Below are 56,531 nucleotides of genomic sequence, written 5' to 3' on the forward strand. Positions count from 1 at the left end.
TCTTCGGCGACCTGGCGGAGCGTGGAGGTGATCGAGCTGTCGCCGTCGTTGTCGGCGCCGGCCTCGACGACGTTCACCACATTCGAGTAGTCCGATTCGTCGATCTCGGAGTCCTCGCCGTCGTCGGATTCCCCCTCGGCGTCGGTCTCGCTCCCGAACGTCGCGGGTTCGCCGTCGATCGTGACGTCGACCGGAGCGCTCGTCTCGAAGTCGGTGACCTCGCCCGTGAAGGCGTACGAGTCGGGTTCGCGCGTCGTGCGACCCGTCACGCGCGAGCCGTCGACCGAGTCGTAGTCGTTGATCGTCCCGTCGTAGGCGGTGGACTTCTCGACGTCGCCGGAGACGCTGAACTCGTAGTAGGCCGTCGTTCCCCGACCACAGACGGTGATCACCGTCTCGTCGTGGTCGGCGGCGGCCGCCGAACTGAACAGCGGGAGGGCGGCGGCCCCTGCGATCGCTCCGAGGTAGCTACGTCGGCTAGTACTAGTGACAAGTTTGCGGTCCGCACCGTGTTCTGCATTCGCCATGTGAGATTATCCTATCACATCAGCGTTTGATATAAATAGATCGCGATATATTATTTCACTAAATATAAGATACGAAAAAATATGTGATTGGGCGGGATGGACGCCTCATCACCGCGCCGGGGCCGGGATTGTTAGAGGCAATACGTGGCGGCCCGCCGTCAGTTGATGACGCCGTCGGGATCGTAGTCGACCTCAAGGGGGCCGTCCCGGAGGGTGACGGCGAGACCGTCGATCGACTCGAGGTCCACCTCGTGCCCACACGGGCCGAACCTGACCTCGACGTGGAAGTCACGGAGGACCGCTCGCCGGAGGGAGTCGCTCTCGTAGCGGGCGGCGTCGACCGGCGGCGGGGCGATGACCGCGTCGAACGTCGCGGACGACCCGCAGTGGGGGCACGTCTCCACGCCGGACAACCGCGTCTCGATGCGCGGACGCTCGCGTTCGGCGACCGCACCGGAGAGTTCGTGGCTCAGTCGGTTCAGGTTAATTATCATTTCACCAATACCTTTCGGAGAGCTTCGATGAGTAGTAACAAATATCTTTTACCTTAATAACTAGGTGTTTTATGGTTGCGTTCTCGACCCTCTCGCTGGACGGATCGAACGGCGGTCCTCGGGTGACGAGGCCGGTCCCGCGAGACGTCGGGGTCGGCGGGGCGAGGGCGGGCGGACGGGGCTAGGCCGTGGGATCGGGCGTGATTACCGCCCGCACATCCGTTCGAACCGGCGGCCGTAGATCCGTGGCCGGCCCTTCGTCCGGGAGTGACGGGCCCGTGTCGGAACGGTCGAGGCACGCGTCGACGCCGAATCGGGGAGCGGGCCGCGGGGCATCGTCCTCCCCCGTCGTGGGCGGTGCGCGCCCGAACCGCCGGGGTTCCGCCGGTTCGCGTCGTACAGCCGGCGGACCCGCAGGTGGGTCTCGAGCAGTCGGACCCGGAAGGCATCGAGGGCGGCGTCGAGGCGCTGTTGGAGCGCCCGTTGCCTGCTCTCGGCGGTGAACAGCGCGTTCGCGGTTTCGTCGACGACGGACGTCCCGCCCGCGTCCTCCTCGTCCCCGAGCGCGACCGCGATCTCGGCCTCCAACTCCTCGCTCTCCGTTCGGAGGGCCGGAACGTCGACCGCCTCCCAGAGCTTCCAGAGGTCGATCGCCTCGTGGAGTTCGGCGAGGTCGACCGCCTCCGTGGCGTCGCCGGTTTCGAGCGCGTCCGCGAGCTTCTCGACCTCGATGGCGTCGGGGAGTTCGTCGCCGTCGATCGCGTCCGGTAGTCCCTCGAAGTCGACCGTCTCGATCACGTCGATCGCCTCCTCGACGACCGTCCAGAGCGTCTCGGCGAGTTCGACGACCTCCTCGTCGTCGCTCTCGGCGACGATCGCCGACGTGAGCGCTTCGAGGCGTTCGGACAGCGTCTCGATCAGTGCCGGAAGCCGGGCGAGCGTGACGGGGTCCGACGATGGGTGAGTCATGATTTGTCGCCCCAGCCGCGGGGAGCGACGTCCCTACGCCGGGAGCGACGAAGAACGGTTCGCCTGCGTGGACCGGCCGCTGCGGGAGCGATAGACCGGTATCGAGATCGAAACGAAGGGATGCCGAGACGGAGCCGAACGGTCGCGATCGCTGCCGACAGCCGGCTACGACACCGACAGAACGCTGACCTCGTCCCCGGTGATGGCGACCTCGTAGCCGGCGTAGCGGAGCGTGAGGTGGTACCGTTCGTCCCGGTTCGCCGGCGAGAACAGCGCGTCGAGCGAGTCGGTATCGACGGTCTCCGCGATCGGCTCGAGATCCAGCACCGAACAGCCCTCGACGGTGGCGACGGCATTACAGACGGCTTCGCAGGCGGTCTCGTCGCTGCTCATCGAGTACCGGAAGGCGTCGGTCGGTTCGGTCCGCGGTTCGTGGGTCGGTGTCGGGCGTGGGTCTGTTGCCATTGTCGGGGGTACCGTGGGCTGTAGGGGGCGTCGGAACGGCTCAGTCGACGGGGCGGGTGGCGGGGGGCGAGCGCGACTCCACCCTCGGTGCCGGTTCGGCCGGGTCCGTCTCCGCACGCGCGGTGGAGACGATCTCGTGGCCGGTCTCGACGTGGTGGGAGATCGCCCGCTTGGTCGCCTCGTATCGGGAAGCGCCGAACCCTCCCCGGGAGGGCCACTCACAGTCGCGACAACGAAACGTGTTCTGCTCCATTCGTCCGCCCATCGGCACGCGAGGCTCATATCCCCACTGAGTAGATATCTAACCCCCGATCCCCGAAGGGGGTTAGATAACTAAATCCCCGGCTATTCCTCGTCGAACAGCAGTTCGAACAGGATACGTTCGCCCGCCCGGATGTGACGGCTCACCGTCGGCTGGGAGACGCCGAAGACGTCGGCGAGTTGCTGGGCGGTGATCCCCCGGGGCCACTCGAAGAAGCCGCTGACGGTGGCCGCCCGGAGGACCTCCTCCTGGCGCTCGGTCAACAGCGCGTTGAACGCGGCCTCGAACTCCCCCTGGGTCGTGATCGGGTCGTCGCGCTCGCGCTGGGCGAGCAGTTCGACCTCCGCGTAGCGCTCGTCGAGGAGGTCGATCACCGAGCGGACGGCGGCCGTTCCGGGGATCCGAACGACGACCCGCTCGCCGTCGGCCCCCGACGCGAGCGTGCGTGGGAACACGCCGTGATCGACCAGCGAAAACAAAAACGCCGAGTCGGTCAGCGTACACGCAAAGAGGCGGTCGTCGCCCTGTTCGCGGACGAGCGTCACCGTCCCGATCGAGTCGCTCTCCCCGGCGAGTCGTTCGACCCGGTCGGGATCGACGCCGGGGATCGTGACGAACACCCGCGGCGTGCCGTCGGCCCGGTAGACGGTGTTCTCGAACTCGATCGTGAGGCCGTGCTCCCGGACGAACGCGAGGACCGGGTCCCCGGGGTCGCGAACCCGGAACTCGAGGTCGATCGAGCGGTCGCTGACCAACGCCCGCTGGCGGTCGAGCGCGGCCAACGCGTAACCGATCGCCTCGCCGAGTTCCGTGAGGACGCTCCGCTCGGTCTCGTCGAAGGCGCCCGCCTCGTCGGCGTAGAGGTTCAACACGCCGTAGATCGAGTCCCGGTGGACGATCGGGATCGAGATGCTCGCCCGGTAGCCCCGTTCGAGGGCGGCCTGTCGCCACGGCTCGAACGGCGGGTCCGAGTAGAGATCGTTCTGGACGTGGGGTTCGTGGGTGCGAAACGCCCGGCCGGCCGGTCCCTGCCCGGTCCGGCGCTCGTCGGCCGTCACCGTGACCTCCTCGAGGTAGCCCTCCTCGACGCCGGCGAACGCCTCGGGCGTGATCTCGTCGGTGGCCGGGTCGTGGGTCCCGATCCACGCGAACCGGTACGGGTCGGCGTCGGCCAGCCGTTCACAGACCGACTGGACGACCGCCTCGTGCGTCGGGGCCCGCGTCAGCTCCCGGAGGATCCCCCGGATGACCTCGTTGAGCCGATGGACGCGCCTGAGGGCCGCGTTCTTCTCCTCCAGACGGTCGGTCTGCTCGCGCAGCGCCCGCTCGCGGTCGACCCGGTCCAGCGCGGAGGTCGTGTTCGCGGCGAGGATCTCCGCGATCGAGACGTCCGACGCGGCGATCGCGCCGGGTTCGTCGTCGCCGGCGATGAGGACGCCGTGGTCCCCGAGCGGGAGGATGATCGCGCTGCGAAGCGGCGTCTCCTCGCTCGCGAGGTCGTCGTGGATCGACGGCTCGCCGTCGACGAAGACGCGCCACGGGACGTTGTGCCGGGTGTCGAACAGCCGGTGACCGACGGCGGGCGAGTCCTCGCCGCCGATGGGTTCGAGATAGCCCGTCTCCGGGTCGTAGAGCTTGATCGACGCGATCGGGAGCGAGAGCGTCTCGTCGGCCGCCTCGATCGAGATGCGGCTGACCTCCTCGACCGTCTCGGCCGTCGTCAGCTCCCGCGAGAGCGTGTTGAGCGTCTCGAGTTGGCGCTCGCGCCGCCTGCGGCCGGTGACGTCACGGAAGTAGACCGAGAGCCCCGTCTCCGAGGGGTACGCGTGGACCTCGAACCACGCCGACAGCGGCGGGAAGTACTCCTCGAAGTCGACCGGCGTCTGGGTCTCCATCGCGCGGCGGTACTCCTCCTCGAAGGCGGTCCCGACGGCCCCGGGGAACCGCTCCCAGATGTCCTCGCCGATCAGGTCCCGTCCCTCGGGGTTGATGAGTTCGTCCGCCCGCTCGTTCAGGTAGGTGAATCGCCACTCCGAGTCGAGGCCGAAGAAGGCGTCGGTGACCCGGCCGATCAACTCGCCCAGTTCTGACTGGAGGCGTTCGCGCTCGGAGACGTCGCGGACGATCCCGGTGAAAAAGCGTTGGCCGGCGTGTTCGAACCGCCCGAACGAGACCTCGATCGGGATCGTCGACCCGTCCTTTCGACGCCCCTCTAGCTCGGCGTGTCCGGACTCGTCGCCCTCCTCGGCGTCGATGTACCGCCTGAGGCCGGCGACGTGCCCGTGGGCGTCGGCCCCGGCCGCGAGGGTTTCGATCGGCTCGCCGACCAGTTCCCCCGGTCGGTAGCCGAAGACGTCCTCGACGGCCTCGTTGACGAACCGGATCGTGCCGGCGGCGTCGGCCGTGACGATCACGTCCGAGGCGGCGTGCGTCAGCGCCCGGAGGTGGGCGCTCGACTCCTCGACCGCGTCGAAGCCGGCGACGGCCCGCTCGATCCGGCGGGCCAACACCGTCGGCTGGATCGTTCCCGGCCGGTGGACGTACTCGTCGATCCCCCGCGAGAACGCCTCGCGCGCGATGGAATCGTCGTCGCGGTCCGTGACGAGGACCGTCGGCAGGCCGTACTCGGCTTCGATCGCCGCGAGGAGGTCGATCCCGTCTCCCTCGGGGAGGTCGTACTCGCAGACGACGCAGTCGACCCCGGCGTCGAGTCGCGCGCGTGCGTCAGCGGCGGATTCGGCGGTCAGGACCGAGAGATCGGGGTTCTCGCGCTCGAGCGCGCCGACGCCGTGCGTGGTCCGGTCGGGGTCCACGTAGAGGACCGAGACGGGGTCGGCCATCGATCACTCGACGCCGATGCGACCCGACGAATCGAGACGGGGGAATGGATCTCCGAGGGGCGGTCGTGGCTCCCGGTGGCTACGCTGCATGCGGGGGCGTACGACGCCGCACAGTAAATGACTTGTTCAGGACTGGGAACCATTACTCGGGCGCAACGAGGGGGAGCGCGGGCGTCACGGAACGCCGACGAACTGGTGTCGCCGGTAGAGGTAGTAGACCGCGACGACGAGGCCGACGAAGGGGGCCGCGAGGAAGTTGAGCAGGCCGACCAGCCCGTAGAGGATCGGGTCGGGCGACCACTCGGCGGCCGACTCGGCCAGTTCGGCCGCGTCGAGGTACAGCGCGACCGGGAGCATGACCGTGAGGACGAGGCCGACCAGCGCGTAGACCGTGGCCGCCCCGACCGCGAGCGCGACGACGGCGACCGCCACGGGGCCGACGAACCCCGGGTCCTGCCCCGCCGTCACGAACCCGAGGGGCGCGAACACCACCAGCGCGAGGAGCGCGAGCGGGACGGCCAGCAGGCTGAAGACCGGGTAGGCCGCGATCCAGTACCACCACCGCGAGTCGTCGCCGGACTCGGTCGGCGGCTCGCGGCGGGGGCGGTCCGTTCGTGACGAGGTCGGCTCGGCGCGGTCCATACCCTCCCTAGGCGTCGAACGGACATAACCTCGACAGGTGCGTGATCGAATACGACGGGAGGGTCCAGGACCGTCAGCGGGGGTGGACGAATGGCCCGACGCGCCGGTCGGGGCGTGTGTCGGCTACTCGCCGTTCGTGAACGTCGTGGTCGACCCGTCTGACCACTCGAGGGTGGTCGTCCCCTCGTCGGTCGACACCGACTGGATCAGCGTTCCGAAGTTCGCGGGTTCGTCGATCGCCGGGGTGGTGACCATCAACTCGGCCCCCGCAAAGCCGTCCAGTTGCTCCCCGTCGAGCGGCGGGATCACCGGTTCGGCGAGGGGATCGTCGACGTCGACCTCGTCGGGGTCCTCGTCCGCGTCGACGCCCTCCTCGACGGCCTCGACGGGTTCGCTGATCCCGGCGCTGACGACCTCGATCGTCGTGTCGCTCAGCAGCTCGACCACCCCTTCGGGCGCCATGTCGCTGGGCTGGTGGACCGTCGCGTTGAGCCGGCCGTTCTCCTCGTCGGCGTGGAGGACGACCTGCACGTCGGGGTTTGCGAGGTCGGGGATCGACGCGTCTTCGAGCGGGTCGGCAAAGCAGTGTAGCGCCATCGATCCGGCCGGCCCCATGTCGCTGTCCGGGACGATGATCACGGTGTCCTCGCCCGCGGAGTCGGTCATGTCCGTCCGGCCGACGATCCAGCCGGGGCGCTCCTCGATGGGCACCTGATCGGAGCGGTCGGGCAGCGGGTGACACCGGTCGGCGAACTCGCGCGGTTCCTTTCGGACCCGGAAGATCCCCCACAGGCCGGCTTCGAGCAGGCGGCGCTGGAGCGTCTCCTGGTAGATGAAGTCGCCGGTGCTCCCCGCGAGGCCGCCCGCCCCGCCGAGCATGTCGAGCCGGAGGCCGAGTCCGACGCCGAAGCGGTCGTCGACGCCGATGGTCGGCGACCCCTCGACGGGGGGGTTCGACAGCAGTTCGCCCGGCGGGTTCCGCTCCGGGCCGACGAACCGCGGCCACTGGTGATCCGAGAGGTGGAACCGGAGGCCGCGGGACTTCCCGGTGGAGGTCTGGACCTGGAACGCGACCGGATCCCCTTTGAACGCGTTCAACACGGGCGTCGCGGGGTCGCCGTGGACCTCGGAGTTATAGACGAGGTGCTGTTCGTCGCTGTTGCGCTGGAAGCGCCGGACGAACGGCTCCGCGCGGTTGTTGATCGCGCCGAAGCCCTGGTCCTCCGCGTCGCCGATCTGGTTGCACGGCGCGTCGGGGTCCTGTTCGGGATCGTCCGGATTGACCGGGACGACGCAGCTATCGGGGTCCTCGCGGTTGATGATGTACCGCCCGGTGCTGAACGAGAGGGTGAACTCGCGGAAGTCCGACGTCGGCTGAATGTCGGTAACTCCAGCCTGAGCCCCTGTGGCCCCGCCGTCGGCGTTCCCGGGCATCTTGACCATCGCCTCGGGCAGAGACGCCGCCGGCGTGCCATCAGAGGCGTCCGAGAGCGGTTCGGCCGTGCGCGGCGAGAGCCACTCGGTCCCCGCGGGGCTGATAACGAGCGAGCCGAACGCGCCGTGGTGGCGGTTGCTCCGGACGTCCGCCATGTCCCACAGCACGCAGTTGTCGAGCAGTTCGTCGGCGAACCACCGGTAGGTGATCGAGTCGCCGGGTTCGATCGTCTGGTCGAAGTTGAACCCGACGGTCGCGCCGTCCGAGCCGTTGATGTCGTAGGTGATCTGCTGGGGGTGCAGCGAGATGCGCTTCGAGCGGTCCCAGTCCCGGATGATCCGCATCTGCGGGTGGTCGTGGTCCTCGTCGAACTCGTCGAGGTCGTTTGTGAGTTCGACCTCGATGCACTCGCCCTCGTTCGCCCGCAAGACAAGTGGTGTCGGCGGCCGTCGCCCGCACTTGATGTCCTCGACGTGCTCGTCGAGCGCGAACACGATCCCGTGGGGGTCGTGATCGCCGTACTCGTTGAACTCGATGTCCAGGTTGAACGCCGTGACCTTGTACGTGCGGACGGGTGCGTCCTTCGCACACGGCTGGCCCGGCTCGGGCGCCTTCGGGGGGATCTCGCCGACGTTCTCGTTCCGCCGGAACCGTTTGTCCGCCGGGAACTCTCGGTCGGCGTCCTCGGGGTAGACCAGCCGCCAGAGCTGGCCGAGATCCTTCCAGCGGTCGGTGAAGCCGGCCCAGTGGCCCATTTCGCGGAGTTCCTCTTTGGTGATCCGCTCGTCGGGCGCACCCTGATCGGGGAGCGGTTGCAGGTGGTCGACCTTCGCGTCGAAGACGCGGTGCATCCCCCACATCCCCGTCCAGAGGTCGTCGTCGACGGCCGACCCGAAGAGGTGGTCGTGGACCGGAAGCCCGTCCGGGTTGTGCAGCATCTCGAACTCCTCCTGCTCGGCCAGATCCATCTCGAAGGTGAACACCTCGGAGGTGCCAATGACCTGCGAGACGCTGAACTCCGGGTTCAGGTTCCGCGCGTCGAACCGGTGCATGTGGTGGAAGAAGTCGTGCTGTTCCTCGTAGGCGCCCTGGAACAGCCGGATCTTGATCGTGTCCTCGGGGTACGTCTCGAGGACGGGCGTCTCGGGGTCGCCGTGGACCGCGGAACTGTGGACGTACGCCGGGTCTGGGTCGTTGCGGTTGTAGTACGGGGAGTTGCGGTAGTTGATCGCCATCGTCCCCTGGTTCTCGTTGTGCTGGATCTGGTTGGTGATGAAGTCGCCGTCCCGGTCACGGAGTTGGGCGAAGTCGTGGTAGTGGAGACACTGCTCGCGGTAGTCCTCTCCATCCGGTTGTTCGATGATCGCCTGCGCGCCGGCCTCGATCTTCTCGCCGGTGTAGGGGTCGCGCCAGACCGAGCCCTTCGGTTCGACGATCAGTCCAGCGAACGAACCGTGCATCACGTCGTCGATGCCCGAGATGTGGTCGTGGAAGAAGATCGGTCCCTCCTCGTCGGCGTACCACCGGTAGGTGCGTTCCTCGTTGGCGGGGGTCTGCTGATCGTAGTTGTATCCGGTCGCCAGCGAGTCCGAGCCGAGCAGGTCGAACCCGACGAAGTGGGTGTGGATGGAGATCGACCGCTCGGTCTCGTTTTTGAGGGTCAACTCGATGCAGTCGCCGACGTTCGCGCGGATGAACAGCGGCTCGGGGTTCATCTTCCCCTTCCGGACGAGGTCGGCGTGCTTCTCGAGGACGTAGACAACCCCTTCAGGATCGTGTTCGCCGGCGTCGTTGTAGACGATGTCGGTGTTGAGGGCGACGATGGTGTACTCGCGCTTGGGCGCGTCTTTGTCGACACACGGGTCGGCGTACGGCGCGACCGGGAACACCCCGTCGAGGACCTCCTCCTCGGTGGGCGTCGGCTCGCGGTCGTCGGGACGCTCGGGCGGCCTGAAGCCCTGCTCGCCGGGGATGAACTCGGGGAACCCGACGCCGTCGGGCGGAACGAGGTCGCCGGTGTTCGGCAGGGGCTCGAGGTCCTTCTGTTCCTTGTCGTGGATGCGCATGATCCCCCACATCCCCTCGCCGTAGTGCGGGAAGAGGTGACAGTGAAAGAGCGTGTCTCCCGCGCTCCCGTGGACGTACCCGGCACCGACCTCGAACGCCTCCTCGAACGTCATCTCGGGACGGACCGTGGTCGCACCTTCGACGTCGCCGTGGCCGGCAATGAAGTACGCCTCGTAGGTGGCGCCCAACCCCACCGTCTGGGCGTCGATCGTGTCCGCGTCGGTCCGCGGCGGGATCTCCTTCCAGCGGTGCTGGTGGAGGTGGTGGACGTGATTTTCCTCGACGGAGGCCCCGACGATGGTGAACTTGATCGGGTCGCCCTTGTACGTCTCGTAGACGTTGTCGCCGCCGCCGGGGTCGCCGTTCGTCCACGAGTTGTAGAAGAACTCCTCGAGGTCGCAGTCGGGACAGCGATCCTCGATGCGGACACCGGTCTGGTCGGAGCGGTAGTTGATCGCGTGGGTCGTCTGCGGGGTGTCGCTGTCCGGGAAGTCGATCTCGGGTTCGATCCCTTCGGGGGTGTGATAGAAGGTCACGAACTCCCGGTAGCTCGTCTCGAGCACCTCGGGGTCGTGGATGTCCGCGCGCACGCCGCTGTTCAGTTCACCGCCCGTCTTCGGGTCGGTCCATGTGACGCCCTGCTCGTAGACGACGGCCGCGCCGAACAGCGACCGGCTCAGCAGGTTCGCCCGCTGGGGTGGCTCGTCGGCGCTGTCGTAGGCCTGGTTGGCGCCGTCGTAGAAGAAGTGCGAGCCCGCGTTGCTCGCGAACCAGCGATAGGTGATCGAGTCACCCGGCGCAACGGTCGTGTCCTCGTTGAACCCGACCGACATGCCGTCCGAGTCCTGGACGTCGTAGGGCAGGGCGGTCTGGTGGATCGACGCGCGCCGGTCGAGGTCGTTGTGGAACTCGATCTCGATTATGTCGCCCACGTTCGCGCGGATCGTGAGCGGCTGGATCACCGACGTGTCGACCTTGCTCGGCTTCTTCTTCTCGCGCTTCTCGTGGCAGTCGCAGTCCTCGTCGTGGTCGTGATCCCCGTCACACTCCCGATGGGCGGGGTGGTCGATGTCGTGAGTGTCCTCGATGTCGTCGAACGCGCGCCCCGGGATCTCGCCGGAGGCCTTCCGGACGGCTTCCTTGTTCTCCTTTAAGACGTACATCGTGCCGTTTGGCTGGTGGACGCCGAAGGCGTTGTAGACGATGTCGACCTCGATCGCGTGGACGTCGAAGTGCCGCACCTTGCCGCCCTTCGCCGGTTCGTCGCGCATCGCCTGGCGCAGGTGTTCTTGAGCGGCGTACCCGCCGCCCATCATGGTCGCGGCCGTCCCGGCACCGATCATGAAGTTCCGCCGCGAGGTGTGCGGTTGCTCGAACGGGTGTTCCTCGGAATCGACAGGTGGATTCCGTTTTTCTGGTGGGTTGTCGTTCATGCTATCGTTCAGGAAGCCCGTGTGCGAGGATCGATACTGTTATTCAGCGGTTATCCCGCGTAAGCGGGGGCTACGAGCCGTCGAAACCGGCGAAATCGCCGTGGACGAGCCGCGGGAACCGTCCTTCGGGTTCTCGACACCGTTCGGCTCGGTACACCTGCCAGTACGGTCGAATTACTTCCTAGTGGAGAATTAAATGACGATATACTGGCATTGGAGGCGAACGAAGACGGCGATGAGGTCGGAAACGGCGACCTCAGCCTCTGACAGACGCCTGCCCCACGGCGGGTGTCCTCCGATTCGGGACGAGAACCTGCTACAGTTATGCCCCCGCGAGTGCGCTAGCCACGAGCCATGACGACGATCGCCACGGACACGATCCGCGAGGAGGCGACGGTGCTCGCGTTCGACCTCTGGGACACGCTGCTGGACCGCGAGTCGACGCTCGTCCCCGCGCTCGGGGACCTGCTCGACTCCCACGGGAGCGACTACGACCCCGAGATCCTCCTGCGGCGGTACCTGGCGATGCACTTCCGGGACTCGATGATCGACTCGCTGATCCCCGGCCCCCACACCCCGTTCAAGGAGATCAGCCGGCGCGCGCTCGCCTACCGCCTCGAGCAGCTCGGATTGGACGTGCCCGACGACGACGTTCGAGACGTCATCCGGCGGTGGAAGGACCTCCGGCCGTACCCCGACGTCGACGACGCGCTGGCGCGCCTCGGCGAGGACTATTGCTTAGTAGGGCTCTCCAACGGGGACCCCGACATGCTCGAGGCGGTCCGCCCGAACTTCGAGAGCGAGTTGGACGGGGTGATCTCGGTCGCGGAGGCCGGCGCGTACAAACCCCACCGGGCGTCGTACGACCTGTGTTGCGAGCGCTTCGACGTCGCCCCCCACGAGGTGGTGTTCGTGACGGCCCACACGTTCGACCTGGTGGGCGCGAAGGCGGTCGGCATGCGCGGGGCCTTTCTCAACCGCCACGACAACCCCTTCGGCGGCTGGATCCACCAGCCCGATGTGATCGTCGAGGACGCGGGGACGCTGGCCGACGCGCTGTGCTGAGCGGTCGACGGCGATGCGAAGGGGCTACGTAGGTCCGGCCACTCCACCCGACATCGACGGAGAGGGTCGGGAAATGGACGAACGGGACACGGACGGAAGCGCCATCGGCCGGAGACGCGTCCTCGTGGGGACGGCGCTGGCTTGTGGACTGGCCGGCTGTACGGACCGCGGGGGCGACGGCGGTGACGGCGAGAGCGACGAGGGAGGCGAGAGCGACCCGCGGCCCCCGATGGCCGTGATCGAGGCGTCGGTCAGCGCGACGACGGTGACCACCGACGAGACCCTCGAGGTGTCGGCGACGATCGAGAACCGGGGCGACCGGGAGGGGACCTTCCACGCGGAACTCCGGATGGACGACGTGATCGTCGACACCGAGGCGGTGACGGTCGCTCCCGGAGCGGAGGAGCGGGTGACGTTCTCGGGGAAGTTCGCCGACGCCGGCGAGTACGCGGTGAGCGTCAACGGCGAACCCGCGGGGACCGTCGTCGTCGAACTCCCGCCCCCCGAGTTCGAGGTACGGGAGACCGCGGTCGACCGGACGACCGTCCCCATCGGCGAGGGGATCGAGGTGACGGCGACGGTCGCGAACGTCGGCGGGCGGGCGGGGACGTTCACCGCCGAACTCCGGGTCGACGGCCTGAGCGTCGCGACCCGCGAGGTTCGAATCGAGGCCGGAACCGAGGAGAGCGTGACGCTCGCCCACGAGTTCACCGGCCCCGGCGAGTACGAGGTGGGCCTCAACGAGGTGGCGGTCGGGACCGTCCGGGTCGCCCCGCCCGCGGCGTTCGAGGTCACGGCCACCGCGGTCGACCGGCGGCTGATCGCGGTCGGCGAGCGCGTCGAGGTGACGGCGACCGTGACGAACGTCGGCAACCTCGAAGGGAGGGACGCCATCGAACTCGAACGCGACGGGGAGGTGATCGAACGCCGCGAGGAGACGCTCGCGCCGACGGAGACGGTGACGGTACACTTCCCGGTCGGCTTCGCGGAACCGGGTGCCTACGAACTGAGCGTCAACGGGGTCGGCGTCGAGACGGTGTACGTCCGGGAGTGTTCGATCGCCGTCTCCGAGACGGTCACGGTCGAGAGCCGCTCGGCAAAGACCTACGAGTTCGACCTGAAGGAGAACGTCGACGTCGCGATCGCGGCGACCACGCGCGAGGGCGTCGATCCGACCCTCACGGTCGTCGGTCCGTCGGGCGACCCGCTGATCGAGGGGACGACCGACAGCGCCGTCCGGGGGACGGTCACGACCCGAGAGGCGGGCCGCCACGAGGTCCGACTCGACAACGACGCCTTCCTCCCGTGGCAGTCCGGGACGTGGGCCGTCGAGATCGAGATCTGCACGTGGTGAGCGACGGGTTTCCATGGCATGGTCCACGTTTTACCCGTTCGCGCCCTACGGATCGCGATGGAAGATCCGATACGAACGCTCGCCGACGTCGAGCCACGCGACCGCGTTCGGGTGACGCTCCTGAACGGCGAGCAACTCGAGGGGAGGGCCGGGCCGGTCGAGTTCGAACCCCAACGGCGGGTGCGGATCGAACTCCGGAGCGGGGACGTCGATCACGCGATCCGGTACGAGATCGGAGCCGAGTACCGAACCGACGACTGGGAGACGCCCGCCGCCCGGCGATACGACGTCGAACACGAGGAGGGGGAGTGGGTCGCGATGGGGGACGTACGGGAGGCGGCGATCCTCGAACGCTCCTCGGACCGGGAGGATCGATCGGGTGAACGGCTGTAGGAGGCGTGGGGGCGGTAGGCAGGAGCCGATGTGATCCCGTATTCGGTTACTCGATGTTCATCGCCTCGATCTGTTCTTGATACCGGTTCCGGATGGTGACTTCCGTCACCTGCGCGACGTCCGCGACCTCGCGCTGGGTCTTCTTCTCGTTGCACAGCAGCGACGCGGCGTAAATGGCCGCCGCCGCATAGCCCGTGGGTGATTTGCCCGAGAGCAGGCCCTCCTCGGCGGTCGTGTCGATGATCTCGTTGGTCTTGGCCTGCACCTCCTCGTTCAGCCCCAGTTCGGAGCAGAATCGAGGAACGTACTTCTTGGGGTCGACCGGGCGCATCTCGAGGCCGAGTTCCTGGGAGACGTACCGGTAGGTCCGGCCGATCTCCTTTCGCTCGACCCGCGAGACCTCGGCGACCTCCGAGAGGCTCCGCGGGATGCCCTCCTGGCGGCAGGCGGCGTAGAGACAGCCGGTCGCGACGCCCTCGATCGAGCGCCCGCGGATGAGGTCCTCCTTGAGCGCACGCCGGTAGATCACCGAGGCGACCTCTCGGACCGAGCGGGGAACACCGAGCGCCGAGGCCATGCGGTCGATCTCGCTGAGCGCGAACTGGAGGTTGCGCTCGCCGGCGTCCTTCGTCCGGATGCGCTCCTGCCACTTGCGCAGGCGGTGCATCTGGCTGCGCTTCTTCGAGGAGATGGATCGACCGTAGGCGTCCTTGTCCTTCCAGTCGATCTGGGTGGTGAGCCCCTTGTCGTGCATCGTCTGGGTGGTCGGCGCGCCCACCCGGGATTTGCTCTGGCGTTCCGAGTGGTTGAACGCCCGCCACTCGGGTCCCCGATCGATGTTCGACTTCTCGACGATCAGGCCACAGTCCTCGCAGACGAGTTCGCCCTGATCGGAACTCTTGACGAGGTCTTCCGATCCGCATTCCGCACACGCCCGCTCGTTCGATTGCCGCGTCGATCGTTCCGATTCGGTCTCGCGTTCGGACTGGCGGATCGTGTTTTTCACTATAGTTTGATATAAGCGTGCAGACGCTTAACCCCTCGCCTCCCGGACCAACCGGTCTTTCGGGACCGGTGATCGCCCTCGGGATGCGGTCGTCAGTAGAAGACGCCCCGGTCGTTTCGCTTGAGCCGCGGGGGTTTGAGGTGGGTGAGGGCGTCGGCGGCGATGGCGCGGCGGACGCGGTCGGCGAACGGCTCTCGGTCGTCGAGACACGCCAGATCCGACCCCGGATCGAACTCGATCGTCTCACAACGGGATAGCGCCGGGAGGTCCCGTCGCCGGAGTGCGCGTTCCGCGGCCTCGGGTCCGCTCCCGACGCGCGGGCCGACGTACTCGGCGATCTCCGCGACCGTCGCGGGGTAGGTACACGCCCGCAGGTAGCGCAGCGCGTACCACCGGCGATCGTTCTCGCGCGACCCGACCGGCGTTCCGCTCGAACCGACCTCTCGCACAGGCGTCGTCATGTGATCCATCGATGGACGCCCACCTATACGGAAACCGACCCCCATCTGTGCAGGGGTATTAAGTAGCGTCGGGAATCGACCGGCGGTGACTGCCACGGCCAACCCGCGGTTCGTACCGTCGGTCAGACCTCCGTGAATCGATCGCCGACGGGACGGGACCCACTCGCGCCGTGGCCCGTGACTGCAGGCACACGCCGGTGAACGGCCCATGACCGACGGTATCAGGACCCTCGACCCGCCCGGAGTCGCCGCGTCCGAACCCAGACGAGCGCCGCGAGCGCGCCCGCCACGAGCGCGGGCCACCGGTCTGTACTGAGATACAGCCCCGGCGTCGGCGGGTGATACGCCGTCAGCGGCCAGAGGAGCGCGTAGGAGCGACCCGACGGGTTGACCAACAGCGCGTCGAGCAGGAGGTGCGAGGCCGCACCGAGCGCCAGAAGCGAGGCGACGCGCGTTCGGTGTTTCCGTGGAACGAGCACCGCCCCGATCAGCACGGAGACGAGCGACCCGCCGAGGGTGTGCAGGGCGAACCAGTCGAACGGGATCCCGATGACGGATTCGACGCGGTGGCTGGGCAGCAGTAGTTCGATTTTCGTCATGTCGGGGATCATCGCGCCCATCATCGCCACCGTCACGTACGCGGGGGTGAGCCACTCGACGCGCCACGACGCGACCGTGACCACGACATACATCACGAGCGCGTGGGTGAGCAGGTCAGGCATCGGTGCCCTCCCGCGGCACGAACTGCAGCGTCGAGCGCTCGAAGCGCCACCCGCGTAGGAACCGGGCGAGCACCCAGACGCCCGCGACGAAGGAGACCGCCCACGCGTAGTAGGTCTCCCACGGCGAGACGAGGACCGTCTCGTTGGCCACCACGACCCCGCCGGGGCGAGCCGTCCCGAAGACCCGGAGCTCCTGACCGACCGCGACCGACCCGTCGACGGTTCTGACCGTGAGCACCGGCGGGCGGTCGGTCCCGTCGTCGACCTCGATGGCGACCGGATCGGTCCCGACGACGGTGCCGCTCACCTCGACCGACTCGCCGTGATACGCGGGGAAATCCGCGGCCACCTCGACCCCGTCGGGGTAGTGGCCGTTCGAGAGGTCGGGCGCCATCGTTCCCGCACCGACCACCAACCCGGCCAGCGCGCACGCCAGCACACAGAGCGCGAGAAAACGGGGTTCAGCGATCATCGGTCGCCCTCCGGTCGCGGGCGGTTAATACGTTCCTCATCGCGGTGGGTCCCCTCGGCGTCGGCAGGCTATCGGAGGGGTGGTGAAAACGGGGCTGGAGGGACGGGGCACGCCCGAGCGGTCGCCTCAGTCGGCCTGCGCGAGCGCTTCGGCGTCCTGCAGTCGCCGCTCGGCCTCGTCGCGGTCCTCGGGGTAGCCGACGTCGATCCGCCAGCCGTCCAGCCCGATCGCGTCGATCGTTCTCCCGGAGCGGATCAGGAGGTCGATCGCCTCGCTGATCTCGTACTCTCCCCGATTGGAGGGCTGGACGAGGTGACAGGCGTGGAAGATGGCGGGCGAGAACGTATAGAAGCCGGTCATCACGAGGTTCGTCGGCGGCTCCTCGGGCTTCTCGATGACCTCGGTGATCTCCCCGAAGTGGTTCGTATCGCAGACCCCGTACCTGCCCGCCTCCTCCCAGGGCACCTCCTCGACGAGGAACGCGGCGTCGGCGCGCTCCTCGCGCTGGCGTCGGACCACGTCCGCGAGGTTCGCGTTGAAGACGTTGTCCCCGAGCATCAGCATGAAGTCGTCGTCGATGTGTTCCTCGACGCACAGCAGCGCGTGGGCCAGCCCCAACTGTTCGCGCTGGTGGGCGTAGGTGATCGGGATCTCCCGATAGGAGTCGCCGAAGTGCTCGATGATGTGTTCTTTCATGTAGCCGACGACGACCACGAACTCATCGGCGCCGAGTTCGGCCAGCCGGTCGAAACAGTGGGCGACCAGCGGCTTCCCGTCGACCTCGACCATCGCCTTCGGCTTGTCCTCGGTGAGCGGTCGCAATCGCGTCCCCTTGCCAGCGGCGAGTACAACGGCTTTCATCGTATTGACAGACAACGTCCATCTTTTAAATAATTTTTGTTTTTGTGGATTCTACCAAACATCCAATCGATTTATTGACGTTCGAGCGCGGGGATCGCGGCGGTGTTACTCCCAGTTGTAGAGCGCGTCGCGGAAGATCGCCTCGACGTCCTCCTCGGTGACGGGTCGGGGGTTACACCGCAGCAGGCGCTCCTGTGTCTCGACGGTCTGGGAGGCGAGCCAGCCGACGTCGCCCTCGTCGATCCCCGCGAGTTCGGCCAAGCCACTCGGAAGGACGTTCAGGTCGCGCTGGAGCTGTACGTACTCCTCTTTGAGCGCGTCGGCGGCCTCGCGGGTGTTCAGTCCCGTGGTGTCGACGCCGAACATCTCCGCGAGGTCGGCGAAGCGCTCGGGATCGCTCGCGGCGTTGTACCCCAGCGTGCTCGCAGGGGTGAGGACGGCGATGGTCTCGCCGTGGTAGGTGTGATAGCGATTGCCGACGGGGTAGGCCATCGCGTGGCAGAGGCTCGCGCCGGCGGTCAGCCCGGAGATCGCACCCATCAAGGCTCCTTGAAGCATGACCGAGCGCGCCTCGAGGTCGTCGCCGTTGTGGACCGCCCGGCGGACGTTCGAGGAGAGCAGTTCGATGGCCTTCTCGCTGAACATCTCGGTGACGGGGGTGCGCCCGGCGTAGACGGGCCGGCTCGCGGGGTCCTCGGCGCGCAGCAGGCTGTCATAGGAGTGGGTGGTGTACCCCTCGATGGCGTGGCCCAGCGCGTCCATCGCCGTTTTGGCGGTCTGCTCGGGGGGAAGCGTCGTCGTCAGCGTCGGATCGAGCACGGCGGCGTCCGCCCGGATGTGATCGCTCGATATCCCCTCCTTGATCTCCTTCTCCTCGACCGAGAGGATCGCCACGGGCGAGATCTCCGCACCGGTGCCCGCCGTGGTCGGCATCAGGACCAAGGGAGGCCCGGATTCGGTGATGGCCTGGCCCTCGCCCGTGGGCTGGGCGACGTAATCGAGGGGCTGGCCGCCGTTGGCGATCACTGCCCGGGTGGTCTTTGCGGTGTCGATACAGCTGCCGCCGCCGAGGCCGATATAAAAATCGTAGCCCGACTCCCCCTGTTCGTCCCGAACGAACGAGATGCAGTCCTCGACCGCCTCGATCGAGGGTTCGCGCTCCGACCCGTCGTAGACGTCGACCTCGTAGGCGTCGAGTTGCTCGCGGACGCGTTCGGCGTGGCCCAACTCGAGGAGGTTCTCGTCGGTGACGAGCAGGCCGCGGGAGCCGGGGTCGACACCCAAATCCTCGAACTGGAAGTCGAGTTCCTCGACCGCGTTTCGGCCGAATCGGATCCGGGGCATCTCGAGTTCCCAGACCGTCTCGGGGGCCTGGACGTGCTCGGGCGCGGAGACCGAGCGCTCGTAGCCCATCAGGACCACCCCGAGAGCGCCGCGTACTGGTCGGGGTCGTGCCCGTAGACGACCGTCGCGTCGTACCGCCGTTCGAGGTCCTTGATCCGCTGGAGCGTCTCGAACCAGTGGCGCTTGCTCCAGAGCAGGCCCGCCCCCAGCGGCATCTCCTCCTCGTAGTTCTCGGACTGATAGATCTCGTCGCCGGTGAACACCAGGGTCTCGTCCTCGAGGTGGATCACCGTCCCCGTCAGGCCGGGCGTGTGGCCCGGGAACCGGACGAACTCGACGTCCTCGAAGCGCGTCTCTCGGTCGCGGTGCAGAACCTCCCAGTTGAGGTCGTGATCGAAGTCCTTTAGGATATAGGCCGCGCTTCCCTCGTCGGTCTTCGCGCTGTAGTATGCGAACTTGATCTCCTGTTCGTGGACGAACACGGGGACGTCCGTCCCGTCGAAGTGATGCAGGCCCCCGGCGTGATCCAGGTGGAGGTGCGTCTGGAAGACGTAGTCGATGTCGTCGAGGCCGTAGCCCGCGCTGTCGAGGTCGTCCTCGAGCGTGTGCTCATCGGCGTCGTGCGGGTAGAAGGCCTGTTTCAACCCCTCGGGCCAGTGGCCGTCGAGGGCGTCCTCGTGGTTGCCGGTGTCCCAGAGGATCGTTCCCTCGGGGTGATCGATCACGAGGTTGTACACCGGGATCTCGGCGTACTCCGTCTCGGGGTTCGGCTCGTCGTACGTTCCGAGCGTGTTCCCCTCGATCATGTAGTTCAGATCGCACAGGAGCCCGCCCCTGTCGATCACGTCGATGGTGGCATCGACCATGCCGGCCGATCACACGGGAGCGCCATCAACCTAGTCATGCGAAACGGGGCTGACAGGTCAGGGGACCGATTCAGGGCCCGACCCGGAGTCGAAATCCGGCGTCGTCGGGATCCTCGAGCGCCGCGTCCCAGCCGTGTGCGGCCGCGATAGCGGAGACGAGCGTCGCCCCGCAGTCGTCGGTGTCGGTATCGTCGAGCGCCGTCCGAAACGCGCGGTAGCGTGCGGTGGGAGTCTCGAACCCGGTCGCCGTGATCAGGAACCCCGGACCGTCGGCGCGGACGGTCACGTTCGTGCCCCCGTGGCCGGCGACGCGCCCGAAGACGACCTCGAAGAACAGTTCCAGGAGGTGTGGGTCGGCGCACAGGAACGCGTCCGTTTCGACCGCGAGCGTCGCCGACCCGGGATCGACCGCCGTCCACGCGTCGGTCGCGGTCTCCCGGATCGGCACCTCGACGAGGGTCGTGATGCCCCGTCCAGCGCGGGCGACGGCGACGAGTTCGTCGACCAGCGCCGCCGCCCGGTCGACCGCGCGCTCGGTCCGGTCGAGGTACTCGTCGTCGCCGGTCTCGCGCGCGAGGATCGCGTACTCGCGTGCCACCATGAGCGGGTTCCGGAGGTCGTGTGAGAGGCCCGCCCTGAGCGACTCGAGACAGCGGTTTTTCGTGCGGCGTCGCTCGTCGAGGGCCCGCGGGTCGGGAATGCTCGTGCCGTGATCGGACCCGGTCGGGCGTTCTGCGCCACGGCGACGGTTCGTCGCCCGGGAGAGCAGCGAAACGACGCGCCCCGGCGTCGTCCGGAGGATCGAGGTCTCGATCCAGCCGTCGACGAGGGGGGCGAACGACGCCGGAACGCTGGCCACGGTGTCGAGCGCCTCGACGACGGCGATCACGGGGACCGCCGGCCGCTCGGATCGGAGGCGCCGGATAGCCGCCTCGCTCCCCGAATCTCGCGTCGTCGCGTCGTAGAGCACCGCCTCGAACCGACCGGCCGGGTCCTGCGGTTCGGCGAGCGACTCGGCGACCGAGAGCGTCGCGCCGCTTCGGTCGAGAGCGGCGACGACCTCGCTGGCGAGCGGTTCGGTCGAGAGATAGCGGATACGCATCGTCGACGGATGGACGATACGGACGGACGAACTTATTAGTGTACTAATGGGATTCCGCGTACCCGGTCGGCCGCGCGGATCACTCGAATTTTTATCGTGGTGAATCGTAGCGCAGATATGAACGACGAGGACTCGGGGCGGATCCACGTCCTCTGTGTCGACGACGAGCGTGACAGCGCCGATCTGACGGCGCTCCGCCTCGAACGGATCGACGGGCGGTTCGCCGTCGGGACGGCGACCAGCGCCGAGGCCGGGTTCGAGTATCTGGAGGAAAACGACGTCGACTGCGTCGTGAGCGACTACAAAATGCCCGACGTGGACGGGATCACGTTCTTCGAACTGGTCCGTGACGAACGCCCACGGCTCCCCTTCATCCTGTTTACCGGCCGGGGTTCGTCGGGCGTCGCCGACGACGCCCGCTCGCGCGGCGTGACCGACTACCTCGAGAAGGACGCCGAGAACCGGTATCAGGTGCTCGCCGACCAGATCAAGAGCGCGGTCGAGAAGGCCCGCCGTCCGTAGGGCGACGTCGGCGGACCGGTCAGCGAAGCGACTGCTCCTGTGAGATCAGCGCCTGTTCGACGAGCGCCTCGACGCCGCGTCTGATCCGCTGGGAGAGCGCGCTGTCGCTGATCCCCAGTTCCTCCGCGAGGGCGGCCTGGCTGATCCGACGCGGGACCCGGAAGTAGCCCGAACGGTACGCCGTCGCGAGCGTATCGCGCTGGATCGACGAGAGCGACGTCGTCACCTCGCTGAACGGGGGGTGGTGGATCCGACGAAGCGTGACCGGGATTCCCGCCTCGGTCAGCGCGATATTGAACCGCGAGAGGTCCTCGTGGGTCGCGAAGCGGAGCCGGAAGTCCCAGCTCTCGGCGAGGCCGTACGCGTCGAGGACCGTCGCGTCGGCCTCGCCGAGCGCGTCGACGAGTTCGTTCCCGGCCGGCGACCAGCGTACTTCGAACAGCGTCTCCGAGTCGACCGTCATGACGACGTCTACCCGGTCGATCCGGGCGTGTGCGCCGAGCGCCGAGCGGATCGCCTCCGGATCGTCCGCCTCGATCCACAGAAGCGGCATGACGGTTTCGCGAACCGGCACGACGCCTTCGAGTTCGATCCGCGCGTCCGGGAACGATCGTAGCACGTCCCCGACCGGAAACGTCGAGGACGGGAGCGTGATGTCGGCGATTACGGTCATCGTTCTGGGAGATGGCGCGTTGACCCCCGCCACCGATGGGGACACCCTGATATAGAAGGGGTTCGACAAAAACGCTCCGGCTTCGCTTCGGTATCGAAGGTTCGAACCGGCGTGACGGCGGGAGTCCACCTTCGGTATCGAACGGCGTCCGCGCGAACGGCGGCGGCGAGGTCGAAGGCAACGACTCAACGTCCGTCTAGCGTGCCTGATAGCTGATACATCATGCAGACGGCAATAGGGGAGGACGTGCGGGGCGGTGCTCGAATCCGGGTGGACCCGTCCGCAACGAGTGCCCCGCAGATCGACGCCGAACTCGTCCGACCGGAGCGAGTCTCGTATCGCCCGGCGTCCGCCGACGCCCAGCGGCCGATGGTCGTCGTCGGGATTCCGGCGCACAACGAGGCAGGGTCGATCGCGAGCGTGATCGGGGCGACCAGGGAGCACGCCGACGCCGTGTTCGTCGTCGACGACGGGAGTCGGGACGGGACCGCGACGGAGGCCCGGAGGGCCGGCGCGACGGTCGTCGAACACGAGTACAACCGGGGGTACGGGACGGCGCTCGGAACGCTCTTTCGGGCGGCCGAGCGCGAGGGGGCGACACACCTCGTCGTTCTCGATGCGGACGGGCGACACGACTCGCGTGACATCCCGAGGCTCCTCTCGAAGCAGCGCGAGACCGACGCCGACATCGTCATCGGGAGTCGGTTCGTCGATGGCGCGACCACCGGGTTCCCGCCGTATCGGCGGGTCGGCCTGGCGGCGATCAACGCGCTCACCAACCTGAGCATGGGGCGTCTCCGACCGGGGGCGCGCATCGCGGACACCCAGAGCGGTTTCCGGGCGTACAACCGTCGTGCGATCGCGGGCCTGGCCGGCGACGAGACCATCGGGACGCGGATGGGTGCCAGCACGGACATCCTCTATCACGCACACGAGCGGGGCTACGCGATCGAGGAGGTCGGCATCTCGGTGCGATACGACGTCGAGAACGCGACCAGCATCGACCCGCTCGCCCACGGGTACGGTCTCGTGAGCGACATCGCCAGGACGGTCCAGCGTTCACACCCGCTGCTCAGCCTCGGCGCACCGGGCCTCCTCGGCGCCCTCCTGGGCGTTACGATGGCCTACTGGCTCGTTTCGGGCTTTCTCTCGACCGGCGCCGTCTCCTACGGCCTGTTCGTGGCCTCGGCGCTGTTGCTGACCGGTGGCGTGCTCGCCGCGACGGCCGCCGTCGTCCTCTACACGCTGGGTCTCTCGCGGGAGGTCTGATACTGTCGGTCGGACACACGAACATCGCCGGTGACAACGGCGAGCAGGGACCGCGCTCGTGGCCGTCACATCGACTCCGGAAGTCCCCTGACCGACAGCATGAGCGGGCGGCCGGACGACGCGGTATCCAAACCCTGATTACAATCAGTGAAGACACTCCACGTAATGAACATCGCAGTCGTCGGCAGCGGCTACGTCGGGACGACCATCGCCGCCTGTTTCGCCGACCTCGGCCACGAGGTGACGGCCATCGACATCGACGAGGGGATCGTCGAACGGCTCAACCGCGGCGAGGCGTCGATCCACGAACCCGGCCTCGACGAACTGCTCGAAGCGCACGCCGGCGGGCGTCTCCGGGCGACGACCGACTACGACGCGATCCGCGACTGCGAGGTGACGTTCCTCGCGCTGCCGACCCCCTCCCGCGAGGACGGCAGCATCGACGCCTCGATCATCGAGACCGGCGCACGCTCGGTCGGCGAGGCGCTCGCGGGCACCGACGAGGACCACCTCGTCGTCGTCAAGAGCACGGTGATCCCCGGCACCACGGAGGGGATGCTGATCCCGGCGATCGAGGCGGGTGCGGGCGAGGCCGTCGGCGAGCGGATCCGAGTGGGGATGAACCCGGAGTTCCTCCGGGAGGGGTCGGCGGTGACGGACTTCCTCGAACCCGACAAGGTGGTGCTGGGGGCCGACGACGACCGGAGCCGCGACCGCCTCGCGCGCGTGTTCGAGCCCCTGATCGAGCGGGCCGATCCCGCCGTCGTCGAGGCGACAGTGAGGGAGGCCGAGATGATCAAGTACGCGAACAACGCGTTTCTCGCGACGAAGATCAGCCTGATCAACGAGTTGGGCAACATCTGCAAGGAGCTCGGCGTCGACGCCTACCGGGTCGCCGACGCCATCGGCCTGGACGAGCGGATCGGCGAGCGGTTCCTTCGTTCGGGCGTGGGATGGGGCGGGTCGTGTTTCCCGAAGGACGTCGACGCGCTCCGGGCCGCGGCCCGCGAGGCCGGCTACGAACCGGAACTGCTCGACGCCACCGTGGGCGTCAACGACCGCCAGCCCGAACGGATGCTCGCGCTCCTCGAGGACCACGTCGACCTCGCGGGCGCGCGGATCGCCGTCCTCGGCCTCGCGTTCAAGCCCGGCACGGACGACGTGCGCAACTCGCGGTCGATCCCCGCCATCGAGGGGCTCGAAGCGCGCGGCGCGGAGGTCGTCGCCTACGACCCCGTCGCGACCGGGACGATGCGCGAACGGTTCCCCGACGTCGAGTACGCGGCGTCGGCCGCCGAGGCGCTGTCGGACGCGGACGGCGCGCTCGTGATGACCGACTGGGACGAGTTCGCCGCCCTCGACGACGAGTTCGAGGCGATGGCAACCCCGGTGGTGATCGACGGCCGGCGGATCGTCGAGCCCCGGGAGGGGATCACCTACGAGGGGTTGACCTGGTGAAGCGGCGTCCCGACCGAGGGATTCGGGGCGCTATGGGAGTGTACAAGTACGAGCGGAGTATGCAAGTAAAGACCTCATGGCGGCACGGGGCGATCTATCCGATAGGTGGTCATGCCTGCAATTTACCTGTACCGACTGTGAGTGGACCGCGAGCGGTGTCGACGACGACTCGCGATCCCCCTCGAAACGGGCGATCGAACACCACGTCGACTGCGGCCACCACATCGAACGGATCGACGACGCGTTCGTCCTCATGGCGGACCACTCGACGTTTCGGTCCCGCTGACGTCATCCACCGGGCGGCGGTCGTACCCGGTGTACGATGACGAGTCCTATATCCGTCTTCGGGCAGTATGGGATCCATGGCCACTATTGCGGAGATGCGTATCCCGGCGAACGAGTTCGCGCTGAGTCACACGCTCGATACGCTCCCGGACGTCAACTTCGAGATCGAGCGGATCGTCGCCCACGATCCCGACCACGTCATGCCGTACGTCTGGGCGACGGAGGCGGACACCGACGAGTTGGAGCGGGCGCTCGTCGACGATCCGAGCGTCGCCGAGGTCGAGTTGATCGCCGAACCGGGCGAGGAGACGCTCTATCAGATGGAGTGGATCGACTCGATCGAGGCGCTCGTCCACATCCTGACCGAGGAGGACGGGACGATCCTCGCCGCCGAGGGCCGACAGGACGGCTGGTTCATGCGGATCCTCTTTCCCGACCGGGACGCCCTCTCGCAGACCTACGAGTTCTGCGAGGAAAACGACCTCTCGATGGACGTCCAGCGCATCTACAACATCGACCAGGGAAAGCAGGGCCGGTTCGGGCTGACCGACGAACAGGAGGAGACGATCGCCGCGGCCTACGACCACGGCTACTACGACGTCCCGCGGGACGTCTCGCTGTCGGACTTCGCCGAGGAACTCGACATCTCCCACCAGGCGCTCTCCGAACGCCTCCGGCGTGGCCACAAGACGCTCGTCGAGAACACGGTGATCGTCGGGCGCGACGGCGGGACGTGAGTCATCGGGTCGTACGTAACCATTTTCGGCGCGTCTTCGGCGGTCTGGCGTCTCGGAAGTCTGAAACCCGAGGTCCGGGACGGCATGGCGAAGAAGAATTACGCACGTCCCCCTCAGGAGAGTTGGGCGGCGATGTCGGTCGAGGAGACCATCCCGATGAACTCGTCGTCGACGTCGACGACGGGGAAGTGGTTGATCCCGAGGCCCGTCATCATCGCGGCGACCTCCTCGAGGAAGAGGTCCGGCGGGACGGTCTCGACCTCGGTCGTCATCACGTCGGCGACCCGCAGTTCCGCGGGGTCGTGGCCCTCCGCGGCGGCGTCCAGTACGTCGGTGCTCGTGACGATCGACGGCGGACTGGTCGTCACGACCAGCGAGTTGATGTCGTTCTCGCGCATCGCCCTCGCGGCCTCCGCGACCGTCGCGTCCCGCGAGATCGTCTCTAGCGGCGTCGACATCACGTCCTCGACGCGGATCCCGTCGTTGAGGTCCATGTCCCTGCCAACGGATCTCACGGTATTGGGTGTTTCCCTCCCGGCGGAGCGAAACCGAAAGCGAGCACATAGCTATGTCGTTCCGCGTGCTGGTAGACGACGATGACCGACGAGGCTTCGGCGCTCGAGTGTTATCGGCGCGCCTGTGAGGACGCCGCCGAGTTCCGCGTGTACGAACGCTATCAGGAGGAGAACGACCTCGGAGCCGTCGAGGCGGAGGTGGCGCTCTGTCGGCGACACGCGGCCGAGGAACGCCCGAGCAACCTCGGTCGGTCCTACCCGGGGTACGTCTTCAGGGTCGACCCGATCGGCGACGGCCCGGTCGAGGGACGCGAGCAGGAGCTGTAGCCGTAGTAAGAGGATAGCGACGTCGAAAGCCAATCCCTTAGTTGCTCTGTCGACTCGATCCGCCAATGAGCGATTCCGATCCTCCCTCCGACGCCGACAGGGTACGCGAGGCGGTCGAACGGTCCCGGAGCGGGGCCCCCGCGGCCGGGGCGGTCGTCCGGGATCGGTTCTCGGCCGACGAGGTGTTCCAGCGGATCGTCGCGGCCGCCGACGAGGAGGTCACCTCGGGGAGCCGCGAACTGTTCTTCAGCGCGCTCGCCGCGGGCTTCGCCATCACGATCACCTTTCTGCTCTACGTGTCGGTGACGGCCACGACCGGCGGCGATCCGGTCCTGAGCGCGCTGTTGTACCCGCTCGGGTTCGTCTACATCATCATCGGCGGCTATCAACTGTACACCGAAAACACGCTGCCGCCGGTGGCGCTGGCGCTCGAACGGCTGACCAGCATTCCGACGCTGTTGCGCCACTGGCTGATCGTCCTCGCCGGCAACTTCCTCGGCGGCGCGATCGGTGCCGCCGTCCTCACGTGGGGCGGCGTCTTCTCCCCCGAGGCGACGGCCGTGGCGCTCGAACTCTCGCACAAGGGCGTCGCGACCTCGGGATGGAGCCTCTTTTTCAAGGGTGCGTTCGCCGGCCTGATCGTCGCGGGCGTCGTCTGGATCGTCTACGCCTCGCGCGATACGATCTCCCGGCTCGTGGTCGTCTATCTGGCCTTCCTCGCCATCCCGCTCGGGGACCTGTTTCACGTGGTCGTCTCCTTCACCGAGATGGCGTTTCTGGTCTTCGCCGGCGAACTCGCGTTCCTCGTCGGGATGGTCGATTTCGTCGTCCCCGTCCTCCTCGGGAACACGATCGGCGGGATCGTGCTGGTGACCGTCGTCAACTACTTCCAGACGAGCGAGCGCCGCCTCGAATCCGTGCGGTTGGAGGGAGCGGACCGGCAGCTATCGATTCGGGAGTGGGCGCTCGGCAGCCTCGCGGGGCGCTCGTACGTCCCGATGATCGACACCGCCGAGTCGATCGTCGCCGAGGACCCCGACGAGTACCGGGTGCTGGTGCCGATCGCGAACCCCCGAACCGAGACGCGACTCGTGGACCTCGCCTGCACGCTCGCCAGCCGGAAGGAGTCGGCGACCGTCCACGTCGTCCACATCGTCCAGACGCCCGATCAGATCTCCCGGGAGTACGGCGCCGGCCAGCGCCAGCGGATCGTCGACGAGTCCGACAGGCTGCTGAATGACGTCCGCGAGACGGTCAAGGGGTACGACGTCGGCTGTGAGACCTCGACGGTCGTCTCCCAGCGGTCGTTCGAGGAGATCTTCGGGATCGCCGACCGCGAGCGCTCCGACCTCGTGGTCATGGAGTGGGGCGCCAACCAGCTGTGGGGGGCGGCCCGGGCCGAGCGCCCGATCAGCGAACTGACCAGCCGACTGCCCTGTGACTTCCTCGTGCTCAAGAACCGCGGGCTCGACGCCTCGCGGATCCTCCTGCCGACCGCCGGGGGGCCGGACTCGGACCTGAGCGCCGAGGTCGCCCGGACGCTTCGCTCGACCGTCGGCTCGGAACTCACCCTGCTGCACGTCGTCGACGGCCCCGACGAGCGCGAAGTCGGCGAGCAGTTTCTCACCGACTGGGCCGCAGACCACGACCTGGACGACGCGGCGCTCGTGGTCGACGAGTCGGGCGACGTCGAGGGGGCGATCGCGCGGGAGGCCGCCGAGCACACGATGGTGCTGATCGGGGCGACCGAGCGCGGCCTGCTCTCGCGGCTCGTCAGCGGGTCGCTTCACTTCAGCGTCCTCCACGACGTCGACCAGACGGTGCTGCTCGCGGAACGCCCGTCCGGGCGACCCCTCCTGACGCGGCTGTTCGGGTGGCGCTGAGGGGGGAGACGCGCTTCGATCACGCTTTTGTCCCTCGGCCGGGACCCACGAACGAGTGAACGACTCAGAGATCGAACGGCGCTGGTGGAAGGAGGCCGTGGTCTACCAGGTCTACCCCCGCAGCTTCAACGACACCGACGGCGATGGAGTGGGCGACGTCCCGGGGATCCTCGAGAGAGTGGAGTACCTCGATTCGTTGGGGATCGACGCCGTCTGGCTCAATCCGGTCTACGCCTCGCCGATGGCCGACAACGGCTACGACGTCTCGGACTATCGGGCGATCCACCCCGCGTTCGGAACGATGGACGACTGGGAGACGCTGTTGGAGGAACTGCACGCCCGGGACATCCGGCTGATCATGGACCTGGTGGTGAACCACACCTCCGACGAACACGAGTGGTTCGTCCGCTCGCGGGCGGGCGATCCCGAGTACCGGGACTTCTACTGGTGGCGAGAGGGAACGGATGCCGAGGACGTCGACTGGGAGAGCACGGAGGGGCCCGCGGGCGAGACCCCACCCAACGGCTGGCGGTCGATCTTCGGCGGGCCGGCGTGGGCCTACGACGACGAGCGCGAGGCGTGGTACCTCCACCTCTTCGACCGCAAGCAACCGGACCTGAACTGGCGAAACGAGGCGGTGCGCGAGTCGGTGTACGAGATGATGGAGTGGTGGCTCGAGAAGGGCATCGACGGCTTCCGCCTCGACGCCATCGCCCACATCGGGAAGGCGGATGGGCTGCCGACCGACCTCGGAGAGCCGCTGAACGGAACGATGAAGTACGCCGGCAACGACCCCCGCGTCCACGAGTACCTCACCGAGATGAACGAGGCGCTGTTCGACCGGGAGCTTCTGACCGTCGGCGAGGTCGGGACGCCGACGATCCCCGACGAGGACGCCCGCGCGTACCTCGACCCCGACCGGGACGGCCTCTCGATGCTGACGCACTTCGAGCACGTGCGCCTCGATCAGGGGGGTGCGATCTACGAGCCCGGCGAGTGGACTCTCTCCGAATTGAAGGCGGTGATCGACCGCTGGGACGCGCTCACGGACGAGGAGGGGTGGGTCGCCCAGTACCTCTCGAACCACGACCAGCCCCGGCAGGTCTCGCGGTTCGGGAGCGAGGCCTTTCGTCGGGAGTCGGCGAAGCTGCTGGGGACGCTGTTGCACACCCTGCGGGGGACGCCGTTCGTCTACCAGGGCGAGGAACTCGGGATGACCAACTACCCGTGGGCCTCGCTCTCGGAGTTCGAGGACGTCGCCACCCGCAACCCCGTCGAGCGGGCGATCGAACGCGGCGAGATCGAGTCCTTTGAGGCGGTCCGTGAGGCCGTCGCCAAGGCGAGCCGCGACAACGCCCGGACGCCCGTCCAGTGGACGAGTGGGAGAAACGCCGGCTTTTCCGACGGCGAGCCCTGGATCGCGGTCAACCCCGACAAGGAGACGATCAACGCCGAACGGGCTCGGGAGGACCCCGACTCGGTCTGGCACTACTACCGCGAGTTGATCGCGCTGCGCTCCGAGGAGGCCGTTGGCGACGCCCTCGTCTACGGCGAGTACGACCAGCTCACCCCCGACCACGAGTCGCTGTGGGCGTACACCCGGACCTTCGAGGACGAGCGCCTGCTCGTGGCGCTCAACTTCGCCGACGAACCGACGCCGATCGAGTTCCCGGCGGCGGACGTCGAGGTCGACCAGGAGGCCTCCCTGGAGCCCCTGCTCGCGAACTACGACGTCGAGTCGGAGACGACGGTGGCGGACCTGCTCGACGACACGCTCCGCCCCTGGGAGGCCCGCGTCTACCGCGTGGCGTGACCGCGGCTCCGGAGGCCGGGTCGACGGGCGCGGACCGGGAACTCGATACCGGGGTCCCGATCCGACGACGGGGACCGAACGGCCGTGAACCGCGGGCGGATCTGTGGGCTTTTCCGGCTCCGTGAGCTACGCGGGGCCATGGGAATCGAACCCGGCGATCAGGCGACGATCGAGTACACCGGACGATTGACCGACGACGAGGGGACGGTCTTCGACACGTCCCGCGAGGCGGTCGCCGAGGAGGCGGGGCTGGCCGAGGCCCAGCCCGAACGGGAGTACGAACCGCTCACGGTCGAGCCCGGCGCGGGCCAGCTCATCGAGGGGTTCGACGAGGGGCTCGTCGGGCTGGAGGAGGGCGACACCGAGACGATCACCGTCCCCCCGGAGAAGGGCTACGGCGAGCGCAGCGACGACCGGGTCGTGGAACAGGACCGCGAGGAGTTCGAGGAGCACCTCGGCCAGCCCCCCGAGGAGGGGATGCGGATCCAGACCGAGCGCCAGCAGGTCGGGGAGATCGTCGAGGTCACCGAGGAGGCCGTCCGGCTCGACTTCAACCACGAACTGGCCGGCGAGACCCTCGAGTTCGACGTCGAGGTCGTCTCGATCGACTGAGATCGGCGAGCGGTCAGTAGAGACGAACGGATCAGAGGCAAAGCTCGACGGTCGCGGAACGGTCGTTTTTTACCCCGGTACGGGCAGAGTGGGAGTATGAACGACGCGCCCGAGTTCGACGAACTCCTCCCACCGGATCGAACGCTCATGGGGCCCGGCCCCAGCGACGTCCACCCCCGCGTGCTGCGCTCGATGGCGACGCCGCTGGTGGGGTATCTCGACGACTACTGCGTCGAGGTCATGGACGACATCCAGGACGGACTGCGATACCTGTTCCAGACCGACAACGAACACACGCTCGCGGTCAGCGGCACGGGCTCGGCCGCGATGGAGGCCGCCTTCGGGAACCTCGTCGAGCCCGGCGAGACCGTCCTCGTGCCCGACAACGGCTACTTCGGCGCGCGGATGGGCGAGATCGCGGAACGCGCCGGCGGCGACGTCGTCACGGTGAGCGCGCCGTGGGGCGAGCCGCTCGACCCCGCGGACGTCGAGGAGGCCTTCGCCGAACACTCGCCGACCGTGTTCGGGTTCGTCCACGGCGAGACCTCGACGGGCGTGCGCCAGACCGACGTCCCCGAACTCACGCGGATCGCCCACGAGAACGACGCCTACGCGATCGCCGACACCGTCGCCTCCCTCGGGGGCTGTGAGTTCCGTACCGACGAGTGGGACGTCGACGTGGTCTACTCGGGCTCCCAGAAGTGCCTCTCGGCCCCGCCGGGCGCGAGCCCGATCACGTTCAACCCTCGCGCGGTCGAGAAGGTCCGCGCCCGCGAGGAGCCCGTCCGGTCGTGGTATCTCGATCTGGAGGGGGTCTGGGAGTACTGGGGCGACGAGCGCAACTACCACCACACCGGCCCGATCTCGACGCTGTACGCGCTCCGCGAGGCGCTGCGACTCGTGAGCGAGGCGAGCCTCAAGGGGACGTGGGAGCGCCATCGCCGGGTCGCGGGCGCGCTCAAGGCGGGCGTCGAGGAGATGGGGGTCGGGCTGAACGTCGCCGACGAACACTGGCTGCCGACGCTCAACCCCGTTCGCGTGCCCGAGGGCGTCGACGACGGACGGGTCATCGACCGCCTCGTCGACGAACACGGCATCGAGATCGTCGGCGGGCTGGGCGCGCTCGACGGCGAGATCTTCCGCGTGGGCTGTATGGGCCACTCGGCGCGTCCGGCGAACGTCGCGCAGTTCGTCGCCGCGTTCGGGTCGGTGCTGGCAGACGCGGGCGCCGACGTCGACCTCGAGGCCGGGGCCGGCGCGACGGCGAGCGCGCTCGGGACGCGGTAGACCCGCGCCATCGCGAACCCAGCGTTTGAACGGTGATTACGCCTCGCCAGCAGCCGGTTCCCCGATGGCGTGCAGGGCCTGCTCCGAGCGCGCGTAGACCGTCCCGTCGACGACGACCGGGGCCGCGATCACCGCCAGGTCGAGCGTCGACAGGACCGCGCCCGTCGCCGCGTCGATCGCGTAGAGCCCGTCGGTCAGGATGCCGAACCTGCTCGAATCGCTCCCGACGTAGAGCACGCCGCCGGCGACCGTCGGCGCCGTCGAGACGTGGACGTCCCCGTCGTCGCCGTGGATCGTCCAGCCACCCGTCCCGTCGGCGTCGCGGACGGCGATGCCGGAGACGGAGGTGAAATCGACCGCCGTCGTGTAGATCCGGCCGCCGCCCGCGGCGATCGGGTGGAGGTCGAACCCGGCGTAGGTACGGGTGATCGGCCGCTCGTCGCCGCCGGTCGCCCGGTCCAGCGAGACGAGGCCGTAGATCGGGGTCCGGAAGATGTCCTCCTCGCCGCCGGCGGTCGTCCGCAGGTAGACGCGCCCGTTTGCGACGACCGGCGGGCCGACGAGGTTCGCCTCCGAGGCGCTCGGCGGGACGAGGTCGTGTTCCCACCGAACGCGTCCCGTCCGGGCACCGAGGGCGAAGACGGTCCGGTCCAGCCCGCGGTCGCCCGCGACGCGGCCGACGTACACGCAGTTCCCGCACACGGCGGGCGGGGTGAGTCGGCCCCCGAGGGGCCGTCGCCAGACGACCACGCCGGAGACCGTGTTGACGCCGTAGACGGTCTCCTCGTCGGTGACGTAGAGGCGTCGCCCGGCGAGGGCGAGGCCGCCGTCCTCCGAGGGGCCGCCGGTCTCGATCGGGAACGTCCACTCGACGGTGCCGTCCGCGCGCGAGTAGGCCCGAAGCGAGTCGCCGCCCGCGTAGAGTCGCCGCGCGTCGAGCGCGAGCGCGTTCGTTCGTTCCTCGAGGTCGACCGCCCAGCGGACGCCTCCGTCGGCCGCCTCTAGCGCGTACAGGACGTCGTGATGTTCGTCCGGATCGGACGACTCGCCGACCAGATAGACGCTATCGTCGTCGACGACGGGGCCGACCCTCGGGCGGACGTCGAAGCGCCACCGCTCCTCGAGGCCGGTTTTCGGACCGGTGGCAGTCGGGTGGTAGCCGGTGTGGGCCCCGCTGTAGCGCTGTTGTGGCCACGATCCTTCGGCCGAGGGCTCCCGATGGAAGCCCGGCACGCTCCCCGACTCGGGTCGCGCCGCCGCCGTCGGGGCCAGGAAGCTACCGGCGGTGATCGCTCCGGTCGCCCGCAGGACGTCTCGGCGCGACGGATGCATCTCTAGTACGTGGTGGATCGATGTCGTCCCCATCGCATTCCGTAACGTTCGGCGAATATATAACGATTTTTCAGGATAATTGAATCATCGGCTTCGATCGTGCTTTCTCCGGGCGATATCGTGTCGTCAGTTAGTTGATAATCATGGCCTGAATCGGGGACTACTCGGGAACGGGTCCCGGCCGCTCGTCGACCGTCGTACGGAGCGAGGTCCCGACGGGGCCCGACGGAACCGCCACGTCGGCGATGGCCACCGTTCGTCGGCGGGGGTATCCGGAGGGGGTTCGGCCGACTCACAGGGCGGAGTGCGTCGCCTGGGCGATTCCGAACGGGTCCGTCGTCGATCCCTCGGCCACGATGCTCCCGTCCAGCAGGACCAACACAGTCAACTCGTCGTCGTCGTCGTGTCGCTTCTGGACCGCGACCGAGATGACGTCGAGGTCGTCGTCGATCTCGACGGTCTGCAGTCCCGACCGGTCGAACGAACTGGTCCTGCGGCGCGTCGAGTACGCCAGGGTCCAGTCCCCGTCGTAATCGACCTGGGCGTATACCGTACCCTGCATCCCCGGGTCATCGGTCCCGGTCCCCCCCGTGTCGTCCGCTTCGACCCCCTCGGCCTCCGTCTCGTCCCCGTTTCCGACCTCCTCTTCGACGGCCGTTCGCGTCATCGATTCCAGTTCGCCCCGGTCGATCTCCTCGTCCGCTGCGTCGTCCTCGGGCGGGCCGTCGTCCGTGTCCGCGTCTTCTCGCGAGGAGGCGTCGTCGCCGGCCGAACCGTCGTCCGAGGCCGGATCGTCGCCGGCGGTATCGATCGCGTCCGTACACCCGGCGAGTGCCGCCACGAGGGCGAGTCCCGCTCCTTCGAGATATCGTCTTCGGTGCATCGTATACTGGCCGGAGGATCTCGTGCCACCATGATTACTATGCGGACGAAACGGTCGGTAAGGACGGCCTACCGGCGGCCATTCGAGGAGATCTCGATCGGAGAAGCTACGCGTCGGTCGGACCTCGATTCCCGTGAACCACGGCGGCGAAACCGGTCCCCACGTCGACAAATGAGCGAGCGAGGGAGTGTCAGAGGCACCACCACGTGCTTTTTTCCTCCCCTGCTCGCTAACTGCAGGGTTGCCTGCATAGTTAAAAAATATTTTTACTAGTATTTTATATTATACTGACAGTCGAATATATAGTGGGATGGCGGCTCGGATCGTTCGGTCCGGGGGTCGTCGTTCCGGGATCGAGTGGGCGCCGTCGAGGAAACCCGATCCACGGCTCGTACTGTCGGTCATAACTCCGTGAATCGATCGGAGCCGAGACGAGCGGAAATCGTGCCCTTGCCCGTCGAATCGTGCCATCGCAGATCGTACGCCCGTGACCGACAGTATCACTGTAGCCGTTGGATCCCGACGATCAGCACCACCGCGACCATCGCGAGAACGGTGAGAACGCGGGTCGGGACGATCCGACTCGCCAGAACCAACCCGCCGGTGATCGCCGAGACGCTCGTCACCTCGCGGACGAGCCCCGAAACGCCCTCCCGTAGCGAGGCCAGCGTCGTCCGCCGGGCGTCCATCGCGGGCGAACGGCGGTCGTCCAGATACGACACGAACCCGGCGAGGAGCGGCGTCGGTTCGATCCGGCCGCGCGACTGGTCGTATTCGATGATGCCGTGTGTGGCCAGCTTCGGGAGGTGGTTCTGGTACAAGGAGATGTAGACCCGCTGGCGCTGGGTCGAATCCAGCGCGTTCACGGTCGTGTCGTGCTCCCGTGCGGCGATCCGTTCCGCGAGGGTCCGCATCTCGACCGGCCCCTCGCGCTCGGCGAGGTCCCGGAGGACGGCCCGGCGACGCTGATTGGAGAGGATGTGGAAGAGGTCGTCCCGGGAGATGTCGGGGGGCGTGTCCACAGGTTCTGCCGATGGGTCGGTGTGAACCATGGGAGGAGACCTGTTGATACACTACTCCGAAAGCTCGTATTTACCGGTTCCGATTCGGGGCCATCGATGACCGAGCGACGAGGGACGAGCCGTCGGCGGCTACCGAACACCGATCTCCCGATCCGGTCCACGTGGACCGGGTGGACGGCCGCGGGAGTCGATACGAGGACCGTTCCCCCGCGAAGACGGGCGCGCCCGGAACCCAACAGACAAGGGGTCGCTCCACGCAGGGACACCGATGACCGACCGTTCCGTGTCAGCCCGAGTCGCCCGGATCGAACCCCAGCGGATCCGGCGGCTGTTCGACCTCGCGACCGACCACGACGGCGACGTGGTCCACCTCGAACTCGGGGAACCCGACTTCCCCACGCCGGAACACGTCGTCGACGCCGCGGCGACGGCGGCCCGCGAGGGGGAAACCGGCTACACGCCCAACGCGGGGATCGACCCGCTCAGACGGGCCGTCGCCGACCGACTGCGCGCCGACGGCGTCGACGCGGACCCCGACCGGGTGGTCGTGACGACCGGCGGCGTCGAGGCGCTCTACCTGACGCTGTTGACGGTGACCGACCCCGGCGACGAGGTGGTCGTGCCGACGCCGGCCTGGCCGAACCCGTTCTCGCAGGCCCGTCTGGCGGGGACGGAGCCCGTCGAGGTTCCGCTATCCCCCGCCGACGGCTTCGCTCTCGACGCCGACCGACTGATCGACGCCATCGGCGACCGGACCGGCGCCGTCGTGGTGACCTCGCCGTCGAACCCCACCGGTCGCGTGTTCGAGACGGCGGCGATGGAGCGGGTCGTCGAGGCCGCCGCCCGCCACGACGCCTACGTCGTCGCCGACGAGGTCTACCACGAACTCGCCTACGACCGCCACCCCGAACGCCTCGCGGCCGTCACCGAGTATCCCGAACGGGTGATCACCGTCGATTCGTGTTCGAAGACCTACGCGATGACGGGCTGGCGCGTCGGCTGGCTCAGCGGCCCCGAAGCGGTGACGGCGGCGGTGACGAAGATCCACGAGAGCACGACCTCGTGCGTGAACACGCCCGCCCAGCACGCCGCCCTCGCCGCGCTGACCGGCCCCGACGAACCGGTCCGGGAGATGCGGGCGGCCTTCGAGCGCCGTCGGGACGCGATCGTCGACCGACTCCGCGAGATCCCGGGCGTCTCGACGACGCGGCCCGAGGGCGCCTTCTACGCGTTCGTCGACGCGAGCGACCTGTCGGGGTCGAGCATGGACGTCGCAAAGCGCCTGCTGTTCGAGTACGACGTGGTCGCCGCCCCCGGAAGCGCCTTCGGCGAGGCCGGGGAGGGCTACCTCCGGTTCAGTTTCGCGAACGACCTCGGCCGGATCGAACTGGGGCTGGAGCGCTTCGAGCGGATGGTCCGCGAGGGACGGGGGCGCTGATCGCGTTCCGAGCGTCCGTCGTTCCGGTCCCGTTCGTATCGAGCCTCTCTCGGGTTCGGCGTCGCTACGACGGCCAGTCGGGGTCGATCCCGACGAGGTCGGCGCTGACCCGCCAGAGGCGCTCCCGGAACTCGGGATCGGTCGCGCTCTGCGCGGGCGTTTCGGGACCGTCCGCCCCAACGTAGCGCCCCGAACGGGTCCCGTAGGCGGGCGCCGTCGCCAGTTCGACGAGGCGGTCCGCGCCCGCCTCGGGGGTCGTACCGATCCCGGGAACCGCCGCGGCGATCCGGGCGAACAGCCGCGTTCGGAGGCCCGCGTCCCGGAACAGGCGCGTCGACGGGACGAATCCCGGATGGAAGCAGTTCGCGACGACGTCGGCGTCGTCGCCCCCGAGTCGGTCGGCGAGTTCGAGGGTGAAGGCGACGTTCGCGAGTTTCGATCGCGCGTAGGCGTCGATCGCGCTGTACCCGCGCTCCATCCGGAGGTCGTCGAACGCCAGTTCCCCTCGCCGGTGAACCGCGGAGGCGGTGACGACGACGCGGGCGGGCGCCGACGCGCGAAGGAGGTCCAGGAGTTCGTGCGTGAGCAGGTACGGCGCGAGGTGGTTGACGGCGAACGTCAGTTCGACCCCGTCGTCGGTGATCGTCCGTTCGTCCGTCGAGAGCCCGGCGTTGTGTGCGAGCACGTCGAGTCGGTCGTACGCGCTCGCGACGTCGGTGGCCAGCCGTCGCACCGCGTCCCGAGTCGCCAGGTCGACCCCGTGAAAGCGAACCGTCCCCGGCGTCGAGGCGGTCGTCTCGTCCGCGAGCCGTCGGCCCCGCCGTTCGTCACGGCCGACGAGCGCGACCGTCGCGCCGGTCCGCGCGAGTTCGCGGGCGGCGACGGCGCCGATGCCGCTCGTCCCGCCCGTCAACAGTACCACACTGTCGTCCGCAGTGCCGTCCATGCTCTACGATCGGCGGCGGGTTACAAAACGGGTGAGGAACGCCGGTTGGCCTCCGAGGCGTCGCCGACCGGGTCCGGATCCCGTCCGGCGACGCGCGGAATCGGTGGGCGGGATCGCGTTCCACGGACCGCGGGTCAGCGAACGCTCGTCGCGCCTCGCTCTCTGGACCGGTCCCGGTCCCGCGTGCGCCGGGCAGCGCGCAGGACGAGCCCCCCGGCGACCCCGGCGCTGGAGAAGATCACGGCCTGTCCGACCACCACGGAATCGAGGGATCGTCCGTCGACGTATCCCAGAAGTACCGCGAGGAGCGCGACCGCCCAGAAGGACCCCGACAGCACGATCCCGAGGACGGCCGGCGCGACGAGCGCTCTCAGACCCCCGGGGGCCCGCGTGTCGGCCGTCAGTCGGAGCCAGCCGTACCCCGCGGCGAGGACGAGGGTGACCAAGAGACACGCAAGGAGCGCTCCGAGAAGGACGAGTCCGATCCAGAGGGTGTGTAAGTGTAGCGGCAGCATAATTTCAGGACAATTCTCCGCATACGGTATGTCTCCCAGGGAGATAACCGTATCGTGAGCGGGGGCTCCGTCTGTTTCGGACCGGCACGAACCCCTCGGGAAGACTTCGTTCTAGCTCACAGGACCCGGTGTTCGGCGAGATCGCTCCCGGATAATCCCGTAGAGGTACCCGTCGAGGAATGCAGCGGTCGCCGTTGTGAAACGGCGACCAGCGACGTGAGATGGGCTCCGAATCACCACGGTTCGAAAACGATTCCGACCGACTTCGTCTCGAACGTCCTCCATCCGCAGGGGCCACCAGAATCGGAGCCTGCGATGCGAATCGAGGACCGGGGGGTGAGGTGGGGAGACACGCGATCACACGAGTCCGCTAAAAGCGGCGCTTACGGCTTTCGCTTCGCGGCGAAATCGGCCTCATCGCCTTCGTCGTGATCGGTAACGTCACCTTGAGAAGGGGTTCGTGACTGCAGGCTCGATCCGCTACGGGCCGGGCCGAGCACGCGCCACAGGATTCGCGGGCGAAACAAGACGGTTGGTGGCTGCTGCATCGAGAGGACGCTGGTAAAGGCATCAGTCAGCGCTCCATCGGTGTGGGCCCTGCGGAACAGGCGGGACAGATACCAATCGAAAAGAGCAGTTCCGCGTGGCTTGGGGCCACGGGTCTGGGGGAAACCGAAGTCGGCTCCGATCGCCATCATCCATGCAGTGTCGACGACCTCTGCGACACGAGCGAAAAAGCGGAGCGCGAGCGCCTCGCGGCCGTCCGTCGCAAGGACGTGGTGAAGCACCAGCGCTTCGAGCGCCGCCACCGACATACCCTGGCCGTAGATCGGGTTGAAACTGGCGATCGCATCGCCGACGACGACCAATCCATTCGGGAACCGATCGAGATCCTCGTAGCGATGCCGGCGGTTGGATTGGAACGGGTAGTGGTGGATCTCCTCGGAGACCCACGGGTGTTCATCGAGGAGGTGTTTCAGTTCGGGAGTGGGAAGGCTCCCGGCGAAGTCTTCGAATCCCGCCGTATCCGTCGGCGGATGATCGCCGTGAACGCCGTGTAGGTTCACCAACCACCGATCCCCTTCGACGGGTAACACCGCGCCACCCCGAGTGCGGGGCGCCTCGGCCAGCACACCGATCATCCGAGCATCATCGGTGGGTCGCTCGATGAAGGTAGTGCTGTAGGCCACGTTGATGTGCACCTCATCCATGACGGGCGGCGTGTAGTCGTGATTCTCCAGCCAGACCGGCGTCCGGCTCGTCCGGCCGGTGGCATCGACGACGAGGTCGGTGGAAAGCTCCGCTCGCCCGGCGTCTTCGTTCCGGATCGCCACACCGGTCACGGCGGTCGCTGCGTCGTCGACCAGGTAGTCGACGCATTGACAGCGATCCCATAGCTGGACGGCATCGAGCCGGGAGACGTGCCGTCTGAGCACCTGTTCGTAGAGCGGTCGGGTTGCTGCGTAGAGCGGAAACGGCTTCGATCCGGCGGCGAGGAAGTCGCCCTGACCGTAGGTGTAGAGGTCGTGTTGGCCGTCGATCGCCACGCCACCAGCGGCGAGCAGGTCCTCGCTGTAACCCGGGAACAGGTCCTCCAACGTGGTCCGCCCGGCCTCCCAGAGGATGTGGATTTGACGGGCCTGAGGTACGCTCCGGCGTGCAACCGGCTCGTCAGGTAGCGGGTCCCGATCGATGACCGTGACCTCGTCGAACGCGTCTGCCAGGATTCGGGCCGTGCACAGACCAGCGATGCTCGCGCCGACCACTACTGCATGTCCCCCGTCCGTGTCGGGCTGGGTACTCTCGTATCGTGGGACGGTTGCCAAGGTCATACCAGCTATCCTCCTCTGCGTTCATCGGTCGCGGACGATCCGACTGGACATAGTGCCTGCATGGTATCCTCCTATACATGTGATGACACATAGCACGAAAAACCCTCTGAAAACCACTAGACCTATCCAAAATCGGGATATCGAGATCGCCGTAGTATCGGTTAGGAGGGTAGTGATGAACCGTAGCGTCGGACATGATAGCTGAAGGATGTACGAGTCCCACTGACTGGTTCTCCCGTCAGCACGATCGAGGCTGAACTGTTCGCCCGCTCCCGGCTTCGACCGGCGTCGAACGGATCTCGCCCGACCGGGACCTGCGGCCGGGTCGGATTCCCGACCCCGATCCAGCGAAAGCCACTGGAGAAGGCACCCCGGGTCACTCGATCCGCGTCCGGAGGTCGTTCACGACCGCCTCGGTTCCCGAGTCGCCGCCGATGTCGGGGGTGCGCGGGGCACCGGGATCCGCGAGCTGGTCCGCCACCGCGTCGTGCAGCGCCTGCGCGAGCGCCCCCTCGTCGAGGTGCTCCCAGAGGAGTTCCCACGAGAGGACGGTCCCGATCGGGTTCGCGACTCCCTCGCCGGTGATGTCGAAGGCGCTTCCATGGACTGGTTCGAACATCGAGGGGTGGGTTCGGGTCGGGTCGACGTTTGACGACGGAGCCAGTCCCAGACTCCCCACGATACCCGCGCCGAGATCGGTGAGGACGTCGCCGAAGAGGTTCGAGGCGACGATGACGTCGAACTCGTCGGGGCGCCTGACGAAGTCCATCGAGGCGGCGTCCACGAGCAGCCGTTCGACCTCGACGTCGGGGTACTCCTCACCGACCTCGGTCACGATATCGTCCCAGAAGACCATTCCATGAGCCTGGGCGTTGGACTTCGTGATGCTCGTGAGTTTCCCGTCGCGCTCGGTCGCGGCCTCGAACGCCGCGCGAACGATCGTCTCGGTCCCCTCGCGGGTGAACAGCGCGCTCTGGACCGCGACCTCGTTGTCGAACCCCGCGTACTCCCGGCCGCCGAGGTCGGCGTACTCGCCCTCGGTGTTCTGTCGGTAGACGACGAAGTCGATGTCGCCGCCGGCGTACTCCCGCAGCGGGCTGGTGATCCCCTCGAACAGATACGAGGGCCGCTTGCAGACGTGCTGTTTGAACCCCTTCGTGATCTCCAGGCGAAGGCCGTGCAGGGTCACGTGGTCGGGGACGTCGGGGTGACCCACGGCACCGAGGAAGATCGCGTCGTACCCCCGGAGTCGGTCGAGGGCGTCCGCGGGCATCATCGCGCCATCCGAGAGGTATCGCTCGGAGCCCCAGTCGTACCGGGTGGTCGAGATCGACACGTCGTGGGCGTCGGCGGCCTCCTCGACGAGCGGCATCGCGTGATCGACGACCTCGGGGCCGATGCCGTCCCCCGGAACGACCGCTATATCGTAGCTCATCGGCGGGGAGACGTGTCCCGGTCCCATAACGGGGTCGGTCACGGGATCCGAGCAGGATCGAGACGACGACCGGCCGGAACATCGACGCGGTGGCGAGGCGATCACCGACGACCGACCGCACGCGGGACGGGTCGACTCGCGCGCTCGTTCGCCGGGTTCCGACGCGTTCGCGCCCCATCACGAACGATTCGGATCGCTTCCATCACCCCGATCGGTGACGTCCTTCGGCCTTCTCGCGGCGATCGAAGGGCCTCGACGCATCCGACTGGCTGGGTAGTTGGTTCACACGGAGTTCGGAGCGGGAGGTGCCGGCCGGGATCGATTCGGTCGGGCGCCAGTTCGATCCGGTTTCCCGGTCCGAGGGGTGCGGGAGCCGATAGCCTTCCCCGAGATTCGGTGTAGAGGGCGCGTCCGCTACCGTGCGATGCCGGCTGGACGGGCCCCGTTACGGGATTGACCGATAGCCCTATTAGCGCAGAACATATCATATTTATTATGGATAGGAGACGGTTTCTCGGATTGACGGCGGGAACGGGCATCGCGCTCGCGGGCTGTACGGCAGACGAGGGGGTAGAGGGCGTGAAGCCCGCCGAGAACGACACGGACGCCGAGGGAGAGCCACCGGCGGACGATTCCGAGGGGAAGAAACCGGAGCCGGAGGGCGGCGACGGCCATCCGTACACGCACTACGACCTCGATGTTCGCGACGAGCGACCGGGGGGCCACCCCGTCTGGATCGATCGGAACGGGCGCATCTACGGGCGCAGCGGCCCTCGCGTGCTGGTCAGCGACGACTGGTGGGAGACGACCGAGACGCTGTACTCCTTCGAGGAGGAGGGGACCAAAGAGGAGTACGTCCAGATGGTCGTCGTCCCCGACAGCGGGCGCGTGATCGCCGCGACCGGTGGTCGGGGTACGGTCGGCGGAAAGATCCACCTGATCGACGAGGATTTCGAGGGCTCCGAGGCGCTCTACCAGTTCGAGTACGGCCGGATGTCGAACGAGTTCGGCCACGCCGTCCACGAGGACATCGTCGTCATCTCAACGTACGGGCTCTCGGACTTCGACGCGAACAGGCACGCCAACGAGGTGATCCTCTCGACCGATGGCGGGCGATCGTTCGAACTCGTCCTCGAACCCGAACTGGTCACCGAGGACGCGGCGAACCACCACGTCCACGACGTGGAGTACGACCCCTACGCCGAGCGTATCTGGGTCGCCGTCGGCGATCACGGCAACTCGCAGATCTACTGGAGCGACGATCTGGGCGACTCGTGGGAGGAACTCGACGAGCGGGGTCGCGTGACGATGATCACACAGATCGCCGCCTTCGAGAACTGCGTCGCCTTCGGCACCGACGGCGTCCCGGAGGGGATCATCCGCTGGGAACGGAAGGGGCCGGACGACGCCCCGAACGGCGTCGGCGACCTCGTCCGTCCGCACGTCGAGATCGTGACCGATCCCGACGACGACGTCATGGAACTGTACGCCCGGCGGCGCTGGCACGTCCGCGAGGACGACGGACGCGAGCTGTGTCTCATGCCGTTTGGCTACTCGACCATGCACGAGACCGCGGCGGATTCGGTCGTGCTCGCGAGCGTCGACGGCGACGAGTGGTACGAACTCCACCGAACCGAGACCCGAGAGATCCTGCTGTCGAACGTCATGGGGCCGCTGTCGATGGACGGCGACCGGCGAACGCTCGTCTCAGATAGTTTCCAAGCCGAGGGGTACCAGATCGACGCGACGGTCCCGAAGTTCTGGGACTGAGGCGATACATCGCCGTATCCAGGTCGTTACGCCTCCCCTTCGTCAGCGCCCCAGCGGCCGTGGGTGGCTGGCGCAGTCGGAGTACCGTGCATCCGGGTTCTCGGGGCACGTCGTCGATGGCCGGTCGGCACCCGTCGAGTCAGGAACGCCTTCGCACGGAGCGGGCAGTCGACCATCGTGAGACGACCCTCGCCGCAGAATATCGTCACCCTTCTGATCATTGGCTCCCAGCGGGGGAGTCGATTCCCCTCGCTGGCGTCGCGGGCGGTGGACGCCGCGATTGGCCGGTCGGAATCGGATTGTGGTCCTACGAGCGGGAGTCCGTTCGTCGGATCGATACTCATACCGTCGGTCATACCGCCGTGAATCGCCAGGAGCCACGACGGGCGGGACTCGTGCCCGTGCCCGTCTAACTATGCCACTGCAGGCCAGACTCCCACGACCGACAGTATCAATCGCGACGGTCGTCCTCGCGACGGCCGCGGGCCCACAGGAACGCCCCGAACGCCAGGGGCGAGAGGAGCGCGGCGCCGAGGCTTCCGAGCACCGTGAGGTGTGTGGTCGTCACGTCGTAGACCCCCTCGAGGGCGTCACCCACGACGACCGCACCCTTCATCCCGGCGGCCTCGTGGGGCTCGCACGCGTATTTGCTGATCCCCACGCCGTCGAAGACGAGACCGTACTCGCCTCTCGACTGCTCCGGGCTGGCATAACTCCCGTCGGCGGCCGCGAACCAGTGCGGACCGTCCTCGCCGACCCACTCCCAGACGACTCGCGTCCCCGGGTCGACGTTGATGGCGGGCGGGGAGAGCGCGAATCCGCCGCCGTTTCCGTCCACACCGACCCGGATTCGCACCTCCTCGCGGCCGCGCATGTCGACCGTCCCCTCGAAGTTGTCGACGTCGTCGAACCAGTCGCCGTAGTCGGGCTCGCGCGCGACGTACTCGTACTCAGCGTCCGGCTCCGAGGTCGGTGCGGGCGTCGCGACGGCGACGTCGCCGACGACGACCGCGCCTTTCATCCCCATCGGCTCGTGGGGAGCGCACACGTATCTGGAGACGCCCGCCGTCTCGAAGGCGTGCTCGAACGTCGTACCCGCATCCCCGACCATGTCGCTCTCGTAGGCGCCGTCCTCGTCGACGACGTTGTGCGCGCCGCCCTCGCCGGTCCACTCCCAGACGACGGTCGTGCCGGGATCGACGCGGACGGCCGCCGGGCCGAAGGCGAACCCGCCGCCGTTGCCCTCGGCTCCCACGGCGACCGTGACGCGTGCCGCCCCGCGCTCGTCGACGATCCCCGCGTAGTTCGAGACGTCGGCGAACCAGTCGGTGAGGTCGACCGCCTCCTGTGCGCTGACCGGACGCGCGGTGCCAAGAGTCGCTCCACCGACCGAGAGGGCTGCTGCCGTCGTCAGGAATCGTCGGCGGCCGACGTTCGGGCAGGGTTCGATCGTACTCATATGTATCCCTACCGGAGAGGAAGGCATAACCCCCGAACCTGATTCTCGGGCGATGGGAATCGTGACTTCGATATATAGTATCTCAACGGATATGTCCAACTGGAGACGAACCACTCATGACGACCACTATGACGCGGCGGCAGGTGCTCCAGACGACCGGTGTCGTCGGGACGGCGGCGTTGGCCGGCTGTACCGTCGGCGCCCCCCCGACCAACGACGTGCGGGCGAAGCAGATGCTGGCCGAGGAGAGCCTCGGTGCGGCTCACCCCGTCGACGTCGACCGGATCGCGGCCGATCCCCGGGCGATCCCGAAACCCATCACTCGGACGTCGCCGGAGACGGTCGAGGTCGAACTGGAGACGGTCGAACTGGTCGCGGAGGTCGAACCCGGCGTCACGTTCACGTACATGACGTTCAACGGGCAGGTCCCGGGCCCGTTCATCCGCACCCGCGTGGGGGATACGGTGGATCTCACCATCCGCAACAACGAGGACAGCGCGATGGCCCACAACGTGGACTTCCACGCGACCCGCGGCCCGGGCGGCGGCGCGGAGGCGACGACCGTCGCCCCCGGCGAGGAGAAACACCTGCGGTTCAAGGTGACCTACCCCGGCGCGTTCGTCTACCACTGTGCGGTCGCGAACGTCGACTACCACATCTCGGCGGGAATGTTCGGCCTCATCCTCGTCGAACCCGAGGAGGGACTACCCGAGGTGGACCACGAGTTCTACATCGGCCAGCACGAACTCTACACGAACGGGACGACCGGCCAGGAGGGCCACCACGAGTTCGACTTCGACCGCATGGCGATGGAGGACCCGACGTACGTCCTGATGAACGGCGAGAAGCACGCGATCTCGCCCGGCAAATACGCCGAGATGACCGTGAAGACGGGCGAGACCGCCCGGGTCTTCTACGCGGTCGGCGGGCCGAACCTGCTGAGCAGCCTCCACCCGATCGGCAGCGTCTTCGACGAGGTCTGGGAGCAGGGCGCGCTGGCGAGCGAACCGATGCGCTACGTCCAGACGACGCCCGTGCTCCCGGGAAGCGCGTGTGTCGCGACGATGTCGTTCCCGGTTCCGGGGGACTTCAAGCTCGTCGACCACGCGCTGTCGCGGGTCGCTCGCAAGGGGGCGCTCGCGGTCATCACCGCGGAGGGGCCGGAGAACCCCGAGATATTCGAGCCGGTCGACTAGCGGATTCGGCCGGATTCGTCACGACGCGGTCCGTCCGACCACCGTTCTCCGTGTTCGCCAGCGGGAGCGACGAATGGCGGCCACGGGTAGGATGATGGAAATTCCGATCGGTGGGCTGCCGCGGATACGGAAGCGGCCAGCCGGGCCCACGATGCACGGAGGACGCAGGCGCGTCGACGAACGCCCGGTCGTCCATCGTCGGAACCGCGCCGCCGGACTTACCGTCGCGTAATTAATCCAGTAACTTATTAGTTAGATTAAATATATACGGAGAAACGGGTTTTCATCCATGTAGACGATGGTTGAACGAACGACTACGGACGAAGCGGAACTGCAGAGCAACTGGACGCGACGGACGTTCGTCGCGGCCCTCGGCGCGACCGGTATCGCCGCCGCAACGGGCAGCGCACAGGCCAGCGACGGCGACGTCGTCGCCGAGGTCGAGGAGACGAGCGACGGGAGCGTCGACCTCCGGGCGTTCGACGAGGTGCTCGGCCGCCTCGAGCGCGCCGCCGACGCCCTCGAGTTCCCCGCCCGGCGGATCGGTGCGACGCCACGGGGCGAACAGCACGGTGCGACCCACTGGGGGATCCACTTCGAGACGGAGAAGGCGATCCACCTCGGCGAGGCGACCGTCGACGCCGACGAATCGGGCACGTTCAGGGCGGTCGTCGGGCGCTACGACGGCGACAGCCACTTCGCCCCGGTCCACGAACGCGACGTCAGCGTCGATGCGGGGCTCAACACGATCGACCTCGACATGGCCCTCGAACCCGGCGAGTACCTCCTGACGCGCGACGGGAGCTTCCCGCTGCGCCGCGCCGCGTGGTCGGGCTGGGAGAGCCAGAGCCGCGACGGCCTCGAACTCAAGGGCGGCGCGAACCCGAACTACGCGGACAACCGCTACTGGTACTACTACTTCGACCTGAACGTCGCCGCACACGAAGACGCCCACCTCTGAACGATGACCCAGTACTTCACCAACGAACGCGTCCTCGAGTGCCTCGAGGGCCGCGAGATCGGCGGCGGCGTCGGCCACCGCGCCGACGTCGGCCTCGCCGACGCCGACGTGATCGTCGAGAGCCGCTCGGAGTTCTTCGCCGCCCTCGGGTCGTCGGCCGACGTGATCGGGATCCCCGGCAACGCTCGGATCGACCTCTCGGGTCGTGACTTCACCATCCGGGGACAGACGATCGTCTCGGATCGCGGCGTCGACGGCTCGACGGGCGCGCTGCTGTACACCACCGACCACGGGAAGGACAGCCCCGCGTGGGACGGCGGCTCCTCGGGCCGGGGCGTCATCACGATGCGCGGCGGGTCGCGCATCAGCGGCGTCCGATTCCGGGGGCCGTACCACGACCACTACGACGACCCCGAGTACCCGGGCTACATCCCGCTCGACAGCGGTACCGCGAGCGAGCGACGGCGCAAGCGCGAGCGGCGGTACGCCCGCGGGATGCGGATCCTGCACGACGACGTCGAGGTCGACAACTGCGAGCTCTACGGCTGGCCGAACCAGGCGATGGCGATCGGCGCGTCCTCGACGGCCGTCTCGCCGCACGTCCACCACGTCTACGGCCACGACTGCATGATGGTTGGAGCGGGCTACGTCGTCGACGTGTTCAACGGCCACCCGACGATCGAGCTGAGCTACTTCAACGCGACGCGCCACTCGGTCAACGGCTTCGGCTTCCCGACCTGTGGCTACACGCTCGAGGACTGCGTGTTCGGCCCCTCGACCTACAGCCACGCCGTCGACATGCACTGTCTGGCGGAGAACGGCTACAGCGGCGACCTCACCGCCGGGGGCCGCGTCGAGGTCCGCCGGTGTACGTTCGCGTTCACGCACTCGATCCGGGGCACCAACTGCCAGGCCATCGCGTTCCGGGGGTATCCCGACGACCGGTACGTCACCGACGACAACCGGTTCCTCCACGCCGTCGACGGGAGCTTCGAGAACCCCGCGAACACGGGCCGCCAGCCCGTGCCCTACAGGCAGGTCAACGTCGGCAGCGGCTGGCACGGCTGGTACGCCTCGGGCAATCAGTACGGCGTCGGCGAACGCCACCGCTCGGGGATCGGCGCGCCGATCAACCTCGACGACCCGATGGACGGCAAACCGCTCGTCGACGAGGAACGTCGACGGGCGCTGCGGGCCGCGCTCACGACGCTCGAGTCGTAAGGATCGGCGCCCGAGTACGGTACGTCACGCGGTAGGACACTCCCGAGGAGCGTGGTTGCTGTTTTCGTATCTAGTAGCGATCCCGTCTCGAACGAAAGCGACTCCGTGCGAGCGCGACCGGACGGCCGGTAGCGGATGCTAACGCTGGCGTCGGAGTGCGGTTCACGATATACACACGTAGTTCGTCTGGAACCTGACCGAACGTCCGCGGATCGACGACGACGACCGACATCCGCTTCGCTTTCGATCCGGCTGTACGCGATCAGGCGTCGTCCCGCCGGCGGAGCGCGCGATACCCGATTCCGACGACGACCGAAATCCCGTAGCAGACGACGACGAAGGGGAGCCAGTAGAGCCGGAAGCCGAAATTCCTGACCACCGGGAGGACGTCGCCGACGACGGTCATGGCGACGAAGACCGTGTAGCCGGGCAGCGCGAGCGGAGAGAAGAGCCGCGTGTCGACGACGCCGATCGCGAGCGGAAAGATCAGCAGCGCGAAACTGATCCAGACGGGCGGGGCGACGAGACGGTCGACGGGAACGCGCGTTCCGTTCATGCGATCCGTCGGATACCGTGGCGCTCGAGAAGCAGTTCGGTTATCGCGGTGGTCCACCGGAGTTGCGTCTCGAGATCGAGCAGGAACTCCGTCAGTTCGGCGAGGAAGCCCGCGACGCCCAACTCGAGGTGGACCTTCTGGACGAGGAGTCCGGAGTCCCGGTCGTCGTCCTGGACGTTCCCCATGGCGAACCGGTGAAAGCGCATCGTCGAGGGAACGTAGCGGTCGTTCATGGCGTCGATGACGTGTTCCGCGTCCTCGACCGCCCCGCCCGCTCGTGTCGGGAAGATCGCCTGGCCCACCCATCGAGGGTGCGTCTCGAACAGGCCGCGGGACCGATGGAGGTCGATGACGACGTCAGGGTCGGCGTCCTCGACGACGCCCCAGATCGCACGAGCGAGGTCGGTCTCGAGGTCCCGTCCGCCGGGGAACTGCCGATTGAGATCGCCGCCAGGCCCTTCGCGGGCGTTTCGCTCGATGGCGACGATATTGGCGAGCGGAACGACGACCAATCGGCCCGCGTCGATCCCCCAGTCGGTGGCGGCGGCCGCGACCCGATAGCCGTTGATCTCGTTGCCGTGCATCCCGCCGATGAGTACCGCCGTCGGCCCCTCCGCCGACCCGTCGACCTCGTAGACCCCGGTCTCACGGTCGGTTCCCGCCATGAGCGTCTCGGCGAGTCGATCGCGATTCAGCGCGTCTCTGGCGCGTGCAACTGAGCGGTTCGGTGAGTGTTGGAGCGATCGTATCGCCGCTCCGCCCGCGATCAGTGACCCGGCCACGAGGGTACCGCCGGAAGCGAGCACGGACCGTCGTCTCATTAGCGACGGTAGGCGGATGAGTCAGATAAGGTTCGCCATCATGGACGCGTGCTCGGAGCCGGTAGCCAGACAGCCGATACGGAGGGGACGACGATCGAAGCAAGGCGAGGAGGTGTGACGGTCGCGGCGGGGTGATCAACTCGCGGATGAGCCCCAGCACCATAACGGTGGGCCATCATCGTGTGGCTTCCAGTCTCGTCTGCTCTACTCTAATTTATATATTTTCAGATATAGTAATATGAAAGTTGATAAATGACGTTGTAGATATCGTCATCAATGGGGCAACCGGTAACCGACTCCACCGACCGTGATCGGGTTATAGAGGCTCCGACTATCGAACCGTACCCCGAGTGTGAGGACCCGATCCTGGGACGGACGGGTGGGACGCCGGTCATCGAACACGGTGGACGGCAGGCCGGTCGGACGTACTGCAAGCTGGAGTACGAGAACCCGACCGGGTCGATGAAGGATCGCGTCGCGCTGGGGATGATCTCGAAGATGCGGGCGGACGGCGAGATCGATGGCGAGGGGCCGGTGATCGAGGCGAGTTCGGGCAACACGGGGGGCGCCGTGGCGCTCGTGTGTGCGAGGCTGGGACTGGACTGTCACATCACCTTTCCGGAGGGGACGAGCGGGCAGAAATCCGGCTACATGGAGGCCTACGGGGCGACCACGACGGCGTGTCCGGACGTCGCGTCCGATCACGAGGACTACTACGCCCGGCAGGCCCGACGGATCGCCGACGAGGAGGGCGGGACCTTCCTCAACCAGTATGAAAACGAGTTGAATCCAGAGGTTCACTACGAGTGGACCGGCGAGGAGGTCGTCCAGCAACTCGACGGGGACGTGACCCACATCGTCTCGCCGATGGGGACGGGCGGGACGCTCTCGGGGATCGCTCGTCGCGTGAAGGAGGAGTACCCCGAGGTGCAGGTCGTCGGCGTCGACGGCGTGAAGTCGAACATCTGGACGTCCTTTCACGGCGAGGACCCGGTCGAGTACGACGTCGCCGTCGAGGGGCTCGGGAAGGGAGAACGGCTCCCGACGATGTGGTTCGACTACATCGACGACGTGCGGACGGTGGCCGACGAGGCGGCCTTCGAACGCGCGCGCTCCGAGGCGCGAAACGGGTTCCTCATCGGGCCGAGTTCCGCCGCGGCGCTCGAGATCGCCGACGAATACAGCGAAGCCCCGGAGAACGTGGTGTTGACGATCGTCTGCGATAACGGGGATCAGTACTTCGACGTCATCAACGAGGGCTGATGGGGAGTATCACAGCCAGTCAGAGACACGCGCGTCTCGACGGGGTCCGGTGTTCGAGTCAGAGAGAGAACCCTCTGAACTCCTACGATACTCCCAGCGAGTAACGGCCGGTGACGCCGACCAGCCCCGGGCGTCTCTCGCGCTCGCGCCGAGAGGAACGGCGACCTGCTACTCGTCCATTTCGGCCCCACAGACGCTACAGAAGTCCGCTTGCCATGGAACCGTCACACGGACTTCGCGACGCTCACCACACTGTGGACAGTACATCTCCGTACCCGTCTTGCACCCCTGCATCCACCCGGATCCGTCTACCCTCTCCGGGTCCAAAACCCCATTGAACGGACGACAGAGATATCGGCGAATCGAGTATGTTCCATCGCGTGTGTTATAGCTGGTCGTGGTATGCAAGCACAAGACACTGGGTGATAGACCACCCTCGCCCTACTGGACGTCGGAATCCGTCCACCGGCACGAGGAACACGTCGAAAGGAGGTGATCAACCCCATACCCGTCGTACAGAAATTCCGTCCACCCACTCCAGAGCCAAACTGCGTCGCTTCACCCCCTCGTAGTTGATTGTAGCTTCCGTGTGTGGAGATCGCAGTGACCGGGGTTCGGTCCTGGCCCCGGTCTCGTTTCCGTCCCGGCATCGATGACTCGGCGTATAATCGCCACCTGAACGTCCATCCACCGAGTGCTATCGGCGCGATCAGTGAAACAGCCTACGAGGACGGGAACGGAACTGCCGTTGGCCCACCCTTCACGGTGCACTGACTGAGCGACGCTACCTCAGTTCTCCTCGGTCCCAGTCGGGCCGGGTTCGAGCGGAACGGTCGCATCGTTACTGATGACTGGTGTAGTTCACTCACAGACCGAGGCCGTTCCAGCCTCGCGACGAGGAGGAGACCACGGCCGAACCGGTTCGGCGGAACAACCTCTATCCCTGCGGTCGAACGGTCCTTGGGGCTCTGTCAGAGGCACCCGATCCGTCCTTCGGACGCTCCCTCTCGAAGCGGTGTATAGAACGACGGGACGACCGACGAAACGGGCGTGGCTGTTTCCCCCGTCTCGCCGCTTAGAATATCGTGCGTCTCGGTGACGGGCAGTTCCGTGTCATCGACGGATCCACGCGAATTCGTGCCGACGGTTCGCTATTCCCACAGAATAGACGGTGCCGAGCGATCCGTAGCGTTTTGTGCTCACTCTCCAAGTGTCCGAGTAGCACCCATGTCGACTGCCAACGACCGCGTCGTCGTGGTTGGAGCCGGCGTCTCGGGGCTCGCCATCGCCCGGGAACTCGCGCCCGACCACGACGTCATCGTCCTCGATAAAGGCGGTGTAGCCGCGGACACGTCCTCTCGAGCGTCCGGGATGATCTCGCTCTCGCTCGAACCGTTCCCCGAGGAGTGGGCGTCGTTCGCCCTCTCGCAGTTCCGCGACCTCGACGGACGGGGCGTCTTCTCGTTCACCGAGCGCGAGACGGTCCGGCTCGTTCCCGAGGCGAACGCCGACCTGTACACCGACCGGGCACCCGACGGCGGGGAGTTCCTCACTCGATCCGAACTGAAGCGGCGCCATCCCGATTCGTTCGGCGATCTGTCGGCGTACGGCGGCGGGCTCGTCTACGACGGCACCGGCTCCCTCGACGCGCTCGACTACGCGATGACGCTGAAGTGGGCCGCGGAACGGGCGGGAGCCGGGATCTTCCGCGATCACGAAGTGAGGGACGTTCGAGTCGAGGACGGTGCGGTGGTCGGCGTCGAGACGGAGTACGGTCGTATCGAGGCCGACCACGTCGTCTACGCGACGGGATGGCGGACGCGTGACCTCCTCGACGGGTACGTCGAACTGCCGGTGAGACCGCTCCGGTGGAACGCGGTCGTCATCGAACCCGACGATCCGCTTCCGGACGACTGTCCCATGGGGTCCGAACCGACGATGCGGATGTACTGGCGGCCAACCGATCGTGGGAACGTGCTCGTCGGCGGGAACGAACACCTCCTCAGCGATCCCGAGGGCACGCCGATGGGCGTTCAGCCATCGTTCCGGGAACGCGTGGTCGAGGACGTCGCGCCGCTGCTCGAGGGGGTCGCTGCGGGACGTATCCGCCGCGAGGACTGCTGTCCGACCGCGGACTGCGCCTCGCCCGACGGTCTCCCGATCATCGACGCCCCCGCGGAGGGGCCCGAGGGGCTCGCGGTCGTGACCGGTCTTCACGGCCGGGGCGTCATGCTCTCGCCCGTCACGGGACGCGCCGTTCGGTCGCTGATCACCGGCGAGGACCCGCCCTTTCCGATGGCTCCGTTCCGACTCGATCGCTTCGACGACCGATCCGCCGATTTCGACTATCGAAGCCACTGGGGACCGGGGGGAGACGGTTCCGGACCGTAGCACGCGTCGACCGTCCGTTCGGGGTGTGGTCGCCGAAGGGGTTTCGGGTGAGCGATCCTCTCTTCGAGTGCGCACGCGAGCGGGAGCGAAGGAAAACCCGATACCCTATCGAACGGCCGTCACTCGAGGTTCCAGTAGGTTCGGTGGTGTTCGATCGCATCGGCCAGCCAGGCGTCGACGAGTTCGGTCGGTTCGTCGAACCGGGCGAACGGGTCGTCCAGTCCGAACCGGGCGAGATCGACGCGGCGGTCGAGGACGCCCTCGAACACGTCGAGCGTCGCGAACGAGAGGTGGGACGGCTGGTAGCCCCCCTCCTGGACGAACACGAGGCGGCCATCCGCGCATTCGTCGGCGAGTCGGCGCACGTGTCGGCCGAGCTCGAAGAATCCGTCGCGAGTGACGAGATTGCGTGCGTTCGGATCCGCCGCGCCCGCATCCTGCCCGGCGCTCACGAGAACGAGATCCGGGTTGTACTCTCGAACGACGGGATCGACGATGCGCTCGAAGAGCGCGTCGTAGCCCCGGTCACCCGTCCCGGGAGGGAGTGGAACGTTCACGGTGTAGCCCTCGCCGACGCCTGCACCGACCTCCTCGAGCGATCCCTCCTGCGGGTGGTACTCCGGGTGCCAGGAGCCGTGGTCGGCGTGGGCGCTCACGAAGAGGACGTCGTCGCGGTCGTAGAACGCCTCCTGGGTGCCGTTGCCGTGGTGGACGTCCCAGTCGACGATCGCCACCCTGTCTATGCCGTGTGTGAGTGCTTCTTCGGCGGCGATCGCGGCGTTGTTGAGAAAGCAGAACCCGTCCGCACAGGCCGGCCGGGCGTGATGGCCGCTCGGACGACAGAGCGCGTACGGCACGGTCCTCTCCCCTTCGAGCGCCTCGCGAACCGCGTCGATCGCCGCGCCGGCGGCGACGCGGGAGGCGTCGAACGTGGCCTCGTTCGCGCCGGTCGTCGTGTCCTCGATACGGCCGCCGCCGTCGGCACAAAACGCCTCTAACCAGTCGACGTAGTCCGGTTCGTGTACCCGTTCGATCTCCGAGCGCGTGGCCCGTTCCGGCGATTCGTAGCTGGTGACTTCGGGAAAGGAGTGGCCGAGCATCGCCCTGATGTTTTCGATGCGCTCGCGGCGATCCGGATGCGTCTCCTCGTGGGCGATGATGGGCATCGAGGGGAACTTGAACGTTCCTGCGGGCGGTTCGTGGTCGAGCATGCGGTCGTGCCAATAGACGGAGACGGTGTCGTCGGTCATGGGTCGAGTGTCTGCACCGTGGTATCAGTCAGCTTCGTGGGCGGGTTTATAGATCCCGGTCGTTTGGACCGGAGACCGCTGGTTCAGTCGGTGCCGCCGCGGTGTTCGAGCGCCGTGTCGTCGTCCCCCAAAAGAGCTTTTGCTAGCATGACGGTATCGTAGAGCATGGCTAGTCCGGAAGTCGGCGAACGGGTGATCGAGACGCTCGGGGACGTGGGGATCTCGTACGTGTTCAGCACGTTCGGGACGGACCATCCCCCCCTCATCAAGGGCTTGGCGAAGCACGACGACCCGACGCTGATACTCGCGCCCCACGAGATGCTCGCCGCGAGCGCCGCCCACGGCTACGCCCAGGTCACCAACGAACCGCAGGCGGTCCTCGTCCACGTCGACGTCGGGACGGCCAACCTCGGCGCGAGCGTGCACAACGCGGCGCGCTCGCGGGTTCCCATGTTCATCCTGGCGGGCCGAACGCCCGTGACGACACGGAACGAACAGCCCGGTAGCCGGAGCATCTTCGTCCACTACTACCAGGACGTCTACGATCAACACGGGCTGCTTCGCGAGTACGCGAAGTGGACGTACGAACTCGAAACGGGGGCGAACGTCGGTACCGTCCTCGCTCGCGGCCACGATCTGGCGACCGCCGCGCCGGCCGGTCCCGTCTACCTCACGTTACCTCGGGAAGTTCTGCGACAGGAATGCGAGACGACGGGGCGATCCGTCCCCCGTCGACCGGATCGGGTGACGGCGACCGCCACCACCGGCGCACGCGAAGAACTGCTCGCGTTGCTTCGTGACGCGTCTCACCCGCTGGTCGTCACCTCGTATCTCGGCCGTGACGAGTCGGCGGTCGGGGTGCTCGAGACGTTCGCGGAGACGTGCGGCGTCGGCGTGGTCGAGGCCGCGCCCGCATTCGATCTGAGCTTCGACCGCGAACACCCGCTTCACTTCGGCTTCGTCACCGAGGAGCACCTCGACGAGGCGGACCTCCTGCTCGTGGCGAACTGCGACGTCCCGTGGGTTCCATCACGGAAGACACCCGCCGAGGGCTCGACGGTCGTTCACATCGATCCCGACCCGGAGAAGCCGCAGTACCCGCTGTGGGACTTCGAGGTCGACCACCGACTGCGCGCCGAGCCGAAGGCGGTCTTCGCCGACCTCGCGGCGGCATTCGACGAGACGGGCGTGGCGAGCGAGCGACGGGACCGGTTGGCGGAGGTCGGTCGACGACGACGGGAGGAGGTCCGCTCCGGGGTGGCGGATCCGGCGGACGCCGACCGAATCACGCCGGGATCGCTCTCGGCCGTGCTCGGGGAGGTGCTCGAGGACGACGATATCGTCGTGGACGAAACCGTAACCAACACCGTCGACGTGCTGCGACACCTGACGCGGACGGAACCCGGCAGCTACTACTCGTACTGCAGCAGCGGTCTCGGGTGGGCCGGCGGTGCGTCGCTCGGCATCAAACTCGCCCGGCCGGCATCACGCGTCGTTTCGCTGGTCGGCGACGGCTCGTTCGTGCTCGGCAACCCGGTCGCCGCCCTCCAGACCGCCGCGGCCTACGACCTGCCGTCCCTCACCGTCGTGTACAACAACCGCAGATGGCGAGCCGTCGAAGACGCGATACGGGACCAGTACGGCGAGCCGGGGTTCGACGCCCGGTCGTTCACGGAGTACGCACCCGAATCGAACCTCGCGAGGCTGGCCGAGGTCGTGGGGGGATACGGCGAGCGCGTCGACGATCCCACGGAGCTAGCCGGGGCGATCGAATCCGGCCTCGCGGCGGTCGATGACGGCGATCCGGCGATACTGGACGTTCGAATAACGGAGTGACCGACACTCGCGCGAGCACCGACAGGCCGGACGGACGGGGCCCCCCTCGCTGTTCGAAGATCGCGAGCGTTCGAGCCACTGGCCCGTTCGATACCGAATCCGCCCAGCGTCGTCTCACTCGTGTTCCACCGTCTCGAGGGTCCCTCGGTACCGGCGCACCCAGAGCACCTGGAGGGGGGCGATCAGTAACGGGGTGTAAAACGCCAGTTCGAGCGACACCGCCGCGATGGCGATCGAGACCGA

General features: G+C 67.4%; 50 protein-coding genes and 1 pseudogene (1 of these 51 running past the window's edge). 21 read left to right on the top strand and 30 right to left on the bottom strand.

Translation table 11 applies throughout. The annotated features are described in order from the left end of the window. The 8 genes and pseudogenes from QRT08_RS15060 to QRT08_RS15095 form a co-directional block, all read right to left on the bottom strand. Positions 1-527, bottom strand: a pseudogene (locus QRT08_RS15060) (hypothetical protein); the annotation flags it as partial. A 158-nt stretch (positions 528-685) separates the two neighbouring features. Continuing rightward, positions 686-1,021 (bottom strand): hypothetical protein, encoded by a 336-nt coding sequence (locus tag QRT08_RS15065; RefSeq protein WP_286046791.1) that lies wholly within the window; start codon positions 1,019-1,021, stop codon positions 686-688. A 204-nt stretch (positions 1,022-1,225) separates the two neighbouring features. Continuing rightward, the gene (locus tag QRT08_RS15070) at positions 1,226-1,990 is read right to left on the bottom strand and encodes a hypothetical protein (protein WP_286046792.1); all 765 of its coding nucleotides are present in this window, start codon (positions 1,988-1,990) and stop codon (positions 1,226-1,228) included. Positions 1,991-2,155: 165 nt separating this feature from the next. Then, positions 2,156-2,455 (bottom strand): HalOD1 output domain-containing protein, encoded by a 300-nt coding sequence (locus tag QRT08_RS15075; protein WP_286046793.1) that lies wholly within the window; start codon positions 2,453-2,455, stop codon positions 2,156-2,158. A gap of 40 nt (positions 2,456-2,495) precedes the next feature. Then, positions 2,496-2,708, bottom strand: a complete 213-nt coding sequence (locus tag QRT08_RS15080; RefSeq protein WP_286046794.1) for a hypothetical protein — start codon at positions 2,706-2,708, stop codon at positions 2,496-2,498. A gap of 92 nt (positions 2,709-2,800) precedes the next feature. Continuing rightward, positions 2,801-5,557: a bacterio-opsin activator domain-containing protein gene (locus tag QRT08_RS15085; protein ID WP_286046795.1), complete on the bottom strand. Its 2,757-nt coding sequence runs from the start codon at positions 5,555-5,557 to the stop codon at positions 2,801-2,803. Between the two features lie 174 nt (positions 5,558-5,731). Beyond that, positions 5,732-6,199, bottom strand: coding sequence for a hypothetical protein (locus QRT08_RS15090; RefSeq protein WP_286046796.1), 468 nt, complete (start codon positions 6,197-6,199; stop codon positions 5,732-5,734). 123 nt (positions 6,200-6,322) lie between these two features. Beyond that, a complete protein-coding gene (locus QRT08_RS15095; protein WP_286046797.1) occupies positions 6,323-11,134 on the bottom strand; it encodes a multicopper oxidase domain-containing protein in 4,812 nt (1,603 codons plus the stop codon). 354 nt (positions 11,135-11,488) lie between these two features. Between QRT08_RS15095 and QRT08_RS15100 the strand changes: the two genes are divergently transcribed. The 3 genes from QRT08_RS15100 to QRT08_RS15110 all read left to right on the top strand — a co-directional run bounded on the left by QRT08_RS15100 (position 11,489) and on the right by QRT08_RS15110 (position 13,946). Further along, positions 11,489-12,199, top strand: a complete 711-nt coding sequence (locus tag QRT08_RS15100) for a haloacid dehalogenase type II (protein WP_286046798.1) — start codon at positions 11,489-11,491, stop codon at positions 12,197-12,199. Positions 12,200-12,272: 73 nt separating this feature from the next. Further along, positions 12,273-13,553 carry a CARDB domain-containing protein gene (locus QRT08_RS15105; protein ID WP_286046799.1) on the top strand — a complete coding sequence of 427 codons (1,281 nt, stop codon included), beginning with the start codon at positions 12,273-12,275 and terminating at the stop codon, positions 13,551-13,553. 57 nt (positions 13,554-13,610) lie between these two features. Continuing rightward, positions 13,611-13,946, top strand: coding sequence for a hypothetical protein (locus QRT08_RS15110; RefSeq protein WP_286046800.1), 336 nt, complete (start codon positions 13,611-13,613; stop codon positions 13,944-13,946). A gap of 46 nt (positions 13,947-13,992) precedes the next feature. Here QRT08_RS15110 and QRT08_RS15115 read toward each other — a convergent pair whose 3' ends face one another. The 8 genes from QRT08_RS15115 to QRT08_RS15150 form a co-directional block, all read right to left on the bottom strand. Beyond that, positions 13,993-14,952 (bottom strand): transcription initiation factor IIB, encoded by a 960-nt coding sequence (locus QRT08_RS15115; protein ID WP_286046801.1) that lies wholly within the window; start codon positions 14,950-14,952, stop codon positions 13,993-13,995. Between the two features lie 92 nt (positions 14,953-15,044). Further along, on the bottom strand, positions 15,045-15,413 hold the full coding sequence (locus tag QRT08_RS15120; protein ID WP_286046802.1) for a hypothetical protein: 369 nt from the start codon (positions 15,411-15,413) through the stop codon (positions 15,045-15,047). Between the two features lie 221 nt (positions 15,414-15,634). Continuing rightward, entirely contained in the window at positions 15,635-16,135 is a 501-nt protein-coding gene (locus QRT08_RS15125) for a metal-dependent hydrolase (protein WP_286046803.1), read from the bottom strand. Continuing rightward, the gene (locus QRT08_RS15130; RefSeq protein ID WP_286046804.1) at positions 16,128-16,607 is read right to left on the bottom strand and encodes an OB-like fold-containing membrane protein; all 480 of its coding nucleotides are present in this window, start codon (positions 16,605-16,607) and stop codon (positions 16,128-16,130) included. Before QRT08_RS15130 ends, QRT08_RS15125 begins: the two co-directional genes overlap by 8 nt. Before the next feature lie 126 nt (positions 16,608-16,733). Then, positions 16,734-17,468, bottom strand: coding sequence for a UTP--glucose-1-phosphate uridylyltransferase AglF (gene aglF / locus QRT08_RS15135; RefSeq protein WP_286046805.1), 735 nt, complete (start codon positions 17,466-17,468; stop codon positions 16,734-16,736). A 105-nt stretch (positions 17,469-17,573) separates the two neighbouring features. Further along, positions 17,574-18,881 (bottom strand): hydroxyacid-oxoacid transhydrogenase, encoded by a 1,308-nt coding sequence (locus QRT08_RS15140; RefSeq protein ID WP_286046806.1) that lies wholly within the window; start codon positions 18,879-18,881, stop codon positions 17,574-17,576. After that, positions 18,881-19,678, bottom strand: coding sequence for an N-acyl homoserine lactonase family protein (locus QRT08_RS15145; RefSeq protein ID WP_286046807.1), 798 nt, complete (start codon positions 19,676-19,678; stop codon positions 18,881-18,883). Before QRT08_RS15145 ends, QRT08_RS15140 begins: the two co-directional genes overlap by 1 nt. A 70-nt stretch (positions 19,679-19,748) precedes the next feature. Further along, on the bottom strand, positions 19,749-20,780 hold the full coding sequence (locus QRT08_RS15150; RefSeq protein WP_286046808.1) for a sensor histidine kinase: 1,032 nt from the start codon (positions 20,778-20,780) through the stop codon (positions 19,749-19,751). Positions 20,781-20,897: 117 nt separating this feature from the next. On the opposite strand from QRT08_RS15150, the gene QRT08_RS15155 reads away from it, so the two are divergent. After that, positions 20,898-21,302 carry a response regulator gene (locus QRT08_RS15155; RefSeq protein WP_286046809.1) on the top strand — a complete coding sequence of 135 codons (405 nt, stop codon included), beginning with the start codon at positions 20,898-20,900 and terminating at the stop codon, positions 21,300-21,302. Between the two features lie 19 nt (positions 21,303-21,321). Here the strand turns inward: QRT08_RS15155 and QRT08_RS15160 are convergent, their stop codons facing one another. Next, entirely contained in the window at positions 21,322-21,975 is a 654-nt protein-coding gene (locus tag QRT08_RS15160) for a helix-turn-helix domain-containing protein (RefSeq protein WP_286046810.1), read from the bottom strand. A 222-nt stretch (positions 21,976-22,197) separates the two neighbouring features. Between QRT08_RS15160 and QRT08_RS15165 the strand changes: the two genes are divergently transcribed. The 4 genes from QRT08_RS15165 (at position 22,198) to QRT08_RS15180 (ending at position 25,724) form a co-directional block, all read left to right on the top strand. Continuing rightward, positions 22,198-23,244 carry a glycosyltransferase family 2 protein gene (locus QRT08_RS15165; protein ID WP_286046811.1) on the top strand — a complete coding sequence of 349 codons (1,047 nt, stop codon included), beginning with the start codon at positions 22,198-22,200 and terminating at the stop codon, positions 23,242-23,244. A 165-nt stretch (positions 23,245-23,409) separates the two neighbouring features. Continuing rightward, complete coding sequence (gene aglM / locus QRT08_RS15170; protein ID WP_286046812.1) at positions 23,410-24,702, top strand: UDP-glucose 6-dehydrogenase AglM; 1,293 nt, start codon at positions 23,410-23,412, stop codon at positions 24,700-24,702. A 76-nt stretch (positions 24,703-24,778) separates the two neighbouring features. Beyond that, positions 24,779-24,988, top strand: a complete 210-nt coding sequence (locus QRT08_RS15175) for a hypothetical protein (protein ID WP_286046813.1) — start codon at positions 24,779-24,781, stop codon at positions 24,986-24,988. A 76-nt stretch (positions 24,989-25,064) separates the two neighbouring features. Continuing rightward, positions 25,065-25,724 (top strand): helix-turn-helix domain-containing protein, encoded by a 660-nt coding sequence (locus QRT08_RS15180; RefSeq protein ID WP_286046814.1) that lies wholly within the window; start codon positions 25,065-25,067, stop codon positions 25,722-25,724. Between the two features lie 113 nt (positions 25,725-25,837). Here the strand turns inward: QRT08_RS15180 and QRT08_RS15185 are convergent, their stop codons facing one another. Next, the gene (locus QRT08_RS15185; protein ID WP_286046815.1) at positions 25,838-26,218 is read right to left on the bottom strand and encodes a CBS domain-containing protein; all 381 of its coding nucleotides are present in this window, start codon (positions 26,216-26,218) and stop codon (positions 25,838-25,840) included. A 102-nt stretch (positions 26,219-26,320) separates the two neighbouring features. Between QRT08_RS15185 and QRT08_RS15190 the strand changes: the two genes are divergently transcribed. The 5 genes from QRT08_RS15190 to QRT08_RS15210 all read left to right on the top strand — a co-directional run bounded on the left by QRT08_RS15190 (position 26,321) and on the right by QRT08_RS15210 (position 32,161). Then, positions 26,321-26,566 (top strand): hypothetical protein, encoded by a 246-nt coding sequence (locus QRT08_RS15190; protein ID WP_286046816.1) that lies wholly within the window; start codon positions 26,321-26,323, stop codon positions 26,564-26,566. 65 nt (positions 26,567-26,631) lie between these two features. Continuing rightward, entirely contained in the window at positions 26,632-28,449 is a 1,818-nt protein-coding gene (locus QRT08_RS15195) for a formate/nitrite transporter family protein (protein WP_286046817.1), read from the top strand. Between the two features lie 55 nt (positions 28,450-28,504). Next, positions 28,505-30,262, top strand: a complete 1,758-nt coding sequence (locus QRT08_RS15200; protein WP_286046818.1) for a glycoside hydrolase family 13 protein — start codon at positions 28,505-28,507, stop codon at positions 30,260-30,262. 138 nt (positions 30,263-30,400) lie between these two features. Then, on the top strand, positions 30,401-30,874 hold the full coding sequence (locus tag QRT08_RS15205) for an FKBP-type peptidyl-prolyl cis-trans isomerase (protein ID WP_286046819.1): 474 nt from the start codon (positions 30,401-30,403) through the stop codon (positions 30,872-30,874). A gap of 96 nt (positions 30,875-30,970) precedes the next feature. Then, positions 30,971-32,161 carry a pyridoxal-phosphate-dependent aminotransferase family protein gene (locus QRT08_RS15210; RefSeq protein WP_286046820.1) on the top strand — a complete coding sequence of 397 codons (1,191 nt, stop codon included), beginning with the start codon at positions 30,971-30,973 and terminating at the stop codon, positions 32,159-32,161. Between the two features lie 36 nt (positions 32,162-32,197). Here QRT08_RS15210 and QRT08_RS15215 read toward each other — a convergent pair whose 3' ends face one another. From QRT08_RS15215 to QRT08_RS15225, 3 genes are all read right to left on the bottom strand, one after another. Continuing rightward, positions 32,198-33,526: an outer membrane protein assembly factor BamB family protein gene (locus QRT08_RS15215; RefSeq protein WP_286046821.1), complete on the bottom strand. Its 1,329-nt coding sequence runs from the start codon at positions 33,524-33,526 to the stop codon at positions 32,198-32,200. A 259-nt stretch (positions 33,527-33,785) separates the two neighbouring features. Continuing rightward, positions 33,786-34,376: a hypothetical protein gene (locus QRT08_RS15220; protein WP_286046822.1), complete on the bottom strand. Its 591-nt coding sequence runs from the start codon at positions 34,374-34,376 to the stop codon at positions 33,786-33,788. Between the two features lie 500 nt (positions 34,377-34,876). After that, positions 34,877-35,398 carry a DUF7344 domain-containing protein gene (locus tag QRT08_RS15225; protein ID WP_286046823.1) on the bottom strand — a complete coding sequence of 174 codons (522 nt, stop codon included), beginning with the start codon at positions 35,396-35,398 and terminating at the stop codon, positions 34,877-34,879. Between the two features lie 268 nt (positions 35,399-35,666). On the opposite strand from QRT08_RS15225, the gene QRT08_RS15230 reads away from it, so the two are divergent. Then, entirely contained in the window at positions 35,667-36,836 is a 1,170-nt protein-coding gene (locus tag QRT08_RS15230; RefSeq protein WP_286046824.1) for a pyridoxal phosphate-dependent aminotransferase, read from the top strand. A gap of 64 nt (positions 36,837-36,900) precedes the next feature. On the opposite strand, the gene QRT08_RS15235 is transcribed toward QRT08_RS15230, so the two are convergent. From QRT08_RS15235 to QRT08_RS15250, 4 genes are all read right to left on the bottom strand, one after another. Continuing rightward, the gene (locus QRT08_RS15235) at positions 36,901-37,782 is read right to left on the bottom strand and encodes an SDR family NAD(P)-dependent oxidoreductase (protein ID WP_286046825.1); all 882 of its coding nucleotides are present in this window, start codon (positions 37,780-37,782) and stop codon (positions 36,901-36,903) included. A gap of 134 nt (positions 37,783-37,916) precedes the next feature. Further along, positions 37,917-38,297, bottom strand: coding sequence for a hypothetical protein (locus QRT08_RS15240; protein ID WP_286046826.1), 381 nt, complete (start codon positions 38,295-38,297; stop codon positions 37,917-37,919). Positions 38,298-38,680: 383 nt separating this feature from the next. Then, the gene (locus QRT08_RS15245) at positions 38,681-40,129 is read right to left on the bottom strand and encodes an FAD-dependent oxidoreductase (protein ID WP_286046827.1); all 1,449 of its coding nucleotides are present in this window, start codon (positions 40,127-40,129) and stop codon (positions 38,681-38,683) included. Positions 40,130-40,505: 376 nt separating this feature from the next. After that, positions 40,506-41,564 carry an isocitrate/isopropylmalate dehydrogenase family protein gene (locus tag QRT08_RS15250; protein WP_286046828.1) on the bottom strand — a complete coding sequence of 353 codons (1,059 nt, stop codon included), beginning with the start codon at positions 41,562-41,564 and terminating at the stop codon, positions 40,506-40,508. Positions 41,565-42,059: 495 nt separating this feature from the next. Between QRT08_RS15250 and QRT08_RS15255 the strand changes: the two genes are divergently transcribed. Next, positions 42,060-43,334 carry a beta propeller repeat protein gene (locus QRT08_RS15255; protein WP_286046829.1) on the top strand — a complete coding sequence of 425 codons (1,275 nt, stop codon included), beginning with the start codon at positions 42,060-42,062 and terminating at the stop codon, positions 43,332-43,334. A gap of 451 nt (positions 43,335-43,785) precedes the next feature. Here QRT08_RS15255 and QRT08_RS15260 read toward each other — a convergent pair whose 3' ends face one another. Beyond that, positions 43,786-44,793 carry a halocyanin domain-containing protein gene (locus tag QRT08_RS15260; RefSeq protein ID WP_286046830.1) on the bottom strand — a complete coding sequence of 336 codons (1,008 nt, stop codon included), beginning with the start codon at positions 44,791-44,793 and terminating at the stop codon, positions 43,786-43,788. A gap of 116 nt (positions 44,794-44,909) precedes the next feature. Between QRT08_RS15260 and nirK the strand changes: the two genes are divergently transcribed. From nirK to QRT08_RS15275, 3 genes are all read left to right on the top strand, one after another. Next, positions 44,910-45,989 carry a copper-containing nitrite reductase gene (nirK, locus tag QRT08_RS15265; protein ID WP_286046831.1) on the top strand — a complete coding sequence of 360 codons (1,080 nt, stop codon included), beginning with the start codon at positions 44,910-44,912 and terminating at the stop codon, positions 45,987-45,989. 298 nt (positions 45,990-46,287) lie between these two features. Continuing rightward, on the top strand, positions 46,288-46,950 hold the full coding sequence (locus QRT08_RS15270; RefSeq protein WP_286046832.1) for a twin-arginine translocation signal domain-containing protein: 663 nt from the start codon (positions 46,288-46,290) through the stop codon (positions 46,948-46,950). 3 nt (positions 46,951-46,953) lie between these two features. Next, on the top strand, positions 46,954-48,171 hold the full coding sequence (locus tag QRT08_RS15275) for a hypothetical protein (protein ID WP_286046833.1): 1,218 nt from the start codon (positions 46,954-46,956) through the stop codon (positions 48,169-48,171). Between the two features lie 262 nt (positions 48,172-48,433). Here QRT08_RS15275 and QRT08_RS15280 read toward each other — a convergent pair whose 3' ends face one another. Together QRT08_RS15280 and QRT08_RS15285 are read right to left on the bottom strand one after the other, a co-directional pair. Next, positions 48,434-48,727 (bottom strand): hypothetical protein, encoded by a 294-nt coding sequence (locus QRT08_RS15280; protein ID WP_286046834.1) that lies wholly within the window; start codon positions 48,725-48,727, stop codon positions 48,434-48,436. Then, complete coding sequence (locus QRT08_RS15285) at positions 48,724-49,392, bottom strand: M99 family carboxypeptidase catalytic domain-containing protein (RefSeq protein WP_286046835.1); 669 nt, start codon at positions 49,390-49,392, stop codon at positions 48,724-48,726. Before QRT08_RS15285 ends, QRT08_RS15280 begins: the two co-directional genes overlap by 4 nt. A gap of 432 nt (positions 49,393-49,824) precedes the next feature. Between QRT08_RS15285 and QRT08_RS15290 the strand changes: the two genes are divergently transcribed. Further along, on the top strand, positions 49,825-50,811 hold the full coding sequence (locus QRT08_RS15290; RefSeq protein ID WP_286046836.1) for a PLP-dependent cysteine synthase family protein: 987 nt from the start codon (positions 49,825-49,827) through the stop codon (positions 50,809-50,811). Between the two features lie 1,227 nt (positions 50,812-52,038). Further along, entirely contained in the window at positions 52,039-53,202 is a 1,164-nt protein-coding gene (locus tag QRT08_RS15295; RefSeq protein WP_286046837.1) for an NAD(P)/FAD-dependent oxidoreductase, read from the top strand. Positions 53,203-53,321: 119 nt separating this feature from the next. On the opposite strand, the gene QRT08_RS15300 is transcribed toward QRT08_RS15295, so the two are convergent. Continuing rightward, positions 53,322-54,452 (bottom strand): arginase family protein, encoded by a 1,131-nt coding sequence (locus QRT08_RS15300; RefSeq protein WP_286046838.1) that lies wholly within the window; start codon positions 54,450-54,452, stop codon positions 53,322-53,324. Between the two features lie 165 nt (positions 54,453-54,617). On the opposite strand from QRT08_RS15300, the gene QRT08_RS15305 reads away from it, so the two are divergent. After that, positions 54,618-56,288 carry a thiamine pyrophosphate-requiring protein gene (locus tag QRT08_RS15305; protein ID WP_286046839.1) on the top strand — a complete coding sequence of 557 codons (1,671 nt, stop codon included), beginning with the start codon at positions 54,618-54,620 and terminating at the stop codon, positions 56,286-56,288. Positions 56,289-56,402: 114 nt separating this feature from the next. Here the strand turns inward: QRT08_RS15305 and QRT08_RS15310 are convergent, their stop codons facing one another. Further along, on the bottom strand, positions 56,403-56,531 hold the 3' portion of the coding sequence (locus QRT08_RS15310) for a TMEM175 family protein (RefSeq protein WP_286046840.1). It continues 492 nt past the right edge of the window; the window shows 129 of its 621 coding nt (coding positions 493-621); its start codon lies beyond the right edge, outside the window — the gene reads right to left on this strand; its stop codon occupies positions 56,403-56,405.

The sequence above is a fragment of the Halalkalicoccus sp. NIPERK01 genome (genome assembly GCF_030287405.1).
GTDB lineage: Archaea > Halobacteriota > Halobacteria > Halobacteriales > Halalkalicoccaceae > Halalkalicoccus.

Excerpts from the sequence above, each read along its gene's own strand:
- QRT08_RS15280 (WP_286046834.1), bottom strand. The coding sequence starts at position 48,727 with ATGAACGGAACGCGCGTTCCCGTCGACCGTCTCGTCGCCCCGCCCGTC.
- QRT08_RS15090 (WP_286046796.1), bottom strand. The coding sequence starts at position 6,199 with ATGGACCGCGCCGAGCCGACCTCGTCACGAACGGACCGCCCCCGCCGC.
- QRT08_RS15175 (WP_286046813.1), top strand. The coding sequence starts at position 24,779 with ATGGCGGCACGGGGCGATCTATCCGATAGGTGGTCATGCCTGCAATTT.
- QRT08_RS15220 (WP_286046822.1), bottom strand. The coding sequence starts at position 34,376 with ATGCACCGAAGACGATATCTCGAAGGAGCGGGACTCGCCCTCGTGGCG.
- QRT08_RS15270 (WP_286046832.1), top strand. The coding sequence starts at position 46,288 with ATGGTTGAACGAACGACTACGGACGAAGCGGAACTGCAGAGCAACTGG.
- QRT08_RS15070 (WP_286046792.1), bottom strand. The coding sequence starts at position 1,990 with ATGACTCACCCATCGTCGGACCCCGTCACGCTCGCCCGGCTTCCGGCA.
- QRT08_RS15165 (WP_286046811.1), top strand. The coding sequence starts at position 22,198 with ATGCAGACGGCAATAGGGGAGGACGTGCGGGGCGGTGCTCGAATCCGG.
- QRT08_RS15160 (WP_286046810.1), bottom strand. The coding sequence starts at position 21,975 with ATGACCGTAATCGCCGACATCACGCTCCCGTCCTCGACGTTTCCGGTC.
- QRT08_RS15185 (WP_286046815.1), bottom strand. The coding sequence starts at position 26,218 with ATGGACCTCAACGACGGGATCCGCGTCGAGGACGTGATGTCGACGCCG.
- QRT08_RS15305 (WP_286046839.1), top strand. The coding sequence starts at position 54,618 with ATGGCTAGTCCGGAAGTCGGCGAACGGGTGATCGAGACGCTCGGGGAC.
- QRT08_RS15130 (WP_286046804.1), bottom strand. The coding sequence starts at position 16,607 with ATGATCGCTGAACCCCGTTTTCTCGCGCTCTGTGTGCTGGCGTGCGCG.
- QRT08_RS15240 (WP_286046826.1), bottom strand. The coding sequence starts at position 38,297 with ATGCTGCCGCTACACTTACACACCCTCTGGATCGGACTCGTCCTTCTC.
- QRT08_RS15215 (WP_286046821.1), bottom strand. The coding sequence starts at position 33,526 with ATGGGGACGACATCGATCCACCACGTACTAGAGATGCATCCGTCGCGC.
- QRT08_RS15195 (WP_286046817.1), top strand. The coding sequence starts at position 26,632 with ATGAGCGATTCCGATCCTCCCTCCGACGCCGACAGGGTACGCGAGGCG.
- QRT08_RS15285 (WP_286046835.1), bottom strand. The coding sequence starts at position 49,392 with ATGGCGGGAACCGACCGTGAGACCGGGGTCTACGAGGTCGACGGGTCG.
- QRT08_RS15245 (WP_286046827.1), bottom strand. The coding sequence starts at position 40,129 with ATGACCTTGGCAACCGTCCCACGATACGAGAGTACCCAGCCCGACACG.
- QRT08_RS15210 (WP_286046820.1), top strand. The coding sequence starts at position 30,971 with ATGAACGACGCGCCCGAGTTCGACGAACTCCTCCCACCGGATCGAACG.
- QRT08_RS15180 (WP_286046814.1), top strand. The coding sequence starts at position 25,065 with ATGGCCACTATTGCGGAGATGCGTATCCCGGCGAACGAGTTCGCGCTG.
- QRT08_RS15125 (WP_286046803.1), bottom strand. The coding sequence starts at position 16,135 with ATGCCTGACCTGCTCACCCACGCGCTCGTGATGTATGTCGTGGTCACG.
- QRT08_RS15080 (WP_286046794.1), bottom strand. The coding sequence starts at position 2,708 with ATGGAGCAGAACACGTTTCGTTGTCGCGACTGTGAGTGGCCCTCCCGG.
- QRT08_RS15095 (WP_286046797.1), bottom strand. The coding sequence starts at position 11,134 with ATGAACGACAACCCACCAGAAAAACGGAATCCACCTGTCGATTCCGAG.
- QRT08_RS15145 (WP_286046807.1), bottom strand. The coding sequence starts at position 19,678 with ATGGTCGATGCCACCATCGACGTGATCGACAGGGGCGGGCTCCTGTGC.
- QRT08_RS15065 (WP_286046791.1), bottom strand. The coding sequence starts at position 1,021 with ATGATAATTAACCTGAACCGACTGAGCCACGAACTCTCCGGTGCGGTC.
- QRT08_RS15155 (WP_286046809.1), top strand. The coding sequence starts at position 20,898 with ATGAACGACGAGGACTCGGGGCGGATCCACGTCCTCTGTGTCGACGAC.
- QRT08_RS15120 (WP_286046802.1), bottom strand. The coding sequence starts at position 15,413 with ATGACGACGCCTGTGCGAGAGGTCGGTTCGAGCGGAACGCCGGTCGGG.
- QRT08_RS15295 (WP_286046837.1), top strand. The coding sequence starts at position 52,039 with ATGTCGACTGCCAACGACCGCGTCGTCGTGGTTGGAGCCGGCGTCTCG.
- QRT08_RS15205 (WP_286046819.1), top strand. The coding sequence starts at position 30,401 with ATGGGAATCGAACCCGGCGATCAGGCGACGATCGAGTACACCGGACGA.
- QRT08_RS15230 (WP_286046824.1), top strand. The coding sequence starts at position 35,667 with ATGACCGACCGTTCCGTGTCAGCCCGAGTCGCCCGGATCGAACCCCAG.
- QRT08_RS15235 (WP_286046825.1), bottom strand. The coding sequence starts at position 37,782 with ATGGACGGCACTGCGGACGACAGTGTGGTACTGTTGACGGGCGGGACG.
- aglF (WP_286046805.1), bottom strand. The coding sequence starts at position 17,468 with ATGAAAGCCGTTGTACTCGCCGCTGGCAAGGGGACGCGATTGCGACCG.
- QRT08_RS15190 (WP_286046816.1), top strand. The coding sequence starts at position 26,321 with ATGACCGACGAGGCTTCGGCGCTCGAGTGTTATCGGCGCGCCTGTGAG.
- QRT08_RS15255 (WP_286046829.1), top strand. The coding sequence starts at position 42,060 with ATGGATAGGAGACGGTTTCTCGGATTGACGGCGGGAACGGGCATCGCG.
- QRT08_RS15290 (WP_286046836.1), top strand. The coding sequence starts at position 49,825 with ATGGGGCAACCGGTAACCGACTCCACCGACCGTGATCGGGTTATAGAG.
- QRT08_RS15140 (WP_286046806.1), bottom strand. The coding sequence starts at position 18,881 with ATGGGCTACGAGCGCTCGGTCTCCGCGCCCGAGCACGTCCAGGCCCCC.
- QRT08_RS15100 (WP_286046798.1), top strand. The coding sequence starts at position 11,489 with ATGACGACGATCGCCACGGACACGATCCGCGAGGAGGCGACGGTGCTC.
- QRT08_RS15300 (WP_286046838.1), bottom strand. The coding sequence starts at position 54,452 with ATGACCGACGACACCGTCTCCGTCTATTGGCACGACCGCATGCTCGAC.
- aglM (WP_286046812.1), top strand. The coding sequence starts at position 23,410 with ATGAACATCGCAGTCGTCGGCAGCGGCTACGTCGGGACGACCATCGCC.
- QRT08_RS15250 (WP_286046828.1), bottom strand. The coding sequence starts at position 41,564 with ATGAGCTACGATATAGCGGTCGTTCCGGGGGACGGCATCGGCCCCGAG.
- QRT08_RS15075 (WP_286046793.1), bottom strand. The coding sequence starts at position 2,455 with ATGGCAACAGACCCACGCCCGACACCGACCCACGAACCGCGGACCGAA.
- QRT08_RS15150 (WP_286046808.1), bottom strand. The coding sequence starts at position 20,780 with ATGCGTATCCGCTATCTCTCGACCGAACCGCTCGCCAGCGAGGTCGTC.
- QRT08_RS15275 (WP_286046833.1), top strand. The coding sequence starts at position 46,954 with ATGACCCAGTACTTCACCAACGAACGCGTCCTCGAGTGCCTCGAGGGC.
- QRT08_RS15105 (WP_286046799.1), top strand. The coding sequence starts at position 12,273 with ATGGACGAACGGGACACGGACGGAAGCGCCATCGGCCGGAGACGCGTC.
- QRT08_RS15110 (WP_286046800.1), top strand. The coding sequence starts at position 13,611 with ATGGAAGATCCGATACGAACGCTCGCCGACGTCGAGCCACGCGACCGC.
- QRT08_RS15260 (WP_286046830.1), bottom strand. The coding sequence starts at position 44,793 with ATGAGTACGATCGAACCCTGCCCGAACGTCGGCCGCCGACGATTCCTG.
- nirK (WP_286046831.1), top strand. The coding sequence starts at position 44,910 with ATGACGACCACTATGACGCGGCGGCAGGTGCTCCAGACGACCGGTGTC.
- QRT08_RS15085 (WP_286046795.1), bottom strand. The coding sequence starts at position 5,557 with ATGGCCGACCCCGTCTCGGTCCTCTACGTGGACCCCGACCGGACCACG.